Source organism: Phenylobacterium sp. (assembly GCF_036495085.1).
Taxonomy (GTDB): Bacteria; Pseudomonadota; Alphaproteobacteria; order Caulobacterales; family Caulobacteraceae; genus Phenylobacterium.
Genome location: NZ_DASXNL010000028.1, coordinates 1 through 56,128, shown reverse-complemented (window position 1 = coordinate 56,128; position 56,128 = coordinate 1). Strand labels below are relative to the sequence as shown.

Below are 56,128 nucleotides of genomic sequence, written 5' to 3'. Positions count from 1 at the left end.
GGCTCTCGCCCTCCGCCGAGGCCGTTCGTCCGGCTTTTGTGGGCAAGGTGATCGCCATCGCGAGCGGCAAGGGCGGGGTCGGCAAGTCGACGGTGGCCGTGAACCTCGCGGCCGCCTTCGCCCACCTGGGCCTGCGCGCCGGCCTGCTGGACGCCGACATCTATGGGCCCTCGGCTCCCCACATGATGGGCATCAAGGACGAGCCGGAATTCGACGCCGAGAAGCGGTTGATCCCTCTGAAGGCCTGGGGCGTGAAGGTGATGTCCATCGGCTTCATCGTCGAGGACGGCACAGCCAATATCTGGCGCGGCCCGATGGCGTCCTCGGCGTTGCGGACGCTGATGAACAGCGTCTGGGGGACTGCCGAGGACCCGCTCGACGTACTGATCGTGGACCTGCCGCCCGGCACCGGCGACATACAGCTGACGCTTGTCCAGCGCCTGCAGCTCGATGGCGTGGTGATCGTCTCGACGCCGCAGGAGATAGCCCTGATTGACGCCCGGCGCGCGGCCACCATGTTCCGCAAGACCGGCGCCTCGATCCTGGGGGTGGTGGAAAACATGGCCTGGTTCGCCGAACCGGCCACCGGCGCCCGCATCCCGATCTTTGGCGAGGGGGGCGCGGCCAGGGAGGCCCAGGCGCTCGGGGCGCCGCTGTTGGGTCAGGTGCCTATCGATGTCCCGCTGCGTCAGGGCGGCGATGACGGAAAACCCCTGGTCGCCACGGCGCCGGACAGCGCCGCGGCCCAGGTCTTCATCGAGATGGCGAAGAAGCTTCGCTGAGTTATTCCGCCGGGGCTACGGTCTCCCCGGGTCCCACCAGGCTTTCTTCGGCTGACGCCACATCGACCTTGGCCATCGCTTCGAGCTGGGCGCGGATTTCGCTCTGACGCTCGGCCGTTAGCGAGTAGCCGAAGAAGAAGCAGCCGCCGACCAGCACCAGGATGATGGGCGCGAAGAGGTAGCACATCTCCAGCCCCCAGATGGCGTGGGGCGTGTTCACCGCGCCGTCCTTGGCGTTGAACCCGACGTAGCCGAGGATTGGAAAGACGATCGAGATCGTGATCGAGGTGCCGAACTTCTGGGTCATGGTGACGAGGGCGAAGAGAACGCCCGAGCGTTCGCGGCCGGTTTCCAGCCGCAGCTGGTCGGCCACGTCGGCCACCATGGCGCGGACAAGAAGGATGAAGGCGCTGGCGCAGAAGCCCACTGACGCCATGGCGACGGCGGTGATCGCGAACTGCCCGGCCGGCAACGCCATCAGGATTGTCTGGGTGATGGCGTAGCAGATGCAGGCGATCTGTACGGTGCGGTGCTTGCCGAGCTTCTGCGCCACCCGGCCCCAGAACGGCGCGCCGATGACGCCCGCGGCCGTGTAGGGAATGAGCAGCAGCGGCACTTCGACCAGCGAGAACTTCTTCGCCTCGTGGAAGAAGAAAATGTAGATCGGCGCGGTCGTGCCCGGACCAAGCGTCAGGAACAGGTCAGCCAGCAGCAGGCGCAGCATCGACGGCGTCGTGACGACCGCCGCATAGTCCTTGAAGGTCGGCCGCTCCTTCCTGGCCAGCGGCGCCTCGCGCTCCGGGGTCAGCAACAGCGCCAACGGGACGGCGACGACCGCTGATGCGATGATGATCCAGCCGATGGTCGGGATGCTCGCCGACTTGGCCGGGTTGATCGCGCCGTGGGTCACGAGCGGCAGCAGGTTGATAGCGACGCTCCCGGCGAACCCCAGCCCCATCATCCAGCCGAAGATGCGTGAGCGCTCGTCGTAGTGGCCCGAGATCGTCCCGGCCCAGGCCGAATGCGACAGAACCAGGAGCGAGTAGGCGATGTAGAGCAGGGTGTACCAGAGGAGGAGATAGTTGATCCCCGCGCCTTCCGGCGGATTAAAGACCTTGAAGACCGCCAGCGCGAGCACGGGCAGGCCCAGGAGGTACCAGGGTCGATATCGACCGAACGCCGTCATGGTCTTGTCCATCGCCATGCCAAGAAACAGGTCGATGCCCAGGTCGGCCAACCGGATGACGGCGATTGCGGCCCCCAGCGTCAGGAGACTCATGCCCAGGTGACCCGCGTAGAACCGGGGCAGGTAGACACCCATGATCCCGAGCAGCAGATAGGCCGGGATGCTGCCGGCGGAAAACGCGAACAGGCGTGGAAATGACAACCGGCCCGCCGGGGCCTCGGTGGCTAGACTCACTGGACGTCTCCCAAAATAAATAGGTCGCCCTCTGATGGGGCGCTTATGTAGACAGGAGAGCTTGCAGATGGCGCGCGCGCAAGCGCTTTCCGTAGCGGCAGCCGATCACGAACGCGAGGCGGCCGCCCCGGCGGTCTCTCCGGTCAGCCCCTGCAGAACCGCAGCCTCGCCCTCGATGGCGGCGTCGCGCTCGTCCAGCTCACGGCGGATTTCGGCGTGCTTGTCGGCGGTGAGCGCGTAACCCAGGAAGCTGGCTCCGCCGAGCATCACGAAGGCGATCGGACCCAAGATGAAGATCAGGTCCAGGCCGTGGATCTGGTCGGGTCCGTTGAGGGCGCCGGGCCGGGCGTTGAAGCCGACTGAGTTCAGAAGCGCATAGCTGACGAATATGGCCAGCGCGCCGGCGGCCTTGGTCGTGGCGCTGGTCACCGCATAGAGCAGTCCAATCAGGTCGCGTCCGCCCTGCAACCTCAGTTCGTCGCCGACGTCGGCGGTGATAGCGCGCACCATCACCACGAAGCCGGTGGCGAGCGCGCCCAGGATAATCATGGGCGCGGCGTAGAGCTTGGCGTCTCCGCGCGGCATGAGCGGGATGATGATCAGCATCAGCGAATAGAGCGTCGTGGAGACAATCAGCGCCCGGTGCTTGCTGATCCTGTTCCCGAGCCAGGCCGTGGCCGGACCGCCGATCAGGCCTGCGAGTATGTAGAGGGTGAGCAGCAGGCTGGCGTCCGAGAGGCTGATCTGCCGCGACTGGCGGTAGTAGAAGAAGTAGAGCGCGGCCATCCAACCGGGCCCCATGGTCACGCAGAAGTCTGCCGCCAGAATCCGCAGTACGTTGCCGCGGGAGAGCAGACGGAAGTAGTCGCTGACGCGGAAGCGGTGACCGGGCGGCGACTTGACGAGCCGTTCCGGCGTGCTGACGAGCGCGATCAGGATGGCGATGGGGGACATTACGAACAGGAACCAGCCGACGGCGCGCATGCCGCTAAGCTCGGTGCGGCCGGTCTTCTCGAAGATCACCGGGATCAGCAATGCGGTGACTGTGCCGACGACGCCCAGCGCCAGCATCGCCCCGAAGATGCGCGATCGCGCCTTATAGCTGGTGGCCAGCGTAGAAGCCCACGAATTGCCGGCGACGAGGAGGATCGACATGCCGAGGTAGACGACCAGCAGCCAGACCACGAGGTAGCGCTCGGTGATGCCCGGCGGCGCCTGGTAGAGCATGTAGAGCGCCAGCATCAGGATCGGCGCGCCGGCGATCATCCACGGCCGGTAGCGCCCGATCGGCGTCTTGGTTTTGTCCATGAACAGGCCGAGCGCCGGGTCGACCGGGATGTCGATCAGCCGCACCACGCCGAAGGCGGCGCCCGCCGCCAGCCCGAGCCCGAGCTGGCTGGCGAAGAAGGGCGGAAGCTGCACCGCCACCGAAAGCTGCAGCGCCGCAAATGGCATGTAAGCGCAGGCGAAGGCGAGGACCGAAAGAAGCGACAGCTGCGCCGGCGCAGCCGCCCTCGTTTTGGCGTCGGACACGCGCAACCTCCAACTATCGCCGCGCCTCTGGCGGGCGCGATCAGGCCGGAAGGTTAGCAGCACTCAACTACAGGGGCGCAAGTATATTCGGCGTAATGCCGGTTGCCGATGACCGCTCAGCCACCCTGCATCTTGCGGAAGAATTTGGCCGATTGCTCGCCGCCCGCCTGGTAGGCCTGCTGCCCTGCCGGATCGATGATCTTGGCCCAGCTGTCGCGAACTTCCTCGACCGAGAGGCCGCCTTCTCCGAGGTAGACACCTTCGGTCTCAACGATGTGGGAGAGCGCGAACGCGCCGGCGCCGGCCGTCAGGATGCAGCCCGTGGGCGCATCTTCCGAGCAAAGGAAGACGACGCCCGGGGTCACGTACTCGGGCTTCAGCCGCTCAAGGATCGCCGGCGGCATCAGGTTCTCGGTCATCCGGGTCGCGGCCACCGGGGCGACGGCGTTGACATGGATATTGTTCTTCTGGCCCTCGAGCTTCAGCGTGTTCATCAGGCCGATGATGCCGAGTTTGGCCGCGCCGTAGTTCGACTGGCCGAAGTTGCCGTAAAGCCCGGACGAGGAGGTGGTGCAGACGATGCGGCCGTAGTTCTGCTCGCGCATGATCTCCCAGACGGCCTTGGCGGGCTTCACCGTTCCCATCAGGTGGACGTTCAGAACGAACTCGAAGTCGGCGATCTCCATCTTGGAGAAGGTCTTGTCGCGCAGCACGCCGGCGTTGGCGACCAGCACGTCGATGCGGCCCCAGGCGTCCATGGCATGCTTGACCATCAGGGTGACGCCCGCGTCGTCGGTCACCGAGGAGCCGTTGGCGATCGCCTCGCCGCCCAGCGCCTTGATTTCATCGACGACGGCGTTTGCGGCGTCGGAGCCGCCGCCGGAACCGTCGACCGAGCCGCCGAGGTCGTTGACGACCACCTTGGCGCCGCGGCGGGCGAGCTCAAGGGCGTGCTGACGCCCGAGGCCTCCGCCCGCGCCGGTGACGATGGCCACTTTGCCGTCGAAACGGATGTCCGACATGGGGAAGTCCTCTTGATCTGCTGCCGCGCGAAGTCGGCGGCCTTGTGCGGGGAGAGCGCAGGCGCGTCAAGAACCCCGCCATCTGCTTGTCCCGCCGATGGCCGGGATGGAGGATCCAGCGGGATCAGCCCACGGCAGGCGGGTTCACGCGCGCTTGCTCCTGGGTGCGCATGAACTTCACGAGCACCCGCTGGCCGATCAGGAAGGGGGCGCCGTCGGTCCCGACAACGACTTCGACGACGCGTTCGTCGGTCCGCTCGGTCGGGTCGTCGGACTGCAGCTTGCGCGCGCCGAAGACGGCCGCGCGGCGCAGCACCTTGCCGGCGATGACCTTCGCGGGATCGCTTTCGGGCGAGAGTTGCACCTTCTGGCCGATGACCACGAAGGGCAGCGCGCTCTCCGAGATCTCGGCGCGGACGATGCGGTTCGCCTTGGGTTCCAGGTCGAACATGTTGGAGACGTTCAGCGTCGAGGCGCCGGCGCCGGGGTTGGCGTAGCGGCGCACGATGCGGCCGTCGGCCGGCGCCCGGATGATCGTCAGTTCCTGGTTGTAGTGGGCCTGGTTGTACTTCGCCCGCGCCGCGCCGATAGCGGCCTGCTGAGCGGCGATGCCGGCCTCGGCCTGGCGCACGGCATCCTGCGCCTGGTCGACACGCTGGCCGGCGACGAAGTTGGTGGCGACCAGGCCCTGCAGCCGGGAGAGCTCGCGCTTGGCCGTCGTGAGCTGCACCTGCAACAGGGGGATCTGGGCTTCCGCCTGTCGCATATCGGCTGCGGCGCTTTCGGCCTGCAGCCGCGGTTCGTCGTCTTCCAGGCGGGCCAGAACCTGGCCCTTGGTCACGTCATCGCCCTCCTGCGCCAGGACTTCACGAACGACGCCGGAGGTGCGCGCGGCGACCTGGATCACGCCCCCCTCCACGTCGGCCTTGCCGTTGGCGATGGCCACGTACGGGCTGCTGGGCGCGGCGGCCGCTGCAGCCTTGGCTTCCTGCGCCTTCTTGGCCTTGGCCTGGCTGGACAGGAACACCCCGCCGCCGGCCAGCGCGATGACCAGGATGGCGACGATCCAGACGATACGGTTGCGGGCGAAGGCGAGCATGACTTTGGTCCTTAGGCCCGGATACGCTCGGAATGGGCGGAGGCGGGTTGGTTGTGGCTGTGATCGGCCGGCGCGGCGCCCGTCGAGACCCGGCGGTCGTCGAGGATGCGGCCGTCTTCGATATGGATGACGCGGTCGGCGTAGCTTTCCAGCCGCGGGTCGTGGGTCACGCAGATGACGGCGGCCCCGAAGGACTTGGCGGCCCGCTGCAGGAGCTTGATCACCACCTGGCCGTTCTCCCCGTCGAGCGCGCTGGTGGGCTCGTCGGCGAACAGGAGTTGTGGGTCCTTGGCGATGGCGCGGGCGATGGCGACCCGTTGTTTTTCACCTCCCGACATTTCCGCCGGCCGCGAATTCATGCGCATCTCGAGGCCCACTTCCGTCAGCGCCGTGGCGGCTTTTTCACGCGCATCCGAGCGAGAGAAACCCTTGTATTTCAGGATGATCTCGACTTGCTGCAGGGCTGTCAGGGCAGGGAACAGGTTGAAGCCCTGGAAGATGAACCCGCAGTGGTCGAGCCGGAACCGGTCGATCTTGCTCGGCCGGTAGCTCCACAGATCCTCGCCCATGGCGCTCACCTGCCCGCAGTCGGGCTTCAGGAGCCCGCTCAGCGCCGCGATCAGCGTCGACTTGCCGGAGCCGGAGGGGCCCATGACCATGGTCACCTCGCCGTGCAGGGCCTCGAAGTCGACGGATTTCAGGACCTCGATGTGGGTGCGCCCGGTCTTGAAGCGCTTGACTAAGCCCCTTGCGATCAGGGCAGGGGGCAAGCCACAGGGGGCGATCAGGCTGGTTTGTGAGTTCATCGCAGCAGGTCCGCGGGTTGGCTCTTCTTCAGGACGCCCAGCGAGAAGAGCCCCGAGAGGACGGAGATGATGCCGAGCAGGACGACGACGGTGATCACCCAGGGCAGGGGGAAACCCATCGGCATGTTGAACCGGCTGGCCAAGAGGTAGACCCCGAAGGTGAAGAGGGCCGTGGCGATCAGGCCCGCGATACCGACCCAGATCGACAGCTCCAGGACGATCAGGCTCAGCGAGCGCATGGAGACGCCCAATGCCCTCAGGCTGGCGAACTCCTTGATGCTGGCCAGTATTGCGCCGCGCAGGGTCTGGGAGGTGATGCCGACCCCGATCAGAAGGCCAAGGAACAGCGAGAAGCCCAGGAAGATGCCGATGATCTGCTCCCCCATCAGGGCCTTGCGATTGGCCGCGGCGAGGTCGGGTTTGCTCCAGGCCTTGTAGGCGCCTTTGGCGACGGCGTTCAGCTGGTCGCGCACGACGAGCGCCTGGGAGGGGTCACGCAGGCGCACCATCAGGGGACCGGTCTTGCCGTTCTTCGGTCCCATGCCCAGGAGCCGCATGGTGTCGCGCGACATGTAGACCACGGGCTGGTTCACATTCGGGTAGTTGTCCAGGAGCGCGCGAACATGGACGGTCTTGCCGCCCAGGGTGGCCGTCCCGCCAAGGTGGGTGCCAAGCGTCGCCTGGGCGGTCTTGTCGATCACGACGGCGTAGGGCTCCAGCAGGGCCAGCCGGACGGACTCCGGATAGTCAATCGGCAAGGTCACAGCGCCGGGCCTGGGATCGACGTCGAAGGTGTTGACGAAGCTCCTGACGGCCTTCTTGCCCGGGGCCGGCGTATTGACCCAGGGCGCGCCGTCGCCATCGAGGCTCTCGACCTCGACCACCTGGGGATTGAGGTAGATCAGCGGCTGGATGCGCTCCGGCAGGCCGTTGGGGCCGGAGTTGATCAGGCTGTCGTTCTTGGGGCCCAGGATCATCAGATCGGCGCGGGAGCGGTCGATCGAGGCGGTAATCGAGTTCACGATGCCGGTGAACATACCCACCTGCGCCAGGACCAGCAGGCCGGAGAAGGCGAGGGCCACCATGGCGGCGCTGTAGCGCTTCCATTCGTAGAGCAAGGTGGCCAAAGCCAACGACATCGCGGCATCCCTCTTCGTCGAGCGCGGAATGTCGCCGCCGGGCCGCGGGCGCCAGTTAAATCCCGGTAACAGGGAGGTGACAGGGGCGGCCACGGCGCCACGAAATGCGCTCAATCCTATGGAGGCCCGAAGGGAGGATCCCGGATGCGGGGGGCGGGATTAAACCTTCGTAATGCCCCTCGCGGGCGGCCTATTCGGCGGCTGCCCTCACCTCATACATTTTGCCTTCGGCGGGTGGTTGCTAATCTGCAGCCACCTCAGGTCCCGCCGGAGGCGGCCATGACTTCCTTCAGCCGTCCTATGATCAATCTCTACTCGCGCGACCTGCCGCAAGCCGTCGCCTTCTACGCGGACTTGGGCTTTGCCGAGACGTTTCGCACGCCTGCAAGCGGTGAGCCCTCGCACATCGAGCTGGCGCTCGACGGGTTCACGCTGGGCGTCGCAACGCTCGAGGCGGCCAGGGACCACCATGGCCTCGAACCGAAGGGCGAGGGCCGCTGGATCGAGATCGTCCTTTGGACCGACGACACCGACGCGGCGGTGCGCGCCCTCATGGAAAAGGGAGCCAGGCTTCTCTCTCCCGCGCACGATTTTCTTGATGGCGAGCTTCGATCGGCGTGGATCGCCGACCCAGACGGCAATCCCGTGCAGTTGGTCCAGAGGAATCACCAGGCGACGTCTGTTTAAGCCGGTGAGGCTGCTCGCCGCAGGCTGAAATCTTGCGCAGCCACTGCTTCTACCCCCCTATCGGCCAAGGGGGCCGCCCAGACTCGCGGCCGGTTGGGGTTGGCTTGGGAATGTTCGGTCTCGAGAATGCGCAAAGCCTCGTCGGCATAGCGCTGGCTATCGGCATCTGCTGGGTGTTGTCGGAGAACCGGGGGCGATTCCCCTGGAAGCTGGCCCTCGGCGCGGTGCTGGTGCAGGCAGCCTTGGTGCTGGCCTTGTTCGGACTGCCGGCGCTCAGAGCCGGTCTGCAGGGCGTGGGCCATGCCGTGGACGGCCTGTCGGCATCGACTCAGGCCGGCGTAACCTTCGTGTTCGGCTACCTGGCCGGCGGGGAGGCCCAGCCGTATCCGATGACCAATCCCGGCGCGATGTTCGTCTTCGCCTTCAGAGTGCTTCCGGTCATCCTGGTTGTCTGCGCGCTGGCTGCGTTGCTCTGGCACTGGCGGATCCTGAAGTGGATCACGCAAGGCTTCGGCCTGCTCTTCGAAAAGACCATGGGGCTGCGCGGGCCCCCGGCCCTGGCCACTGCGGCGACTGTCTTCATGGGCCAGGTCGAAGGCCCGATCTTCATTCGCAGCTACCTGCCGACGCTCTCGCGCTCGGAGCTCTTCATGCTGATCGCCGTCGGCATGAGCTGCGTCTCAGGCTCAACCATGGTGGCCTACGCCACGATCCTGAAGGACGTGCTGCCCAACGCCGCTGCGCACGTGCTGACCGCCTCGATCATCTCAGCGCCGGCGGGCGTCCTGCTGGCCCGCATCCTGGTGCCGCGGGACCCGGCCGCCGAGCAGGCCGAAGCCCTCGAGCCGGCAATGGACAAGGTCTACGAAAGCTCGGTCGACGCCCTGATCAAGGGCACGTCCGACGGCCTCGCCATTGTCCTCAATGTCGGCGCCACGCTGATCGTGTTCGTGGCCCTGGTGGCGATGGTCAACGGCGTTCTCGGGCTGCTGCCGCCGCTCGGCGGCGCGCCGCTTTCCGTCGAGCGCGGACTGGGCGTGATCTTCGCCCCGCTGGCCTGGTCGTTGGGAATCCGCTGGGCCGACGCCCCCACGGCGGGCTCGCTGCTGGGCGTCAAGCTGGTGCTGACCGAGTTCACGGCCTTCATCCGCATGGGCGCCATGCCGGCCGGCGCGATCGATGAGCGGACGCGGGTGATCATGACCTACGCGCTTTGCGGCTTCGCCAATATCGCCTCGGTGGGGATCAACGTCGCGGGATATTCCGTGCTTGTGCCGGAGCGTCGGCAGGAGATCATGGGCATGGTCTGGAAGGCGATGATGGCGGGCTTCCTGGCCACATGCCTGACCGCCTCCGTCGTCGGCGCCATGCCGAGCGCTCTGTTCGGTCACTAGGGAGGCCTCGATGAAGCTCTACGACACCCCGCTTGCCCCCAACCCGCGCCGCGTGCGCTGGCTGATGGCGGAAAAGGGCATCGAGGATATCGAGGTCGTCTCCCTCAACCTCATGGAGGGGCAGCACAAAACGCCGGACTACCTGCGCAAGGCGGGCCTCGCCAACGTGCCGATGCTGGAGCTGGACGACGGGACTTGCATCACCGAGTCCGTGGCCATCTGCCGCTACCTGGAAAGCCGCTATCCCGAACCCAACCTCTTCGGCCGCTCGCCCGAGGAGACCGCGGTGATCGAGATGTGGATGCGCCGGGGCGAGATGCTGGTCTCCCTGCCGTTCATGAACATGGTGCGGCACAGCCACCCGGCGATGGCGGCGCTGGAGTCTCAAAGCCCGGAGATGGCCGAGCGTAGCCTGAAGGGGGGCCTGGGCGGACTGAAGGTGCTCGACCGGCGGCTGGCGGATCACGAGTGGCTTGCCGCCGACCGGCTCACGATCGCCGACATCGTCACTTTCTCGGGCCTCGATTTCGGCCGCATGGTGAAGTTCAAGCCGCCGGAAGATCTGCCTAACGTGGTGCGGTGGGCGGACGCCATGCGCGAACGCCCGGCCGCGCAAGCCGGCATGCCGAAACGCGCAGCATGATCGCGCGCAGGCAGGGACTCGCGCACCACCATCTCACCCCCTGAGGCCGCCCGGACGGCGAATTTCAGACGGCGTTCCGATTGGCGTTCGCGATCAGCTCCAACGAGCCGATTCGGGCCCCGAGGGAGGGACCGGTCGCCATGACGAAAATCTCGTCGGCGTCAGCCTCGCGCGCCTTCTCCGCCAGCCGGCTGCGGACCGTGGCGGCGTCTTCGGCGATCGTGCGGGCTTCCACCAACTGCCGGACCGGCGTGCCGGCATACTCGTTCAGGAAGGTCTCGGCGCTGGCCGGATCGAGGAACCGGCGACGGCGGCCGGAGAGCATCGAGACGTTGGCCGCCCGCCGCATTGCGTCTTCCCGCCAGGCCTGTTCGGCGGTTTCCGCGGCATAGGCGATCAGAGCGACCCCCGTCCAAGGCTCGGTCCGAAACGATGAAGGCCGAAACGCCCGGCGATATGCCGCGATCGCCGGGCCTGCGTCTGTCCTGGCGATGAACTCGGCGAACACCATGCCAACGCCCGCCTGGCCGGCGAACATGGCGCTCTCTTCCGACGTGCAGAGCACGAAGACATCGGGGTGCGAGGGGCCCGCCGGACTGGCGTGGATGTCGTGGAGCGGGTGTTCGTCGCCGATCGGCGCCTTGCCCGAAGCGTCCAACAGCCAGCTCGTCAGCAAGTGAAAGTACTGCGGAAAGGCGTCCGACCCCACCGAGCGCAGGGCGCCCCCCGTCCGCGCGTCGGCCCCGAGCGCCCGGCCGAGGCCCAGATCGATCCGGCCCGGGGCAAGGGCCTCCAGCTCCATGAAGACCTCAGCCACTTTCAGCGGGGAGTAATTGACCAGCATCACGCCGCCGGAGCCCAGGCGGATGGTCGTCGTGGCCTGGGTCAGCGCAGCAATCAGGATCTCCGGCGCCGGCGAGCCCAGGCCCTGGATGTTGTGGTGTTCGGCCAACCACAGCCGGTGATAACCGAAACGCTCCGCGGCCCGGGCGATCTTAAGGGTCTCCCGAACGGCCTCGGCCTGCGTGGCGTCGCCGGTGACCGGAGAGAGATCAAGGACGGAAAGGATCATCTGGAAGGCGGTCTCGGATGCCGGGTCAGTCGTCCAGATAGGCCCAGGTGGCGGCTCCGTCGAACCGCCGGACCCTGATCGCGGTCCAGTCCAGGTCATCGACCAGCCGCGCGTTGATCGCCATCCGCTGCTGCGTCCCATCGAGACTCTGCCAATGGGTGGTGCATCCGCAGGTCTTGCAGCGGTGGAACGCCAGCATCCGGTCGCCCCAGACGTAGGGCTGTGTCGAGCCGGCCTGCGGCAACTCGACCTCGCTGGGCGAGTAGTAGGCCCAGCGTGCGGCCAGCTTGCGGCAGATGGAGCAGTTGCACTCCGTCACTGTCTCCGGCGCGCGCGGCGCCTTCAGGCGCACGCCTCCGCAGTGGCAGGTGACCTCGATCATCGCATCCTCCGTACCCTGGATATGGGGAACGAGGCGCGTGGCCCTGTCCAGCGCCGATATTTAGGAACGCGAGCCCATCTTCTTAAGCACCGAGGAGAAACTCATCATCGGTTCGCCGCCGGACGAGGCGTTGGAGATGACCCCGCGCACGAAGACCATGCTGCGGCCGGCCTTCACGACCTCGCCCGTGCATTCGACGATGTCGCCGACGCCGCAGGATCCCACGAACTCGCCGTTGAAGGTGGCCGTGACGCAACGGGTGTTTTGGATCGCCTCGCGCGCGATCACGAAGAGGCAGAAGTCCGCGAAGGTCATAACGCAGCCGCCGTGCATGAACATTCCGCCGTTCATGTGTTTGCGCTCCGCGCGAAAGGCGCAGATCGGGCGGCCATCATCGCCGGACTTGAAATAGAACGGTCCCGCCAGGTCCTCGAAGGGATCGCCGCCCGGGTAGCAGAACCAGCCGGCCCACTCCCCATCGGTGACCGCGGTCAGCTTGGATGTGTAGTCGCCCGTGGTCTCGCCACCGTCCATTGGTTCACGTTCCGTTCTAGATCTGTGAGGGGTGTGAACCTCAAAGCATGAGGGTGGCGCGGGGGAAAGAGCTCGTTGCTGAAGGCGTCATCACGTCACCCGCCCAGGTTGGGTGAGTGCGTCGCCGGTCAGGCTGTGCAAAAACCACTGATCAGGAGATGGCGGCGCCGATGGTCGCTGTCGTCGAGCCGATCTTCTGAGCCCCAAAACGAAAACTGACTCCCGCCGACGCCATGACTTTCGGGCGACCCGCCGGACTCCCTGGAAATGGCGGCCATTTCCTGAGACGCGTGGTGAAACATTCATTCAAGATGGACATGGATCAGTACGCGCGACCTCAACAGCTCGTCCCCGTCGGCCGTCATCGTCGCCTCAACCTGCTGGTGATGGGGCAGGCAATGCCCACAGTCGTGCTGGCCGCGGGGTATCTGGGTGGGACACTGGACTGGGGCCTCGTGCAGCCCTACGTGGCCCGCTCGGCGCAAGTGGTGTCGTTCGACACGCCCGGCCTCGGGTTCAGCGATCCGACGGCGGGCCGACGCACGTCCACCGCGATCGTGCGCGACCTGCGGATTGCCCTCGCCGCAGCAGACATTGCGCCGCCCTACGTGCTGGTCGGCCATTCCGCCGGCGGACTTCGGATGCACCTGTTCGCGGCGACCCACCCGGACGAGGTGGCGGGCCTAGTGATGGTCGATAGCGTCACCGCCGACTTCGACCGGCGGGCGCCGGGCACGTCACGGGCGATGGCCGGGGAGCGCGCCATCTTCCGCCGCATGCTGGGCAAGGCGCGAGCGGGAACGCTGACCCCCGAGGACCCAGACTACATCGCGCGCGTCGGTCTGCCGCGCGCGGGTCTCAGCCCCGCCGTGAACCAGGCGCTACACGAGATGTGGACCCGGCCCTCGTACCTCAGCACGGCGATCCGTGAGGGCCTCGGCCTCGCGTCGCCGGACGCCGGCGAAATTGAGGCGGACCGACGCCCGCTCGGCGACCTGCCGCTCGTGGTGCTGTCGGCGGCGCGAAGGGCCCACGATTCTTTCATCGACAGAGAGGCGGACACCCGCGCATGGCTGCAGATGCACGACGAGATCGCCGCACTGTCGTCGCGCGGCATTCGCCGGACGGTCGATTGCGGACATAACATCCCCGTCGAGCACCCCCGGGCGGTCGTGGAGGCCATAGAGCAAGTGCTGGCGGTGGTCCGCGAGACCTGAGGGGCGGTTTGACCCTCCGCCAACCTCAGGCTTGGCCATCGCGCGAGCAGCCAACGGACAAAGGGGATAGGCAGCGCTCGCGTGTGTATCTCAACCCGGGCTCTCACCGTGGCCGCCCCGATCAAGCGTGTCTGCTGCGAGCCGAGTTCTTGCACAGCCTGGGGTGGGAAGGCCGGGAATGATAGCGCAGTCGTCAGCGGGTCATTGTGGCGCGCCGTGGCCGGCGACGATTCCACCGGCCGTCCACCGATATGATCAAGCGCCCCAACATCTACTGGAAGACCTGAGCCGGGGCCCCGGAAGGGTTTGCCGGGCGCGGGTTCAAACACTAGTTTGGCGCCCGCCATCAGACAGCCGGGATTCAGAAAACCATGAAACGCGCCGCCATCGTCTCTCCCATCCGCACCGGTGTCGGCAAGTACATGGGTGCGCTGTCGGACATGACCGCCGGCGATCTGGGAGCGGTCGTGCTGAAGGCGCTGGTCGAGCGTACGAAGATCGACCCCGAGAAGATCGACGACGTGATCTTCGCGCAAGGGTACGCCTCCGGTGAGGCCCCCTGCATCGCCCGCTGGTCGGCGCTGGCCGCAGGCCTGCCGATCGAGATCCCGGGTTATCAGCTGGATCGTCGCTGCGGCTCGGGGCTGCAGGCGGTGATCGACGCGGCGATGATGGTGCAGACCGGCGTGGCCGACGTGGTGATCGCCGGCGGCGTCGAGAGCATGAGCAACGTCGAGTACTACACGACCGACATGCGCAAAGGCGCCCGCGCGGGCTCGGTGACATTGCATGACCGCCTGGCGCGAGGCCGGGTGATGAGCCAGCCGGTCGAACGGTTCGGGGTGATCTCCGGGATGATCGAGACCGCCGACAACCTGGCGCGCGACTACCAGATCAGCCGCGAGGCGTCGGACGAATACGCCGCCGAGAGCCACAAGCGCGCGGCGGCGGCCTGGGCGGCCGGCAAGTTCGACGACGAGGTCGTTCCGGTCTCGGTGAAGCAGAAGAAGGGCGACCCCATCGTTTTCGCGAGCGATGAAGGCGTGCGCGCCGACGCCACCGCCGAGAGCCTCGGCAAACTACGGCCGATCGAGAAGGACGGGGTCGTGACCGCCGGCAACGCCAGCCAGCAGAACGACGCGGCCGCGGCCTGCCTTGTGGTCTCCGAAGACAAGCTCGCCGAACTGGGCCTTGAGCCGATGGGCTGGTTCGTCAGTTGGGCCGCCGCGGGCTGCGATCCCTCACGCATGGGCATCGGCCCGGTGCCCGCGGTGAAGCGCCTCTTCGAGCGGACCGGCATGTCCTGGGATGACATCGACCTCGTTGAGCTGAACGAGGCCTTCGCCCCGCAGGTGCTGGCGGTTCTGAAGGGTTGGGGCTGGGACGAGCGCGACCGGCTGAATGTCAACGGCTCGGGGATCAGCCTGGGGCACCCGATCGGCGCCACCGGCGGACGCATCCTGGCCAACCTGTTGCGCGAGCTTAAGCGCCGCGACGCCAAGTACGGCCTGGAGACCATGTGCATCGGCGGCGGCCAGGGCATCGCCGCGATCTTCGAGCGGGCCTAGACCGCCTTGGCTCTGGATCTGGAAACCCGCGACCAGCTGGTCGACACGGTCCGCCGGTTCGTTTCCGAACGGCTGCGCCCGCTCGAGGCGAAGGTGGCTGAGGACGACGCCATGCCGCCCGAACTGGTGGAGGAGATGAAGGGGCTCGGGCTCTTCGGCCTCTCCATCCCCGAGGCGTACGGCGGTCTCGACCTTTCGATGGAAGACGAGTGCCTGGTCGCGATCGAGCTTGGCCGCACCAGTCCTGCGTTCCGCTCGACCTTCGGAACCAACGTCGGCATCGGCAGCCAGGGGCTGGTGATGTTCGGAACCGAGGCCCAGAAGCAGAAGTATCTGCCGGGCATCGCCTCAGGCGAAATCATCACCTCCTTTGCGCTCACCGAACCGGAGGCAGGTTCCGACAGCGCCAATGTGCAAACCCGGGCTGTTTTGGATGGCGATTGCTATGTCCTGAACGGCTCCAAGCGGTTCATCACCAACGCCAACAAGGCCGACCTCTTCACGGTCATGGCCCGGAGCGATCCGTCGAAGGCGGGCGCCGGCGGCGTCTCGGCCTTCCTCGTGGAGCGAACCCTGCCGGGACTGTCGGTCGGCAAGCCCGAGAAAAAGATGGGTCAGCAGGGCGCCCATATCTGCGACGTGGTCTTCGACAACGTCCGCGTGCCGGTCGAAAACCGCCTGGGCCGGGACGGTGAGGGGTTCAAGGTCGCCATGCAGGTGCTGGACCGCGGCCGCCTGCATATTTCGGCCGTATGCATCGGTGTCGCCGAGCGTCTGATCAAGGACTGCGTCGCCTATGCCGCCGAGCGTAAGCAGTTCGGCCAGCCGCTGAGCGGCTTCCAACTGATCCAGGGAATGATCGCCGACTCCAAGACCGAAAGCCTGGCCGCCAGGGCGCTGACGCTGGAGACCGCTCGCCAACGCGACGCCGGACAGAGCGTCACCATGGAGGCCGCGGCCGCCAAGTACTTCGCCTCCGAGATGGTTGGGCGGGTGGCTGACCGGGCGGTGCAGATCTTCGGCGGCGCGGGCTACGTCGCCGACCACGGCATCGAGCGGCTCTACCGCGACGTCCGGATCTTCCGTATCTACGAGGGCACCAGCCAGATTCAGCAGGTGGTCATCGCCCGCGAGACCCTGAAGCGGGGCGGCTGATGAGCGCCGAGATCGAGGCGACGATCTTCGATCTGCTGGGCAAGGTCGCGCCGGGCAAGTCGATCTCGCCGGAGGAGGTGGCCCGCGCCGCCGATCCCGAGGGCTGGCGCCGGCTGCTGGGGCATGTGCGGGCGGTGGCGCGGGGGCTTGCCCGGCAAGACCGCCTGGTGATCCTGCGACACAACAAGCCCGCCGATCCCGAGGACTTCAAGGGCGTCTATCGGCTTAGGCTGCCGGATGCCGGACCCCTGAAAGGAGACCAGCCATGATCATCTACGGTTCGTCGATGTCGCCGTTCGTGCGCAAGACCATCGTCTTCGCCACCGAGAAGGGCATGGACTTCGAAGTCCAGCCCACAGGCTCGGAGGAGTTCAAGAAGGCGAGCCCGTTCGGCAAGATGCCGGGCTTCAAGGACGGCGACTTCCTGATCTCCGACTCCACGGCGATCATCACCTACCTCGACACCATCAAGCCCGAGCCGAATCTGATCCCGACAGAAGCAAGGGCCCGGGCGCGCGCCATCTGGTACGAGGAGTTCGGAGACACCATCGTGGCGGCCTGTGGCGGCAAGATCTTCTTCAATCGGGTGGTCTCCCCGAAGTTCTTCGGCCGGCCGGGCGACCTGGCGGCCGCCGACGAGGCCCAGAAGACCGAATTCCCGCGGCTGATGGACTATCTGGAAAGCGTCGCCCCAGCGTCGGGTTTCCTCGTAGAGGATCGCTTCACCCTGGCCGACATCGCCGTGGCGAGCCCGCTTGCGACCCTGGCGCTCGGGGAATGCAATATCGATGCGAGCAGCCATCCGAAGGCCAAAGCCTATGTCTCGGGTATCTGGGAGCGCCCTGCTTTCGCCAAGCTGATCGCGCAGGAAAAAGCCCAATTGGCGGCGTGAGGCGTTCGAAACCGGTGAGAAGGGCGAGTAATAGTCCGACCGCATGACGCGCTTTCTCGCCGCCCTTCTCGCCGCTCTGATGCTGGCTGGCTGCACCCCGCTGATGGTGCAGCAGGTCGGTCAGCCGCCCCTGGGCTTCCAGGGCGCGCGCATCGAGCGCGACGCCGTCGTCAGCTTCGACGGCGCGCGCCTGGGCCTTACAAGATGGGATGCGGCAGGCGAGCCTTGGGCGGTGGTCATCGGCGTCCATGGCATGAACGACTACGCCAACGCCTTCCACATGGCCGCGCCCTGGTGGGCCAGCCAGGGCGTCACCACGATCGCCTACGACCAGCGCGGCTTCGGCCGCTCGCCCGGTCGCGGGGTCTGGGCCGGCGACGCCCTCATGGTGGAGGACCTGCGCACCGTCGCCGCCCTGGCGCGCCGGACTTACCCGAACGCCATCCTCGTCGTGGCCGGAGAAAGCCTGGGCGGCGCCGTGGCGGCGGAAGCTTTCGCATCCGACAGACCGCCGAGCGCCGATCGGCTGGTGTTGCTGTCGCCGGCGGTGTGGGGCTGGGCGACCCAGCCGCTGCCAAACAAGACACTGCTTTGGTTTGCGGCGAACTTCACCGGACCGAAGGTCTACACCCCGCCGAAGTGGCTCACCTCGAAGGTCAGCCCCACCGACAACCGCGAGGAGTTGATCGCCATGGGCCGCGACCCCTTGATGATCTGGGGGGCTCGGTCGGACACGCTCTACGGATTGGTCTCGACTATGGACAAGGCGGCCGACGCCATCGGCAAGGCGACGCTCCCGACGATCTACCTCTACGGCGCCCATGACGAGATCATTCCCAAGGCCGCCGCGTTCAAAGCCGCCTCGCAGCTCAAGCCTTCCGACCGCTCGGCCTACTACGCAAAAGGGTGGCACCTCTTGATGCGCGACAAGCAAGGCTCCGTCGTCTGGAGGGACATCCTGGCCTTCATCCGAGACCCGGCCGCTCCGTTGCCTTCCGGTGCGCCGAAGATCCCTAGCGCGCCGGCGCCGGCCAGCCAGTCCAGAGTGGCGGCGGGGTTGTGAGGAAAGTTCCGCAGGGGTAGAGGCAAAGCGCAATTCCTTCCCAAACATCAGCGATGTTCCAGGCATGACCTTGTTCGATTCTCCAGCGTTTGAGGGCCATGAAGGCGTTCACGCCTTCTTCGACGAAAAAAGCGGCCTCAAATGCATCATCGCCGTGCATTCCACGGCCCGGGGCCCCGCCGCCGGCGGTTGCCGCATGTGGCCTTTCTCGAGCGCAGAGGCGGCGCTCGAAGATGCGCTGCGGCTCTCGCGGGCGATGTCCTACAAGAACGCCATGGCCGACCTCGAGCTGGGTGGCGGCAAGGCCGTGATCATCGGCGACAGCCACACCCAGAAGACGCCGGCCCTCTTCGAAGCTTTCGGCCAGGCGGTCGAAGACGTCGGCGGCAAGTATTGGACGGCCGAAGACGTCGGCGTGTCACCCGGCGACCTGATGCACGCACGCAAACACACCCGCTACGTGGCCGGCCTGGAGGGTCACAGCGGCGCCTCGGGCGACCCGAGCCCGGTGACCGCCGAAGGCGTGTTCCGTGGCATTACGCTTGGGGTCCGACGCGCCCTCAATCGCGACCTCGACGGCGTCACCGTGGCGATCCAGGGCGTGGGCCACGTCGGCGCCTACCTGGCCGACAAACTGCATGCGGCCGGCGCAAAGCTGGTCATCGCCGACGTCAACGAGCACGCCTTGCGCGAAGTGGCCGAACGGACCGGCGCTCGTGTCGTGGCGCCCGGTGCGATCTTCGATGTGAACGCCGAGGTTTTCGCTCCCTGTGCGTTGGGCGGCGCCGTCAACGAGGACACCCTGCCAAGGCTGAGGGCCAAGGTGATCGCCGGCGGGGCCAACAACCAACTCGCCAGCCCTGAGATCGGCCGCGCCGTCTACGCGCACGGAATTCTCTATCTGCCGGACTACGTCATCAACGGGGGCGGCATCATCAACGTGGCCGGTGAGATCCGGGCGCTCGAGCGCAGCGAGGCGTTCGATCCGACGTGGGTGGAGTCCAAGCTCGCACGCCTGATGCAGACCCTCGATGAAGTGCTGGACCGCTCCAAGGCCGAGCACCGACCGAGCTCAGAAGTCGCCAACGAAATGGCCAAGGCGCGGATCGGCCGGGCGGCGGAGCAGAAGGCGGCGGCCTAGGCGCGGCTTGGCCGGTCGCGGTCCGGGCGATGGGTCCGCCAGGGCCTGCCGCAGGGTCCGCACCGCGAGGCGCGTGGAGGCGGGATCTAATGCAGATCAATTCAGCCGCACGGCGTAGGTGAAAAAGGGGGGGCCTCGGTGACGGCGGTCACACCGGTCGGGTCGAAAAGCGCCGAAAAGGCTGCTGCGCCGGCCATCGGCGTTTCTTACAAGGACCACCAAATGTCTCGAATAGGATCAACCATCGCGAGCCTGGCCTGCCTGGTGCTGGCCGCGATTCCCTTCACGGCGCTCGCCTTCGCCGCAGCGCCGGCCGGTTCGCCGGTCTAATGCCGTTCCTTCGGCCCCGTGCGGGTCTCGGTCGATGACCGATCAGCTCGCACGGGTGGCGGCGCCCGACTACATTGCCGCCAAACGAGCCGTGCGAGGCTCCTTCACGGCTGTCATCAGCAGAAGCAGGCCGGTGGCAAGCACGCCGATCGAAATCCCGAACACCACATTGTAGCCGAACAGGTCCGCAAGCTGCCCGCCAATCAATGGCGCGAGCGTTGCGGTAATGCTCTCCGCCGTGGCGGATACGGCGATCCGCATAGGCAGATCGTCCCGCGCTCCGAACTCCAGGATCATCGTCTGGGCGGCCATCATGTAGCCGGCCTGCCCCGAGCCCAGGCCGAAGAAGGCCAGGAAGATCGCCCAGGGTTCATGCACCTCGATCAAGAGGATCGTCGAAGCGGCCCACACCAGGATCGAAAACAACAGCACCAGCCTGAAGCCCGTCTTGTCCCCCAGATAGCCCCAGACGAGGTTGGAGACCGCGTCGGCGCCGATGAAGGCGAACGACAGCGCGCCCAAGAGCCTGCCGGTCATGTGGACCGAGGCCGAGACGTAGAGGATGTAGAACGGCGTCGCGATCCTCGCCGAACTCGCCAGCATCTGCACCACCAGAAACCAGGCATAGGCGCGGTCCTCGGTGATCAGGCGGGGGAACTCGCGAAGCCGGTCGCGGAACCGCGCTCGCGCACGGGTGGTGGGCGGCTCGGGCTCCTTCAGCAGGAACTGCAAAGCCCAAAGGCCCAGCGTGGTCAGGACAAAGGCGCAGATGAACGTCGTGCCATAGCCGTTGCCGAGTAGGTTCGGCCCAATGAAGAAGCGGCCGGCGAGGTAGGCCAGAGCCGCAGCGATCAGGCTCCCGGTGGCGTTGCGCCAGGCCTGCAAGCGCCCGCGCCGGCTGATCGGGATCACCTTGGCCATCAGAAGAGAGAACACCACCCGCTGGGCGCCCATGAAGATGCCGAACATCAGCATGAAGCCCAGGACCGCACCGATCAGGGCATTGCCCTTGAGCCACCAGCCGGAGAGCGCGATACCGAGCACGGCCGTGCGCGCCAGGCCGCCCATCCACATGGCCGCGGGCATGACCTTGGTGCGGTGCTCGATCTTGCTGGCCCCGAAGATCGGCGAGATCACCCCGCCGACTTGCTGCAACGCAAGGCCCAATCCGACGATGGCGTTGGAGCCGGAGATCATGTGCAGGTAGGCCGGTAGGAAGGTCGGCGTGTTGACCAACCGAAAGCCGGTCATCCCCAGCATGCCGTGCAGATAGTTGCCGAGGTAGTTCCGCTTCAGGTTGTCCCAGACAAACTTCTCGTACGCTGCTTCACGCACCGCGAGATCGGGTTCGCCTGCGACGTCGGCGGTAGGTTCAATCTTGGCGTCCAAAATGATCAACGCCGCTCAAGGCCGGGCAGATACCCGGCAGCGGCGCCCTTCAGCAAAGGCATGACTTCAATGAGGCTGGTCTAACAGAGTCCGGCGGCGTGGCCAAAGGCGCCGCGCCGGAATGGCTGGGGGAATGGACAGAACAAAAAGAGAACATTAAAATCCATGGGTGCCCACCATCCGAATTGCGTCCGAGACCGATTTCCAGGGTTGGCGACAGGCCGCTCGGGCGCTGCGCAAGCGCGGCGTCACGCCTGAGGAGACATTGTGGACGGTGGACGGATCGAGCGGGACGGTCGTCGAGACGCTTGCGACCTCGATCGAAGGCGCGCCGGCTTTCACCGTGCCGCGCGACTTCCTCGAGCTGGCCAACGCGGTGATCCTGCATCGGTCCGACGAGCGGTTCTCTCTGCTCTACCGATTACTCTGGCGGCTCGGGCTGGAGCCCGCCCTGTTGCGCTCGCCCGCCGATCAGGACGTCCGTAAGGCGCGTCATTTCGCTGAGGCCGTCGCCCTGGCGGTCCGGCAGATGACGAACTTCGCCCATTTCAGGCCGATGTCCGGCCCGCCGCGCCGGGCGCAACAGACCTACGTCGCATGGTTCGAGCCCGCCCATCGCGTGACCGAGGCCGTCGCCCCCTTCTACTCGCGCGGGTTTGCCGATGCGAATTTTGCGATCTTCACGCCGGATACTTGCGTGCACTGGGACATGAAGACTCTGGCTGCCTTGCCCGGTGTCGATCCAGCCGATGCGCCGAGAGCGGACGACCTTGAGGACTATTGGAGGGCGTATTGCGCCCAACACCTGGGGGCGCCGCCGAGCGAGGGATGCTGGCGGAACCTGCCGCAGGCCCGGCTCATTCCTCAGACCACCGCCTTTGGTGAGGAGCTGGCAAGCGCCATGGTCGGCCGGGGTTCGTCCATTCCCTCTGATCGCGCGGTTCGCGCTGCAAGGCGCGTGACCCGCGATGCTCCATATGACGGCCAAGCGCCAACCAGCCTGGAGCAAGTGGCTGTCGGAGTGCAGATGTGCCGCCGTTGCGACCTATTTCGTGACGCAACGCAAGGGGTGGCCGGCCTGGGACCGGCGCGAGCGAAGCTGATGCTGGTGGGCGAGCAGCCAGGTGACCAGGAGGACCTGGCGGGGCGCCCCTTCGTAGGCCCCGCCGGCCAGATGCTCGACAGGGCGCTGGCCGAGGCGGGCGTGACGCGTGACCTGGCGTTCGTCACCAACGCGGTGAAGCACTTCAAGCATGAGCTGCGTGGCAAGCGGCGAATCCACAAGACCCCGAGTGTGGGCGAGGTCACGGCCTGCCGCTGGTGGCTGGAGAGCGAGCGGCGGTTGGTCCGGCCGCGGGTGATCGTGGCGATGGGCGCGACGGCGGCCCTTTCAGTGTTCGGCAAGCCGCTTGCGATCGGCAAGCTGCGCCAGCAGGTCCTGCAGCTTTCCGACCAGTCGCAGGGCGTGGTCACCTATCATCCGTCCTATCTTCTGCGGCTGCCGGATGCGGACGAGAAGGCCAAGGTCTACGCGCATTTCGTCGAGGACCTGAAGTTCGCGTGGAGCCTGGCGGCCTGATCGCGTACGTTCGCCGTTCCGAGGACCCGAACGAACTAAGGGGCGCGAAACCCAGCCTCGGCGAAGTCCAGCATGCGGTTGAGCAAGCCCGCCACGTCGCCTTCGCGGGTCAGTCCGCCGGACAGGTGGTGCAGCCGATCGAATTCCACGAAGCGGTTGTTGTGGACCATGCCGAGGCAGAAATGCAGTCGCCAGTAGACCGTCTCCGGCGGCAGGGCAGGGCACGCCTGCTTCAAGGCTTCCGCAAAGCGCTCCAAGTGTGAGACGTCGTTCTGCAGCGACTCGCGCATCTCCGCCGTGCCCTCCGAACGGGCGCGGATGATGAACTGCACGCTGATCCGTCGGTCGTTGGCAGGGTCGGCCCAGCGCAACGGCGGCGCGAACAGGGCCTCCAGTATGTCGCGCACGGGAGGCTTGCCGGCATGACGGTCGCCGGCTTCGTGCAGCATGCGCACGCGTTCGCGGTTCAGCTCGCTCGTGCGGCGGCGGAAGATCTCGAACAGCAGGGCGTCCTTCGACCCGAAGTGGTAGTTCACGCTCGCAAGATTGACGCCCGCCTCGGCGGTGATGTCGCGCACCGATACGTTCTGGAAGCCGTGCAGGGCGAACAGGCGTTCCGCCGCAGCGAACACGGAAGCCTTGGTGACGGCGTGGGTCTCTTCGTTGTCGTGATCGAGGTTCTGAGACGCCTCGTTGGTCGTGTGGTCGGTCATGGGGGACCCGCCTAGCGGGCGAGCTCCTTCATGGCTTTCTCCAGCCCGGCGAGGGTCAGAGGGAACATGCGGTCGCCGACAAGCTGCTTGATGACGCCGACGGAGGGCGTGTAGTCCCAGTGACGCTCGGCGGTCGGATTGAGCCAGATGATGTGGTCATAGATGTTGGCCACGCGGTCCATCCAGACAGCGCCCGCTTCTTCGTTCCAATGCTCCACCGAGCCGCCCGGATAGGTGATCTCGTAAGGGCTCATGGTCGCGTCGCCGACGAAGATGACCTTGTAGTCGTGCGGGAATTTGTGGAGCACGTCCCAGGTGTTGATCTTCTCCGCATGGCGGCGGCGATTGTCCTTCCACACGCTCTCGTAGAGGCAGTTGTGGAAGTAGTAGAACTCCATGTTCTTGAACTCGGAGCGAGCAGCTGAAAACAGCTCCTCACAGACCTTGATGTGGCTGTCCATCGAGCCGCCGATGTCGAAGAAGATCAGTACGCTGATCTTGTTGCGGCGTTCGGGACGCATCTGGATGTCGAGGTAGCCCTTCTCGGCTGTGCCCTTGATTGTGCCGTTCATGTCGAGCTCGTCGGGCGAGCCGTCGCGGACCCATTTGCGCAGGCGGCGCAGCGCCACCTTGATGTTGCGGGTGCCGAGCTCGACCTGGTCGTCCAGGTTCTTGTACTCGCGCTTGTCCCAGACCTTGATCGCCTTGCCGTGGCGGCCCTTATCCTGACCGATGCGGATGCCCTCGGGGTGATAGCCGTCGGCCCCAAAGGGCGACGTGCCGCCGGTGCCGATCGCCTTGTCGCCCTTCTCGTGGCGCTCCTTCTGCTCCTTGATGCGTTCGGCCAGCATTTCCATGAGCTTGTCGAAACCGCCCATGGCCTCGATCTGCGCCTTTTCCTCATCAGTGAGGAACTGGTCGGAGAGTTTCTTCAGCCACTCAGCCGGGATGTCGGCGGTGACGTCCTCGCCCATCCGTTCCAGGCCCTTGAACACGTGGGCGAAGACCTGGTCGAATTTGTCGATGTTCTTCTCGTCTTTTACGAGGGCCGCACGCGACAGGTAGTAGAAGTCGTCGACCGAGCGATCGATGACCTGCTTGTCGAGGCCCTCCATGAGCATGAGGTATTCCTTCAGCGTCACCGGGACCTTGGCCTGGCGAAGCTCGGTGAAGAAACGCATGAACATGGGCTGGCGCCCCTCGTGGCGAACGTTCGTTTGAACGCCGAGGATGCGGCGTCAGGTCCGCGATGTCCAGAGCAGCGCCCTGCGGCCAGGCGCGCATTTGCGGGCCCCGCCCGCCGTTCCCTGGGCCCGACCACTCCTCCTGCGGCGCCTTTCGCACGGGCAAGCCGATATCAACTAGCCGTCGCGGGGCCCTTTCGGGCCGGGGGGCCTCTTGTCAGGATCCTGGCGTAAGCGCCAGAGTGCCCCACGAGTGGGGGGATTTCGATGCGAAGGTCGGTCGGACGCCGAGCGTTTCTTATGTCGGCCGGCGCGATCGCAGGCGCTGCGGCCGCTCCCACGGCGCAGGCCCAGCCATCCGCAGGACCGGCGCCTGGCGTAGCACCCGCGGCGGCGGCGCCCGCGCCCGCCGGCTATGAGTTCCTGAAGCCCGCGGAGGCCGCATTCGTCGAGGCGGTCGCCAACCACATGATTCCGGCCGACGAGCTCACGCCGGGCGGCGTCGACCTCGGCGTCGCCCTCTACGTGGACCGCGCCCTGGCCGGCGGCTGGGGAAAGGGCGAGCGGCTCTACGTGCAGGGTCCGTGGGCGCAAGGGACTGCGAACCAGGGCTACCAGCTGGCGTTGACACCGGCCGAGCTCTACCGGGCAGGCGTAGCGCAGTCGAACGCCTATTGTCGCAAGACCTGGGGCAGGAGCTTCGATCGGTTGTCCGACAACCAGAAAGAGGACTTCCTGCAGGGGTTGAGCCGCGGCCAGGTCGCGCTGCCGGGCGGCCTGCCGGCAGCGGCGTTCTTCGATATCGTCTACCAGACGGTGATGGAGGGGATGTTCGCCGACCCGATCTACGGCGGCAACCGCGGCAAGGCCGCCTGGAAGATGATCGGCTTCCCTGGCGTGATGGCTAACAACGCCGCCAATGCGCGGGCCTACCGCGACGGGCGGCGGCTGCAGGCCAAGCCGCTCAGCATCGCAGACATGTCCTAGGAGGCGGACGCGTGGCCAGGCGACTCCCTGCGGTCGACATCGTAATCGTGGGTATGGGTTGGACCGGCGGCATCGCCGCGCGCGAGCTCGGTCCGACGGGGCTGAAGATCTGCGTGCTCGAGCGCGGCGGCCCTAGGTCGACCGAGGAGGATTTCTCGATCCCGACGATCCGCGACGAGCTGCGTTTCGCCCAGCGCCATGACCTTATGGCTGATACGGCCAAGGACACGGTAACGGTCCGCAACACCCTGGCCGAAACGGCGCTACCGATGCGGCGGCTGGGCTCGTTCCTGCCTGGCGAGGGCGTCGGCGGGGCGGGGGTGCACTGGAACGGGACGACCTGGCGCTGGGGCGACAACGACTTGAAGGTCCGCTCCCGGACCGAGGCGGCGCATGGCCGCGGCTTCATCCCAAAGGACATGCCCCTTCGCGATTGGGGCGTGAGCTACGCCGAGCTGGAACCCTACTACGATCGCTTCGAATACGTTGCCGGCGTCTCTGGCAAGGCCGGGAACCTGCAGGGCAAGATCCAGCCGGACGGCAATCCGTTCGAGGCGCCGCGGGCGCGCGACTATCCGCTGCCGCCGCTGGTCGAGAGCTACGGCGCGGCGAAGTTCGCTAAGGTGGCGAGCGAGATGGGCTATCACCCGTTCTTGCGGCCGGCGGCCAATGCCTCGAAGCCCTATGTGAATCCCGACGGCGCGCGACTGGGCCAGTGTCAGTACTGCGGCTTCTGCGAGCGGTTCGGCTGCGAGTCCAACGCCAAGGGCAGCCCGCACATCACGGTCATCCCAACGGCGCTCAAGAACCCAAACGTGGAGCTGCGCACCTGGAGCTGGGTGCAGAAGGTGATGCTGGACAAGGCCGGCAAAAAAGCCACCGGCGTCGCCTACGTGAACGTGCTGACCGGGGAGGAACTGGAGCAGCCGGCCGATCTTGTCCTGCTCTGCGCCTACGGGCTTTCCAATGTCCACCTGATGCTTTTGTCGGGGATCGGCCGCCCGTACGACCCACTGACCGGGCGCGGCGTGGTTGGTAGCCACTATGCCTACCAGGGCGGCGCCGGCATGCAGTTGTTCTTCGAGGGCGAGAGCTTCAACCCCTTCATCGCCACGGGCGGTGGGGGCACGTTGATCGACGACTTCCATCTGGACCCGCATTTCGACCGGGGTCCGCTCGGATACATCGGCGGCTATACGGTGGCCGTCGGGTCGCCGAGCGGCCGGCCTATCTCCTACCGCCCAACCCCACCGGGCACGCCGCGCTGGGGCTCGGAATGGAAGCGTTCGACGGCCAAGTGGTACCAGTCGACGTTGTCGATCGGCGCCAGCGGCGCGGTTATGCCGAACCGGGGCAACTACCTCGACCTGGACCCGACCTACCGCAACCGCTTCGGCCAGCCGCTGATGAGGATGACCTTCGACTTCAAGGATAATGATGTGCGCCTGGGCCGCCATGCGGCCGAGGTCTGCGGCGCGATCGGCAAGGCGATGAAACCGTCAATCCTTGGTCAGCCCGCCTTCCGGACGAACTGGTCGGTCGTGCCCTATCAGTCGACGCACAACACCGGTGGCGCGATCATGGGGGCCGAGCCTGGAACCAGTGCGGTCAACACCTGGCTGCAGAGCTGGGACGTAACCAACGTCTTCGTGCTCGGCGCCTCGGCGTTTCCGCACAACTCGGCCTACAATCCCACCGGACCGGTGGCGGCGCTGGCCTTTCGTACGGCGGGCGCGATCCGCGACCGCTACCTCAAGCGTCCGGGGATGCTGACATGAAGCCGATATTGATCGCGCTGGCCCTGGCGGGCGTGGTGTCCCAAGCCGTGGCCCAACCGGTCCCACCCGCCGCGGCTACGCCGACCGGCGATCCTGCGAAGGGACAGATGCTCTACGCCCAGTGCGCGGCGTGTCATGAGATCGACTCCGACGCCAACACGTTGGGACCGTCGCTGAAGGGGGTGGTCGGCCGCAAGGCGGGCGCCGTTGAAGGCTACAACTATTCGCCGCCCATGCGCCGCGCCGAGCTCACCTGGACGCGCGAGACCCTCGACGCCTTCTTGACTGACCCGCAGGCTGTCGTGGCGGGTACGAAGATGCCGTTCGCGGGAATGGCCAGCCCCGCAGACCGCGCCGACCTCGTCGCCTACCTGGAGGCCCATGGCGCCACGCCGCCGCCCGCGGACGCCAAACCCGGTCCCTAAGACCTGGTCAGGCGTCGCGCCGTTCGCTATCCAGCATCGCCATCTGCGCTTCCGGATAGCGAGCGCCCGCTGCGGCGTCCCTCGGCGCCGCAGCCTCCAGGGCGATCACCTCGTCGGGCTTCAGCCGGGCCTTCAACGCGCCCAGGGCTTCGGCCAGGCGGTCGCGTCGGCGTGCCCCGATAAGGGGGACGATGTCGTCACCCTTGGCCAGGACCCAGGCGATCGCGGCCTGAGCCGGCGTCAGGTTAAGCTTGCCGGCTTGGGCGCGTAGCACCTCCGTCAAGGCAAGGTTCTTTTGCAGGTTCGCACCCTGGAAGCGCGGGGAGTGCCCGCGGAAATCTCCGGCCGCGCCGATGTCGACGGCGTGGCCGCTGATCAGGCCGCGGGCCAGGACGCCGTAGGCCGTGACGCCGATCTCAAGGGCTCGCGTCACCTCCAGGATCTCGTCTTCGATGCCGCGCGAGATCAACGAATATTCGATCTGCAGGTCGACGATCGGATGAACCGCGGCGGCCTTGCGGATGGTTGCGGCTCCCACCTCGGAAAGGCCGATGTGGCGGACATAACCGGCCTTTATCAGTTCAGCGATAGCGCCGACGGTATCCTCGATCGGAACGTTCGGGTCGAGCCGGGCGGGTCGGTAGATGTCGATGTACTCCACGCCGAGCCGTTGGAGGCTATAGGCGCAGGCGGTCTTCACGGCCGCGGGCCGGGCGTCGAAGCCCAGCCAGCCGGCCCCCGGGTCGCGTTGGGCGCCGAACTTGACGCTGAGCACCACCTCGTCGCGGCGGCGAGTCTTCAGCGCCTCGCCGATAAGCATCTCGTTGTGGCCCATCCCGTAGAAGTCGCCGGTGTCGATCAGGTTGATCCCGGCCTCGAGGGCGGCCTGGATCGTGGCCAGGCTCTCCGCCCGGTCCGAGGGGCCGTACATGCCCGACATGCCCATGGCGCCCAGGCCGATGGCGGAGACCTCAGGACCGGTCTTTCCAAGCTTACGCATCTTCATCGTGGTCTCTCCTCGGCTGGACCGCCGTCGTGAGGTGAAACTAGGCGTGCCAGTCTGACGCGATAAGCCACGTAGTGCCTATGGACTGTACGGTTGATTGACCAATGGATCGGATCGATCTCGGCGCGCTGGACAGCTTCGTGGCGATCGCGCGGCACGGCAAGGCGGAGGAAACAGCGACCAGCGGATTTGCAGAGGTTCCGGGGAGCGGCCTTCATCGACTTCGTTCAGGAAAGGCGCCGAGCCGAGGGCGGGTGAGGCTCAGCGACGGGTCCCGAAAGCGCGCAGGAAGGTGCGGGTGGCGAGGGCGGCCTCGTCTTCGACCTGCTTCTGGGTCAGCTCGGGAATGGCGTTGCAGAGCCTGGCTCTGAAGTAGCGGTTCTGCACCAGGCCCAGGAACTGGTAGGCGGCGTCGAGCGGGTCATCCAGGTCGAGATGACCCGCCTTGACCATGCCGCTCAGCAATTCCGCCACCCGTTCGGCGCCCTTGCGGGGGCCGGCGTTGTAGAAGGTCTGGCCGATCTCCGGTGCGCGTTCCGCTTCCGAGGCGATCAGGCGGAAATTGCGCAGGTTGAACTCGGTCAGGACGCGGGTGAGGTAGGCGCGGCCGATCCGGCTTAAGGTCTCGTCCGTCGTCTCGTCGTCGAGCGGGCCGGCGAAGATTTCGTCCTGCCACAGGCAGCGTCGCTCGACATAGGCGTTGAACAGCTCGTCCTTGCTCTTGAAGTAGTTATAGAGCGTGCCCTTCGAACCACCGAGGCGCGCGGCGATGGTGGACATGGAAGCGTTGGCGAAGCCTTCCTCAAGGAACACTTCCTGGGCGACATCCAGGATGAGTTCCCGGCGTGCGTCGCGATCCAACCGGGCCTTGGTCAACTGCATCTTTTTTCCAACCGTACGGTATGGTCACCTTGACGCCCCACGGCGCCGCTCGCTATATCGGCGGGCATAATATGACCGTACCGTACGGTATGACAAGAGTGCGACCATGAGCGCTTCTCCCCCGCCGTTAGAGCCAAGGTCCCGCCGGGGTTTCGGCGTCGCCGGCCTTCTGGCCGCCACCGCGTTGAGCGCCTGCGCAAGCCTGCCGGCGCAGACCCCGGCTCGCGTGGCCAAGGCGACGCAAACCTACGCGGTGGCCCAATCCGTCGCCGGCGCCTCACGCGACTGGCCGGCCGAGGCGTGGTGGACGGCCTATGGCGACGCCCAGCTCAACGGCCTGATGCAGGAAGCCCTGGCCGGTTCGCCGACGCTGGCGGCGGCCCAGGCCCGTGTCCGCAAGGCTGAATCCGTGGCGGCGATCGCCCGCTCGCACCAACTGCCCACAATCTCGGCCAACGGCAGCGTCGAGGAGATGAAGCAGAGCTACAACCTGGGCATCCCACCCGAATTCGTGCCGCACGGCTACAACGACTACGGCCGTGCAACGCTGGATTTCAGCTGGGAGCTCGACTTCTGGGGCAAGAACCGCGCAGCGGTGGCCGCCGCCGTCTCCGACGCCCGCGCCTCCGAGGCCGACGCCGCCGAGGCCAGGCTGATGCTGTCGACCAATATCGCGGCGGAATATGCCGACCTGGCGCGGCTCTATGCCGAGCGTGACGTGGCCGACCGCGCGATCGGCGTGCAGAGCGAAACCGCCAAACTCGTCCAAAGCCGCGTGGCCAACGGCCTCGACACCCTGGCCGAGCAGCGCCAGGCGGAAGCCGAGCCCTTGCAGGCGCAGGCCGATGTGGCGGAACTGGACGAGCGGATCGCGCTCAGCCGCAACAGGCTCGCCGCGCTGGCCGGCGCAGGACCGGATCGGGGCCTGGCGCTTGCGCGTCCGAATGCAGCCGCTTTGAAGCCGCTAGGCGTGCCCGCAGAACTTGCCGCCAACCTCGTGGGCCGAAGGCCGGACGTGACCGCCGCGCGTTGGCGCGCAGAGGCTGCGGCGGAGCGCATTCATGAAGCCCGCGCCGCTTTCTATCCGGACGTCAACCTCGTGGCCTTCATCGGCGTGCAGTCGCTGTTCCTGAGCAAGCTCGCCAGTTCAGGATCCGATATCGGCTCGGTGGGCCCGGCCGTCAGCTTGCCGATCTTCAACGGTGGTCGGCTCCGGGCGGGCTACCGTGGGGCGGAAGCCGATCGCGACGCCGCCGTAGCCAGCTACGACGCCACAGTTGCGGAAGCCTTCCACCAGGTGGCCGACGTCCTGGCGTCCAGCCGGGCGCTCTCCAAGGAGCTTGCCGCATCGCAGGCCGCGCTCGCGGCCAGTGAAGACGCCTATCGGATCGCCAGGCTCCGCTACGAGGGCGGTCTCGCCATCTATCCCAGCGTGCTCCTGGTCGAGCAGGACGTCCTGCGTCGCCGACGCGTCGTCACCGACCTGCAAGCCCGAGCGCTCGCCCTGGACGTCGCGCTCGTCCGCGCTCTGGGCGGCGGCTACCGCGCTCCAGCATAGTCCTGCGAACCCGACCCCGAACGAAGTATCTCCCAAGGACCACCCCCGATGTCCGATACCGCTTTCACCGCCAAGATCGCCGCCACCGCGCGCGCGCGCCGAGGGCGCCTGATCACTTGGCTGGCCATCGCCGTGTTTGCCGGCGCAGCGGCGTACGGCGTATGGTGGCTGCTCACCTCTGGCAAGACCGTGAAGACCGACAATGCCTATGTCGGGGCCGACGTGGCGCAGGTGACGCCGCTGGTCGCAGGACCGGTCGCCGAGGTGCTGGTCAAGGAAACGCAGTCCGTCAAGGCCGGGACCCCGCTCGTGGTGCTCGACAATGCCGACACAAGGATCTTGGTCGAACAAGCGCGAGCTGCCTTGGGCCAGGCTGAACGCAGGGTGCGCGGCTATGCAGCCAACGACACCGCCTTCGCAGGCCAGCTGCGCGCGCGCGACGCTGACATCGCGCGCGCACGTTCCGATCTCGACCGCGCCAAGACCGACCTGACGCGGCGCGAGGCGCTCTCGAGTTCCGGCGCCGTCTCCGGCGATGAATTGACCAACGCCAAGAACCGCTTCGCCGAGGCACAGGCCGCGCTCGCCCAAGCCCAAGCCAGCCGCGAAGCTGCGGCAGGCAGCCGCGAGGCCAACCGCGTATTGATCTCCGGCGTCAGCATCGAACAGAACCCAGAGGTGGCCGCGGCCAAGGCGCGACTCGACGCGGCCCAACTCGCTTTGGACCGCACAGTGATCAAGGCGCCCATCGACGGCATCGTCTCCAAGAGGCAGGTGGAGGTCGGACAGCAGGCCGCGGTGGGTGTGCCGCTGATGGCCATCGTCCCGGAAGGCGAGGCCTACGTCGACGCCAACTTCAAGGAAGTGCAGCTCAAGAAGGTGCGTCCCGGCCAGCCGGTGACTTTGACCTCAGATCTCTACGGATCTGGGGTGAGGTTCCACGGTCGGGTGCGTGGCCTGTCCGGGGGCACAGGCGCGGCCTTCTCCCTGATCCCGGCGCAGAACGCCTCGGGTAACTGGATCAAGGTGACCCAGCGTTTGCCGGTGCGTATCGACCTCGACCCGAAGGAACTGAGGGACCACCCCTTGCGCGTGGGCCTCTCGATGAAGGCCGCCGTCGACGTGTCGGACACGCACTGAGGCCATCAGAGAAGACGGAAGCCGGCCATGTCCGACAGCGCCTCTTCGCCCGCCACGCCGACCCCGATGACGGGGTCGCTGCTGGCGATCACCTCGATCGCGCTGGCGCTCGGCACCTTCATGCAGGTGCTGGATTCCACAATCGCCAACGTGTCGATCCCGACCATCGCCGGCAACCTGGGCGTCAGCCCGAGCCAGGGGACCTGGGTCATCACCTCCTTCGCCGTGGCCAACGGCGTATCCGTGCCGCTCACCGGCTGGCTGATGATGCGCTACGGAGTGGTGAGGACCTTTGTGGGCTCGGTCGCGATGTTCACCATCGCTTCGTTCCTCTGCGGGGTTTCCTGGAACCTGCCGTCCCTGATCGTTTTCCGCATCCTGCAGGGCGCGGTCTCGGGCCCGATGATCCCTGGCTCGCAGGCCCTGCTGATCATGATCTTCCCGCCGGCCCGGCGCGGAACGGCGCTGGCGATCTGGTCGATGACCACGCTCGTGGCGCCGATTTGCGGGCCGATCCTCGGGGGCTACATTTCCGACAACTTCTCCTGGCCGTGGATATTCCTGATCAACCTGCCGGTGGGGCTGATCTGCACGGTCATCTGCTGGCGCAACATGCGCACACGCGAGACCCCGACGCTCAAGGTCCCGATCGACCGGACCGGGTTCGTGCTGCTGCTCGTCTGGGTGGGCTCGCTGCAAGTGATGCTGGATACCGGCAAGGACGCCGACTGGTTCAATTCGCCGGCGATCGTCGTCCAGCTGATCATCGCCATTGTCGGATTTGTCGCCTGGTTGATCTGGGAATTGAACGAAGAGCACCCGATCGTCGATCTGTCCCTCTTCCGGTCGCGGAACTTCGTGCTGGCGACGGTGGTCTCCTGCCTGGGTTACGCGGTGTTCTTCGGAGCCAACCTGCTGCAACCGCTGTGGCTCCAGACCCACATGGGCTTCATCGCCACCTGGGCCGGGTTGGTCGCCGCGCCGTCCGGTGTGGTGGCGGTGTTCCTGACGCCGTTCGCCGCGCGGATCATGAACAGGGTCGACGCTCGTTGGCCTGCCAGCTTGTCCCTGCTCGCCTTCGGCGCGTCATTCTTCCTGCGCTCGCTATTCACCAGTGACGTGGACTTCTATGCCCTGGTCATCCCCATGCTGGTACAGGGGATCGCGATGAGCACCTTCTTCGTCTCCCTGCTGACCCTGGCGTTGAACGGGGTTCCGGGACAGCAGGTCCCGCAGGCCTCGGGGCTCTATAGCTTCATGCGCATCACCGCGAGCAGCTTCGCCGCCTCGGTGGTCACCACCGCGTGGGATCGCTCAGCGGCGCTGCATCAGAGCCGCCTGTCGGAGACAATGGGCGCTCAGGATCCGACATTCACGACCGGCTTGCAGAAACTGGAAGGCGCCGGCCTCAGCGCACAGCAAGCGCTTGGCGCAGTGACGAACCAGGTCGTCAACCAGGCTTACCTTCTGGCCACCGTTGACCTCTTCCGTGTCTTTGCCTGGCTCATGGTGATCCTGGTGCCGCTCGTCTGGTTTACCAGCAAGGCGATGGGGGCGGGCGCTAGCCAGCACGCCGCCGACTAGGATCAGCAGGCCTGCATGGCCTTCAGCTTGCGCCACACCGTCATGCGCGAAACGCCGAGCCGGCGGGCGATCTCAACGGGGCCGACGCCGGCGCTCCGCAGGGCCCCGATCTCCTGGTTCGGCGCCGGGCGGCGTTGGCGCAACGACGGCGGTTCCACGGTGGCCATGGCCTCGAGAACGGCGTGCAGCGCCTTTCCGCCAAGCCCTGTGCTGCAGAGTTCCGGCTCGACGATCTGCAGACTCGCGCCGCGCGCCTCCAGTCGCTCCAGCACCTGCAGGATGCCGCGGCTGCTGGGGCCCAGTTGTTCAAGTCTGCCGACCACCAACTGGTCGCCCTTGGCGAGGAAATCCAGGATCGAGTTCAGGACCTTAAAGTCTTCGCCGTCTTCGGCGCGCACGACATGGCAACTCAACGCCTCCAGCGCCGCGGCCTGGCCGGCCGCGTCGGCCCCCAAGCCGCGGTCCTCAACTCTGACGTAGCCGATCCTCAGCATGCGTCCGGCGCTCCACGTCCGGTAGAGAGATTGTGGCGCAGGGTCCCAAAAGCTGCGCGTCGCGCCAAGCCGCTTAAAGGTTAAATCGAAGCAATTCTTCCTTCTGTTCCGCGCCGCGCCGGTAGATGAATTCGCGATCAACCGTGTCGCCGACCTGGAAACCATATTCCCCGGCCTTCTCGAACCCGTGGCGGGCGTAGAAGCGTTGAGCACCGTAATTCTCTGACCAGACACCGATCCAGATGTTTCGCGGGCCCTCACCCAGCAACCAGGCGATGGTCTGGGCGAACAGGCGTGCGCCGAGACCTCCGTTCTGCCACGGCTTCAGGAGGTAGAGGCGCTTGAGTTCGCCGCAATCGGCGGTGACGTCGGGGTGCGGCAGGGCGCAGGGACCGGCAAGCGCGAAACCCACTGCCTCGCCGTCCGCCTCCACCAGCCAGGACGCCTTGGCAGGGTCGGCAAGGTCGGCGCGTGCGCGCTCAGGATTGTAGGCTTCCGCCAGGAAACGCGCGAGGTCGGCCGGCGGATAGAGGTGGCCGAAGGTTTGACTAAAGGTCTGAGCGCCGATGGTGGCAAGCGCGTCGGCGTCGGCGGAGCCCGCGCGTCGGATCAGGGGTTGAAGCATCGGGCGGGCGCAGAATCTTTGATAGGATGGGCCATGACTGTCGCGCTCTACACCCATGTCGATATGTTCGACCACCGCCCAGGCGAGACCCATCCGGAGCGTCCCGAACGGTTGCGCGCCGTGACCGATGCGCTCAGCGACGCCAGTGACGTGAAGTATGTCGTGCGCGACGCCCCACTCGCCGAAGAAGCCGACCTCGTCCGGGTGCACGGCAAGTCCTACCTCGATGCGATCTTCGCGGCGCGGCCGGGGCCCGGCAGGCTGAAGCTCGACGGGGACACCTTCATGTCGGCCGGCAGCCTCAACGCAGCGCGCCGGGCGGCGGGCGCTGTCGTGGCGGCGGTGCGTGACGTGGCCGCAGGTGAGTCGGACCGCGCCTTCTGCGCCGTGCGCCCACCGGGACACCACGCCGAGCCCGGCCTGCCGATGGGCTTCTGCATCTTCTCGAACGTCGCTGTCGCCGCGCGGGCGGCCCAGGCGGCCGGCTTTGCGAGGGTGGCTGTCGTCGATTTCGACATCCACCATGGCAACGGCACACAGGCGGCCTTTGACGGCGAGAAAGGCCTGTTCCTGGCATCGATCCAGCAGTGGCCCATGTGGCCGGGCACCGGCCATCCCTCCGAGCAGACCTCAGACAACATCGCCAACGCCGTCTCGCCCGAGGGCGCCTCGCGGGATGTGTGGCGCAAGGCCTTCGAAAGCCTCATGCCCAGGGTCGACGCCTTCGCGCCGGACCTGATTCTGGTCTCGGCCGGCTTCGACGCCCATGTCCGGGACCCCTTGGGCGCCGGCGGACAGTCTCTCGAAGCTGAAGATTTCGCCTGGGCCACGCGGGCCATCGTCTCGGTAGCCAACCGCCACGCTAAGGGCCGGGTTGTGTCCTCGCTCGAGGGCGGTTACGACCTTGAGGCTCTGGGCTCCTCTGCGCTGGCGCATGTGCGGGCCCTCTCCGAGGGGTAAGGACAAAACGGGTGAGGGGTTGCAAGCCAGCCGTGCGGATGGACTGGCCAGCGCTTTGAACGCGGAGGGACCCACGTCCGCGGCGCGCCGCGCTGGCGTACAGCGACCAGGTGCGATCACGCTGGCCCGCCATGGCGAGCCTGCGCTCTCGCGCAAGGTACGGCTGACGTCGCAGGAATATCGCGATTTCTGGGCGCGCTACGAGACGATGGGACTGCTGCCCGGGCAGGTGCCGCCTGCCGCGCTGCGCGGCTTTGTCGACACATGCGACGTGCTGGTGGCCTCAACTCGCCTGCGCGCGATCGAAAGCGCCCAGACCGTCGGCCACGGCCGCGCGTTCACCCAGGAAGCCCTGCTGGTCGAAGCCCCGCTGCCGCCGCCGAACTGGCCCGCATGGATCAAGCTGTCCCCGCGGCTCTGGGGATTTTTCGCCAGGTTCTGGTGGTGGTACTTCAATCACCATCAGGGCGAGGAGAGCCGCAAACAGGCCGAGCTCCGGGCCGACGAGGCCGCCGCCAAGCTCGACGCCATGGCGGCCTCCGGCCAGAACGTCGTCGTTCTCGCCCACGGCTTCTTCAATATCCTGGTGGGGCGCGCGCTGCGCCGCCGCGGCTGGCGCATGACGGTCCGCGAGGGCTACAAGTACTGGTCTACGCGACGCTTCGAGCGGGGCTAGGAAGAGCACTAAGGAGCAGCATGTCCGAACCGGCCGAGATCGCGCCCCTCACCTTCGAACAGGCGCTCGCCGAGTTGGAGCAGATCGTCGCACGCTTGGAGTCCGGGCAGGCGCCGCTGGAGGATTCCATCCGCATGTATGAGCGCGGCGCAGCCCTGAAGGCGCATTGCGAAACCCGCCTGGAGGCCGCGCGACTGCGTGTCGAGAAGATTGTCGTGGGCGCGGCTGGCGCCCAAGGTGTCGAGACGGCCGAGTTCAAATGACGAGCGTGCTTACAGCGGCGCCCCTCGCCCAGCGCGTTGCGGCGGCGGCCGACCTGGTCACAGTGGCGCTCGACGAGTTGCTTCCCCGCGCCGACGGCCCGGAAGGGCGCCTGACCGAGGCGATGCGCTATGCCGCGCTCGGGCCCGGCAAACGGTTGCGCACCTTCTTTGCGCTCGAGGCGGGGAAGATGTTCGACGTGCCTGAGCGCTCGGTGCTGCGAACTGCCTGCGCGCTCGAGTGCATCCAGGCCTACAGCCTGATCCATGACGACCTGCCGTGCATGGACGACGACGACATGCGCCGCGGCCGGCTGACCGTGCACAAGGCGTACGACGAGGCGACCGCGGTGTTGGCCGGCGACGCCCTGCAGACCGCGGCCTTCGAGATCCTCGCCCATCCCGACACCTGTTCCGACGGCGCGCTCAGGGCGGAGCTCGTCATGAAGCTTGCCCAGGCAACGGGCGCCAAAGGCATGGCAGGTGGCCAGATGATCGATATCCTGGGCGTGCGCGACGACCTCGGGGGTGTGGCGCGGATGCAACGGCTGAAGACGGGCGCATTGATCGCCTGCGCCTTCGAACTGCCCCTGGTGCTGGCCAGGGCCAAGGATTCAGAGCGCCACGCCATGCTGGCCTTCGCCCATGACCTGGGCCTCGCCTATCAGATCGTCGACGACCTGCTGGACGCCGAGGGCGACGCCGACAGTCTCGGCAAAGCGGTCGGCAAGGACGCCATTAAGGGGAAGGCGAACTTCGTCACTCTGCTCGGCGTGGAGGCTGCACGTGAGCGGCTGAGCGTCCTTGCGGTCCAGACCAAGACCCATCTGGACCCCTTCGGCGGGGCGGCCGAATTCCTGCGGGCGAGCGTGGATTTCGTGCTAGAGCGCCGTAACTAATTTGGTCCGGTCCGGTTCGTTTAGCCCCATGCCCGCAACCCCCTTGCTCGACACGATCACCTCGCCGGCTGACACGCGGGCGCTCTCAATCGCACAGCTCAAGACGCTGGCGGACGAGGTTCGCGCCGAGACCATCGAGGCGGTTTCCCAGACTGGCGGCCACCTGGGCGCCGGCCTCGGCGTGGTCGAACTGACGGTCGCCCTGCATCATGTCTACGAAACACCGAAGGATATCCTGATCTGGGACGTCGGCCACCAGGCCTACCCGCACAAGATCCTTACCGGCCGACGTGAACGTATCCGCACCTTGCGCCAGGCGGGCGGTCTTTCGGGCTTCACCAAGCGAGCGGAGAGCCCATACGACCCGTTCGGCGCGGCGCACGCCGCCACCTCGATTTCCGCCGCCCTGGGCTTCGCCGCCGCCCGTGACCAAAAGGGCGAGGACAACCGGGTCGTGGCGGTGATCGGCGACGGATCGATGAGCGCCGGGATGGCCTACGAGGCGATGAACAACGCCGCGGAGACCACCAAACAGCTTACGGTCATCCTCAACGACAACGACATGTCGATCGCCCCGCCTGTGGGCGGGATGAGCGCCTACATGGCTCGGCTGGTTTCAGGCGGTGGTTACCGCTCGATCCGCCGCGTCGGCAAGTCGATGGCCAAGGCGTTCCCCAAACCGCTGCAGGAAGCGGCCCGAAAGGCTGAGGAATACGCCCGCGGCATGGTCACCGGGGGGACCTTTTTCGAGGAGCTTGGCTTCTACTATGTCGGCCCGATCGACGGTCACGACATGGACGCCCTGGTCCACGTCCTGCACAACGCCCGCGCCATCGTCGACAAGCCCGTGCTGGTTCATGTCGTGACCCAGAAGGGCAAGGGCTACGGCCCGGCCGAGAACGCCGCCGACAAACACCACGCGGTGGTGAAGTTCGACGTGGTCACCGGGCAACAGGCCAAGGGACAGGCCGCGGCCCCAAGCTACACCAAGGTCTTCGCGCAGGAGCTGATCAAGCGCGCCGAGATCGATCCTACGATCGTCGCCATCACCGCGGCCATGCCGTCGGGCACGGGACTGGACCTCTTCGAGGAACGTTTTCCTGACCGCACCTTCGATGTGGGCATCGCCGAGCAGCACGCGGTGACCTTCGCTGCGGGGCTGGCCGCGGACGGGATGAAGCCGTTTGCGGCTATCTATTCGACCTTCCTGCAGCGCGGCTACGATCAGGTGGTCCACGACGTGGCGATCCAGCGCCTGCCGGTGCGCTTCGCCATGGACCGCGCAGGGCTCGTGGGCGCCGATGGCCCGACCCACGCAGGCTCGTTTGACATTGGCTTCATGGGGGCGTTGCCCGGCGTGGTGCTGATGGCCCCCGCCGACGAGGCGGAGCTCGCCCGCGCCATCGCCACCGCGGTCGAGATCGACGACCGGCCGAGCGCCTTCCGTTATCCGCGCGGCGAGGGGACCGGGGTCGAGATTCCGGCGCTGGCGCTGCCCTACGAGATCGGCAAGGGCCGCGTCCTGCGCGAGGGGACGGCGGTTGCTATCCTGTCCTTCGGCACGCGCCTGGGCGAGGCTCTGAAGGCTGCCGACATGCTGGCCGCTCGGGGCCTCTCGGCCACGGTCGCCGACGCCAGGTTCGCCAAGCCCCTGGACGTTGACCTGGTCCTCAGGCTGGCGCGCGAGCACGAGGCCCTCATCACTGTCGAGGAAGGCGCCGTCGGCGGCTTCGGCTCGTTCGTCCTGCAGGCTCTCGCAGACCATGGCGCACTGGACCGCGGCCTGAAAGTCCGCAGCCTCGTCCTCCCCGACGTGTTCCAGGACCAGGACAAGCCCGAAGCGATGTACGCCCAGGCCGGGCTCGACGCCGAAGGCATCGTCCGCGGGGCGCTGGCCGCCCTGGGCGCCGACAATATCGCGGCGAAAGGCTGGCGAGCCTAGTTCGGGACGTCGCGCGGGCTCAAGATGAGGGTGTCTTGTCTCTCTCAGCCCGCAGGGTTCCGCCATCGGCCCCGGTGAGCGTCAAGCCTGCGCTGTCGAAGGTGACGTTGAGGTCCGAGGCCGCGACATAGAACCGGTCCGGTCCATTTTGCTGCAGGGAAACCTGAGGCACGCCGGTCACCTGACCAAGCAGCCCACCCATGGGATCAGTCGTCACGGTGATCTTGCGGCCGTCCGGCATGCGGTAGACACCGAGGTAGCGCGCCATCGTCGTCGGGGGCAGCTTGGCCTGCTTTGCGCCCAACGGCATCGCCGGCGGCAGCACCCATGGAAAGCCGTCCGTGATGAGCCGCGGATAGTAGGAGAGGTGGGTTTCCCCGGCGTAGAGCTGGGTCTTCAGGGCGATCCCCGGCTGGCCCTTCAGTCCCTTGGTCAGGGCCTTGAAGCCGTCGGTCATCTGGCTGCTGCCGCCCGGCACGCCCGAGCCTTCCTTCTCGCCGACGCTGAGGAAAACCCGTTGGCCATGAGCTTTCGGCGCGGCCTCGGCCACCTTGCGGATCAGGTGCGGATCGGCCCACGCCGAAACGCTACCGATCACGTAGCCGTAAAAGGCGTCCGGCTTGTCGGCGAAGACATTCGCGGCGAAGAGGCCGCCGAACGAATGGCCGAAAAGCACCGCCCGGGCCGGATCGGCCGGAAACCTGGCCTCGATGAATGGCCTTAAGTCCTCCAGCAGGAAAGCCTCAAACGCCGCGCCGCCGCCGCCGTAGGTCGCCTTGTCCTGGGTGGTTTTGTTGTGCAGCAGGTCGGTGTTTCGGAAGAGGGCCTGCCCTGGCAGGTAGCCGACGCTTACGATGATCGCCGGCTCCATGGCCCCGGTGTTGGAGAGCAGGGAGCCTTGAGCCCCGGCCAGGCCATAGCCGCTGTCCAGCGCATAGACGGCCGGCAGCTTTTGGCCAGGCAGGAAGACGGTGGCGGAGGGTGTGTTCACGGTTACGGCGAAGTCGCGGCCGAGCCGGTCGGAATGGAGCACGAGCCGGGTGTAGCTCGGCGGCAAGGCCGGGTTCTCCGAGACGACCTTCAGGGGTTCGGCCAGCACCGGCGTCGATAACGCCAGCGCGGCCAAGACCTCAACGATGATCCGACGCATGACTTCCCCCCGGCCCGCCATAGGGCGGAGCGGCCAAGCTACGCCCGTAGTCCAGGCAGTCAAACGGCTGCGGGCCCTGGGCGTCGACCCTTAGAACGGCGAGAACTTCTCGATCAGCGATTGCCCCGCCGGGGTCTTCTGGACGCGGCTGATGTCGCCGCGGCCGCCGTAGTTGATGCGGGCCTCGGCGATCTGGGTGTGCTTGATGGTGTTGGAGGAGGAGATGTCCTCCGGGCGCACGATGCCGGCGACGGTAAGCTGGCGTACTTCGGTGTTGGTGCGGACTTCCTGGGTGCCCTGGATCACCAAGTTGCCGTTGGCAAGCACCCCAGAGACCACCGCAGCGATGGTCAGGCTGATCTTCTCCGCTCGGTTGACCGCCCCCGCGCCGTCATTGGAGGTCTTGGAGTTGGTCGAGAGCGCATTGGCTGGATCGTAGCCGCCCGGCAATAGTTTCCCCAGGCTCGACTCGAGGCCGAGCAGGTGCGGGATACCGGCGGTCACGCCGGATGTCCGCGAGGTCGATGTCGAGTTGGTGGTCTTGGCGCTGTCGTCGATGTCGATCTGCACCGTGAGGATGTCGCCGACCTTGGACGCGCGCTGGTCATTGAAGAAGGTCCGCGCCCCGACCCGCCAGAGCGAGTTGGCGCTGGCCGGCTGCGGTACGTCGCGAGCCACGATCCTCTGTTCCATCGGTGCGAGCGCGGCTGGATATCCGACCGCGGCAAGTTCGGGACCGTGGACGGCTTCAGCGACCGTGGTGCAGGCGCCGAGAGGGGCGATGAGCAGGATGGCGGCGGTGAGGCGGGAACGCATCGGCACTTCCTTCAGCGGACAGCGTAACGGAGGGATCGGGCGGTCTTCAGCTCTTCGGCCTGCGGTCCTACGACGGCCTGGCCCGGTCCGGTGACGAGGGTCTGAACAACCTTCTTGGAGACTGTGTTCTGGACGGACAGCGTCTCGCCGACGCCGGCTGAGCCCATGGCCTTGCCTTCCAGCGCGAGCGATACGCCATCGGCGGCGTAGGACACGATCACCACGTCGCCAGCTTTGATCACCTGGGCTGCCCCGAGGTCGTGCGCCTGGACGACCGCGCCTTGCCGAAGCGGACGCTTGGCGACCTGACCGATCACCGCCTCGGCGTCGGATGGGGCGTCGATCGTGGCCGCGGCGGCCTTGGCCCAGACCACGTCCGAGGGCTGGACGATCTCGCCGGCCGACAGGCTGCGTGTGTAGGTAAGCACCTCGACGTTGCCGCGGGGTGCGGCGACGGCGGCGGTCGCAGAGGCGGCGTGGACGACGCCAGCATGGACGACGATAGTGCGCAGGCCCTCTGCATTGGCCCAGTCGAGGCCGGCGCGATGGGCGATGCGCTGCACCGCCGCGGCGTCGAGCGCGACGGTCGCGCCTTCGCGCGCCGCCACGCGAACGCCGGCGGCCGCGCCGGCGCCGTCGAAGAGATCACCCAGGGTGACGACGCCGTCGGCATTGGCTGTGTCGGCTTTGAGCGTGACGGCCTGGCCGGCGATCGCCGGGCCGGCGACCAGCAGCGCCGCGGCGAGGATGGCGAGCGCGCGCATGGCCTTAAGACTTCACCTGGTTGGCGACGCCCAGCATGTTGTCGGCCGTGGAGATCACCTTGGAGTTCATCTCGTAGGCCCGTTGGGCGACGATCAGGGCGGTGATCTCGGTGACCGGATCGACGTTGGAGGCCTCGGTGTAGCCCTGCATCAGTTGACCGTACCCGGCGGCGCCGGGGGTCCCTGTGATGGGCGCGCCGGAGGCGGCGGTCTCTTTGAAGAGGTTCGCGCCCTGCGCGGAGAGGCCGCCTTCATTCATGAAGCTGGCGAGCTCGAGCGTGCCCACGACGTTGGGCGTCGGCGAACCCGGTTGGGTGACCTGCACCTGACCGGAGGCGGAGATGCTGATGTCGGAGGCGTCCTGCGGGATCGAGATCGCCGGCTGAACCAGGTAGCCGTCCTGGGTGACCAACTGGCCCTGGTCGTTGACCGCGAAGTTGCCGGCGCGCGTGTAGGCGAGGTCGCCGGTCGGCGTCATCACCTGGAAGAAGCCGCGACCGTTGATAGCCAGGTCAAGCTTGTTGCCGGTGGCGGTCGTCGTGCCCTGGGTGTTGATCCTGTAGACCGAGCCCGCCTTGACGCCGGCCCCCACCTGAACGCCGGTGGGCACGATCGTGCCCTGGTCTGAGGACTGGGCGCCGGCCTGCTCGAGCGTCTGATAGAGCAGGTCCTGGAATTCGGCCCGCTGCTTCTTGAAGCCAACCGTATTCATGTTGGCGATGTTGTTGGAGATCACCTCGACATTGAGCTGCTGGGCGGCCATGCCCGAGGCGGCGGTACGAAGGGCTTGCATCGCTCAGTTCCTCACTATTGGACGCGGCCGAGGCGCGCGATCGAGTTGCGCGTCAGATCGGATTGGGATGACATCATCTGGGTGACTTGTTCGTAGGCCCGGCTGACCTCGATCATCCGGGTGATCTGCAGGATCGGGTTCACGTTGGAGCCCTCGAGCATGCCCTGGCGCACTTTCGGGTCGGTGACCGCCGTAGCCTGCTGGTTGGAAGGGTTCTGGTAGAGATTGCCGCCGGTCTTTTCGAGCGCCGACAGGCTCTCGAACTTGAAGACGCCGATCTTTCCGATGCGCTCGGTCCCCTGACTCACCGTGCCGTCCGGGGCGATGCTGACTTGACCGGGTTTGGCCGGATCAACGGTGATCTCGCCGCCCCCGTCGTCGGAGACGGTGTCGCCGGCCTGTGTGGTCAGCCGCCCGGTGTCGTCGGTGCGGAAGTGCCCGTCGCGGGTGTAGCGCTCACCAGCCGAGGTAGTGACCTTGAAGAACCCCGGGCCGTCGACAGCCAGGTCGAGCGGCGCGTCGGTGCGGCGCAGGCCGCCCTGACCGAAGTCGCGCGCTACGCCGTCGTCGCCCACGAACTTGACCGGTCGGGGCCCCTCGGCGGTGAACGCCGGCGGACCCGGCACCTCCTTGGTCATCAAGGATTCGACCTTGAAGCCGTTGGTGTCGGCATTGGCGATGTTGTTGGCGACGATGTCCATTTCGCGCCGCAACACCATCTGGCGCGACAGTCCGACATAGATAGCGTTGTCCATTAATTTGTAGCCCTAGAGACGCGACACCTTCGCTGTCTCGAGCTGCAAGCTTCGGGCCAACTGAAAACGCTTGATAATACAACGACCAAGAAAGTTAACGCGGGGCCGTCGGCGGAAAATGCCGGGCAGGGTTGGCCCTCGTTAATCTCCGTTAAAAACCGCTTCTTAACCAAACCTGGGCCATTGCGTCGGGATCAGGTTTCTAAGGAACGCGCGCGTGGCCGAGGAGAAGGCCCAGGGGGGCCCCGAAGGGGACGCTGGGCAGGGCGAAGAGGGCGGGGGCGCCAAATCGGCGAAGAAGCTCTCCATGAAGATGATGCTGATGGCCGGCGCCGGCGCCCTGGTGGTGCTGGGCGGCGGCGGCGGCGCGGCTTTCATGTTCCTCAAGCCGAAGCCTGATGCGGTCCACGGCGCCGCTGCAAAGAAGCCTGCCAAGAAGGGCAAGGACGACAAGGGGAAGGATGAGAAGGGCGCGGGACAGGTCACCGACGGCCCCGATGGCGTCCTCTTCTACACGATGCCCGACGTGGTGGTGAACATGCAGACGGCCGACGGCCGGCCGACCTTCCTGAAGCTGAAGCTGACGCTGGAACTGCCCGACCAGGCGACGGTCGAGACCTTGGAGCCGAACATGCCGAGGCTGCAGGACATGTTCCAGACCTTCCTTCGCGAACTGCGGCCGGAAGACCTCTCTGGCAGTCAGGGTTCCTACCAGCTGCGCATGGAAATCCTGCGCCGGGTCAACCTGGTGATCGCCCCTTCGAAGGCCAACGCCGTGCTCATCGAGGAGATGCTGATCAACTAGCGCGCCGCCTCCGAGCGGCGCCAGCGATCGCTTTCACGCATGGCCGACGAACCCAAAGATCTTGCCCAAGACCTCCAGGCCGCCGCTGGCGCGCCGAATGCGTGGCCGGGGGCAGAGAGCGAGCCGCTGGCCGAGCGAATCCTCAATCAGGACGAAATCGACAGTCTGCTGGGCTTCGATCTCTCCGACGAGGAAGGCGGCGAGCGCACCGGCATCCGGGCGATCATCAACTCGGCGCTGGTTTCCTATGAGCGCCTGCCGATGTTGGAGATCGTCTTCGACCGGCTGGTCCGGTTGATGACCACCAGCCTGCGGAATTTCACCTCCGACAACGTCGAGGTGAGCCTCGACAACATCTCCTCCATCCGCTTCGGCGATTACCTCAACTCGATCCCGTTGCCGGCGATCCTGTCGGTGTTCCGCGCCGAGGAACTGAACAACTACGGCCTGCTGACGGTCGATTCGAACCTGATCTATTCGATTGTCGATGTCCTGCTGGGCGGGCGTCGTGGCACGGCGGCCATGCGGATCGAGGGGCGCCCCTACACCACCATCGAGCGCGTCCTGGTGCAGCGAATGGTCGAGGTGGTGCTGAGCGACGCACGCGAGGCGTTCGAGCCCCTGACCCCGGTCACCTTCACGCTCGATCGCCTGGAGACCAACCCGAGGTTCGCCGCCATCGCCCGGCCGGCCAACGCCGCCATCCTCGTGAAGCTGCGCATCGACATGGAAGACCGCGGCGGGCGCATCGAACTCCTGCTGCCCTACGCCACCCTCGAGCCCATCAGGAAGATGCTGCTGCAGCAGTTCATGGGTGAGAAGTTCGGCCGCGACAACATCTGGGAAGGCCACCTCGCCACCGAGCTCTGGACGACCAACATGGAGGTCCGCGCCGTGCTCGACGAGCAACAGCTGGGCCTGAAGCAGGTGCTCGACCTGAAGGTCGGCGACACCCTGATGCTGAACGCGACACCCGACAGCCTGATCGAGCTGCGCGCAGGCGCCATTCCGCTCACCCGCGGCCGAATGGGCCGTCGCAACTCCCACATCGCCGTCCGCGTCGAAGCGCCATTGACGCCCAGCGCACGGAAAGCCGTGCAGAGGAATTCATGAGCATTGTCGGTGTTGCCCTCAATCTGCTTCTCGCAGGTCTTCTGGTCGCCGCGCTCGCGATGGGCTGGCGGCTGAACCGCCGGCTGAAGGCGCTTCGCGACAGCCATGACGGTTTCTCCATCGCCGTTCAGGAACTCAACAGGGCCGCCGCGCGCGCCGAACAGGGACTGGCCGACCTTCGCGCCGCAACTGACGAAGCCGTCGACCTGCTGGCAGATCGCATCGACAAGGGCCGGACGCTGGCCGCAAAGTTGGAGCGGCTGATCGACCACGCGCCCGCGACGCCGCGCCAGCAGTCGCCAACGCCTACGGCCGATCCGGTGGCCGAGCGTCGCCTGGGCGCATTGCTCGCCGCGGCGCGGGAATCGCGGCCGGAGCGCGGCCTGGCGGCCGAGCGCGGCGCCCAGGCCGAACGGCTGACCTCACTGCAGCGGCCGGCCCCGCTTCGCCGCAACGTTGAGGATGACCTGTTCGACGACGAGCCCCTCACGCTCGGCTTGACCCGCGGAGCGGCCAGGTGAAGTCGATGCCTCGCCTCCTGCCACTGGTCGGCATAGCGGTAGGCGGCGTTCTGGCGATCAATGCCCTGGCCGGCGCTCGCGACCTGCCTGGCCTCATCTCAGGCGACAAGGCCTTCGCCGAAGAAGCGGCCGTCAAGACGAAGCCGGTCAAAGGCGGCGCCAAGGCCAAACCGGACGACAAGTCCAATTCCGCGGACAAGTCGGCGAAGGCCGAGGTGGGCGAGTCCAAGGACGCCGCCGGTGTCGCGCTTCCTCCGCCGACCCTCCAGCCCCGTGCCGCCTGCGCGCCAACCGCGGCCGAACTTGCCAAGGAGGCCGGCCTGTCGCCGGCGGAACTGCAGCAACTTCAGAACCTCGGCGCGCGCCGAACCCAGCTCGACCAGCGCGAGGCCGATCTTTCGACTCAGCTCGCCCTGCTGGCGACCGCGGAGGCCAAAGTCGACGCGAAGCTCAAGGCCCTGACGGGCCTCAAGGCCGACGTGCAGGGCCTGCTGACTCAGGCCGACGGCCGGGAAGACGCCGAGGTGGACCGCCTGGTCAAGGTCTTCGAGGGCATGAAGACCAAGGACGCCGCCGCGAGGATGGCGATCCTCGAGGACAGCGTGCGCCTGCCGATCGCGGCCAGGATGAAGGAGCGTTCGCTCTCGGCGATCGTCGGTCAGATGCCGCCTCAGGAGGCCAAAAAACTGACCGAATCGCTCGCTCACCGCTTCGTCGCCGCCCAGACGCTGGCTCAGAACGCCGCCAGGGCTGATGCGGTGGCGCCCACGCCAGCCGCTGACGCTGCGGCGAAGGCTCCAACCAAGGCCAAGCCTGCGCGCCAGTCCAGGAAGGCTGCAGCCCGCAAGGCTGCTCCCGCCAGCGAGGAGGCGAGCGCGACGCCTCCGGCTGTCGCCGCCCCGGCGCGTGCGGCCACCCCGCCGCCGCCGCCCAAGGCGGGATAGCCGATGGACCTGCGCCAAGCCCTGCGCGCAGGCGTTGCGACGCTCGCCGTCGCTGCGGCCATCGTCGTCCCCGCCGGAGCGGCCCCCCGGGCGGGCATCGAGCTGCGGATCGCCCAGGCCAACGGGTTCTCGCGTCTGGAGTTTCCCGGGGCCGCCAGTGCGCAGGTCAAGCGCAAGGGACAGACCCTGACCCTGACCTTTCCACGCGATGCCGACCCCGACATCTCTCGCCTGCGCACCTCTCCGCCGAAGTGGATCAAGACCGCCGAAAAGCGGCACGTGGCAGGTCGTCTTGAACTCGTCCTGACACTCACCGATGACGCTGATTTTAAGGCCGATTCCGCCGACGGCGCCGCGTTCGTGAATGTGTTCCAGAAGGCGGCGCCCAGCGCAGCCGAACTGGCTGCGGCCGGGGGCGCCGCCGAGCCGCAACGCCCCAATCCGGTCCCGGCCGGCGGCGTGGTCCACATGGAATCCAAGGTGGTCAACGCCCAGGTGCAGTTGAGCTTCACCTGGGCCAACCCGGCCGGGGCGGCTGTGTTCCGGCGGGGCGATGCGGTGTGGGTGGTCTTTGATGCTCCAGCCACCATCGACCTCGGCCACGCCCCGCGCGGCCTCGTTCAGTTCTCGAGCGTCCGGGCGACGCGCGGCGCCGACTACTCGGCGGTCCGCATAGAGGCGGCGCACGGCGTCCCGGTGTTCGCCACCGCCGTTGGCCCGACCTGGACAATTGCGCTCGGCCCGGGTGACCAGGGCGATCCCAGCGTGATCCGGTTGACGCGCGACGAGGCCGATGGGCCGGCGACACTCAAAGCGGCGGTGGCGGGCGCGACCCGGGTCGTGCAGATGACGGACCCCCAGGCCGGCGACACCTTGAGCGTGGTCACCGCGCTCGGGCCGGCCAAGGGGCTGGCCACCCGGCGTGACTACGTGCAATTGGCCGTGCTGCCGTCCGTGCAGGGGCTGGCGGTCGAATCCTTTATCCCCAACCTCGCCGTCGTCCGTGACGGCGACATCGTGCGCATGAGCCGCCCGCTGGGCCTGGCGCTCTCCCCCAGTCGCTCGACCCTGGAGGCTGAGCAACTGGGCCTCGACACGCCCAGGCCGGCGCTGATGCCGGGGCTGATCGACTACGAGAACTGGCCCAGGACCGGCGCAAAAGGCTTCCTGGCCCGATACAACGGCCTTTTGAGCGCGGCCTCCATTGAGGGCGCCGGCAAGGACAAGAACGCTCCGACGGCCGCGCGCATGGCGCTTGCTCGCTTTCTGGTGGGTTCGGAGCTGTCGTTCGAGGCGATCGGGGTGCTCAACGACGCGGCGCGCGCCAGCCCGCGCCTGATGGACACGCCGGAGTTCCGCGGGCTGCGCGGCATCGCACGCGTCATGGCGCGCCGCTACAAGGAGGCCGAGGCGGATTTCTCGGCGCCGGCGCTGTCCGAGGATCGCTCGAGTGCGCTTTGGCGGGCCTACGTCGCCGCCCAGCTTGGGCAATTGCCGGAGGCGCGCAGTCAGTTCGCCCGGGGCGTGGAAACCTATTCATTGTTCTCGCCGACCTGGCGCGCGCGTTTCGCCCGCGCTGACGCCCAGGCGGCGCTTGCCCAGGGCGATCTTGCGACCGCCGATGAGCGCATCCGCCTCGCGCTCGCCAACGAAACCGACGTCACCGAACAACTTGCGACGCGGCTCGCGCAGGCCCGGATCATCGAGCAGCAGGGCCACAAGGACCGGGCGCTGAGGATGTACACGGCCATCGCCACGGTCCCGATGCAGTCGCTGGCCTCGCCGGCCCTGCTCCGGGCCACGCAGATCAAACTGGAGATAGGCAAGCTCACACCCTTGCAGGCCGCCGCAGTGTTCGACGGGCTGCGCTACCGCTGGCGCGGTGACGCGACCGAACTGGAGACCATCCGGGCGCTCGGCCAACTCTACCTGGGCCAGGGGCGCTATCGTGAGGCGTTGGAAGCGTTTCGCTCCGCCGGGTCTCGGCTGCCGGACCTGCCCGCGGCCCTGCAGCTGCAGTCCGACCTGGCGGCGGCGTTCCGGGCTCTGTTCCTGAACGGCAACGCCGATGGGCTGGAGCCGATCCAGGCCTTGGCGCTGTTCTACGACTTCAAGGAGCTGACGCCGCTGGGCGCCGACGGGGACCTGATGGTGCGCAAGCTGGTGCGCCGGCTGGTGGACGTGGATCTCCTGGATCAGGCCGCCGAACTCCTGAAATATCAGGCTGAGAACCGCCTCGACGGCGTGCCTCGCGCGCAAGTCGCCACGGACCTGGCGGTGATCTACCTGATGGACAAGAAGCCCGAGCAGGCCATTCAGGCGATCAACTCATCGCGCACCACCGTCCTGCCCGCCGCACTCAACGCCGAGCGGCGCTTGATCGAGGCCCGCGCGTGGGCAGGGGTCGGCCGCTATGACGCCGCCTTGGAGATCATCGAGAAGGACACCTCGAAAGAGGGCCAGGACCTGCGCGGCGAGATCAACTGGAAGCAGAAGGACTGGGCCAAGGCCGGCCCGCAATTCGAAAAGGCGCTGGGGACCCGCTGGAAGGATGCAACTCCGCTCTCCGCCGAAGAAGAGGGCAAGCTGCTGCGCGCCGGCGTCGCCTATAGCCTGGCGGGCGACCAGGCGGCGCTGAGCCGCCTTAGCGGTCAGTATGGCCGCTTCTTTGAGGGCGCGCACAATCCCGAGGCGCTGCGAATCGCGCTCACCGGCGTTTCGGCCGATCGCCTGAGCGTCGCCGATTTCAGTCGTGTCAGCGCCGACAACGAGGCTTTCACGGGCTGGGTGGACAAGATGAAGGAGCGCTTCAAGAGCCGCCCTGCGCCGACGGGGACCGGCAAGCCCGCCTCCTCGGCGCCGACGCCGGGGAAACAGGCGCAGGCCGCAGCGCCCGGCGGCGCAAACGGTTAAGTGGCGAACTTAAGGCGGTTGCAACATCCCGGCAGGAAACCGATGCTACTAGGGACGGAAAAGCTGGGAGTTTGTCTGTGAAACGAGCCCTGTTAGCTGCAAGCGCTGTCATCGCCGGCGTCGGTCTTGTCGGCTTGGCCGCGCCTGTCGGAATCGCCGCCGACACGCCCACTGCGACGCCGCAGCGGGTCGACGACTTCCAGCTTACAGACCACACGCGGCTGGCGCAGCACCTCTACTATTTCGGCTACGCGCCCGCGATCGTCATGATGACGCGGTCCAACGGCGCGGCTTCCTCGCGGGCCGGTGACGCTGCGTTGCAGAAGCTCTCCGACGCCTACAAGAAACAGGGCGTCGTCGTCTGGGCGTTGGACTCCAATCTCGCCGACAGCCGAGACGCCGTCGCCGCCGAGGCCGTCAAGGAGGGGCTGAGCGTCCCGGTGCTGATGGACGAGCAGCAACTGGTGGGCGAGTCGCTGGGCGTGCAACGCGACGGCGAGGTCTTCGTGATCGACCCGAAGACCTGGCGCGTCGCTTACCGCGGCCCTCTGGACGCGCATGCCGGACAGGCGGTGGATGCGCTCCTGGCCGGACAGAAACCTGCGGTGACACGCATCGCCTATACCGCCGGCAAGCCCGTCGCCTTCCCTGAGCGCGCCCGCGCGGCCGAGTTCGGAAATATCTCCTATTCCAAGGAGATAGCCCCGATCCTGCAGGAGAAATGCGTCACTTGCCACGTGAATGGCGGCATCGGCCCCTTTGCGATGAACAGCTACGAGGTGATCAAGGGCTTCGCCCCGATGATCCGCGAGACTGTGCGCACCCATCGCATGCCGCCCTACTTCGCTGACCCGCACATTGGCGTCTTCAAGAACGACCAGGGCCTCACGCCCGACCAGACCAAGCTGCTGGTGCACTGGATCGAGGCGGGCGCGCCGCGCGGCGCCGGGGCCGACCCGCTGCTCGCCAATGCCTCGAAGGTTGCGCCGGACTGGCCGGAAGACCTCGGAAAGCCCGACGTGATTGTCGACCTGCCGGCCTTCAAAGTGCCGGCCACGGGGTTGGTCGAGTATCAGAACCAGGTGGTTCCCAATCCCTTCACCCAGGACACCTGGCTGAAGGCGATCGCCATGAAGCCGGGCGACCGGCGCGTGCTGCACCATGTGGTCTCCAACCACATCCCCGACCCCAACCAGCCGGCGGCGGCCATTCCGGGCGGCTCGGTGGGCTCCTACACGCCCGGCGCGCAGCCGCAGGTCATGGCCGACAACTCAGGCGCCCCGGTGCCGGCTGGAGGCAAGCTGCACTTCCAGATGCACTACACGACCATGGGCAAGGAGACGGTCGATAAGAGCGAGGTCGGCTTCTACACGCTGAAGACTCCGCCCCAGTACATCAAGCGCTCGGCCGTTATCTCGACGTTCGCCCTGATGATCCCGGCCGGCGAAGCGCGCCACCAGGAGGTCGCCTACCTGACCTTCCCGGCCGACGCCTACCTCTACACGCTGTACCCGCACGCTCATTACCGCGGCTACCACGTGGAACTGAAAGAGGTGACGCCGGACGGCAAGCAGACGATGCTGCTTTCGCTGCCCAAGTACGACTTCAATTGGCAGCGCGACTACGATCCGGTGAAGCCGATCCTGGTGAAGGCCGGAACCAAGCTGGTCGCGACCTGGGTCTACGACAACTCCGAACACAATCCGGCCAATCCGGACCCCAAGCGCAACGTCACCTGGGGCGAGCAGACCCCCGATGAGATGATGTATTTCCGGGTCAATTACCGGTGGGCCGACGAGACGACGACCCACGTCCGCAACGACCTTCAAGGGAAGCTGTTCGCCTCGCAGATGATGGGCTCGCTCGACTCCAACCTCGACGGGTTCATAGAGCCGAATGAGCTCAAGGGTCCCCTGGCGGGCCTTAGGGCAAAGTTCGCCGAACTCGACCTTAACCACGATGGGAAGCTCGATCAGGCGGAACTGGCGAAGGCCATGCCAAGCCGCCGGATGGCTCGCGCCAAGGGTGAGACGCCCGACCTCTAGTCGGGCGCCTTGTAGCTAAGCTGGAATCAACTCGCGGAGCTCAGCCTAAGTTCAGGTTCGGAGTGCGTGGGATCGGACGTTACCGCCCAGCCGACTAAGTAGTGCAATGGTTGCGCTATCGAAATGCAAAGGGCCGGGTGGCCTGAGAAGCGCGATCCGCGCACTCGCCCGATCACCGATCGGCGCAGAGCGGTCCAACCGCGGCCGCCGATCCAGGGCGGGAAAGCGGACGTGCCAAAGAACCTTGCAGGGCGGAAACGCGACCTCGGAGGCGAACACCCTCGCCCCTCGGGGTTCGCCCTGATGGCTGCACCCCAATGTCCGCCTGAACAATGTGGCCTTGCACACTTCACGCGTTGCCGGACCACGGAGGTCGCATGCCCAAGGGAAAGCCCAATATCCTCTTCGTCATGAGCGACGACATCGGCTGGTTTAATATCAGCTGCAACAACAATGGGATCATGGGGTACCGCACCCCCAACATCGATCGGATCGCGAAAGAGGGGGCCAATTTCACCGATTTCTACGGCCAGCAGAGCTGTACTGCAGGCCGGGCCGCTTTCATCACGGGGCAATCACCGATCCGCACAGGCCTCACCAAGGTTGGCCTGCCCGGAGCGAAGCTAGGCCTCACCGCAGAGGACCCGAGTGTCGGCCAGTTCATGAAGAACCTGGGTTACGCCACCGGCCAGTTCGGCAAGAACCACCTGGGTGACCGCAACGAACACCTGCCCACCGTCCACGGCTTCGACGAGTTCTTTGGCAACCTCTACCATCTTAACGCCGAGGAGGAGCCGGAGAACCCCGACTATCCGAAGGACCCGAAATTCCGGAAGCAGTTCGGGCCGCGTGGCGTGCTGAAGTGCAAGGCCAGCGAAAAGGATGATCCGACAGAAGACGAAGCCTTTGGCCCGGTCGGCAAACAGGTGATCGAAAACACCGGCCCGATGGATCGCAAACGGATGGAGACGATCGACGAGGAATTTCTCGCCTCTGCGTTGGATTTCATGGATCGCAAGACCAAGGAAGGCGGTCCCTGGTTCTGTTACTTCAACACCACTCGCATGCACATCTGGACTCACCTGAAGCCGTCGTCCGATGGCAAGACAGGTCTCGGCCTCTATCCCGACGGTATGGTCGAACTCGACGGATACGTCGGCCAACTCTTGAAGAAGCTGGACGATCTGGGAGTGGCCGACGACACGATCGTGGTCTTCACCACGGACAACGGCGCAGAGGTGATGTCATGGCCGGACGGCGGTTCGACGCCGTTCCGCGGCGAAAAGGACACCAACTGGGAAGGCGGCTGGCGAGTGCCTTGCGTTATGCGCTGGCCGGGCGTGATCGAGCCTGGACGGGTGATCAACGACATCTGCTCGCTTCAGGACTTCATCCCGACCTTCGCCGCAGCGGCAGGCGAGCCCGATCTCATCGCCAAGGTGAAGAAGGGCTACGAAATCGGCGGCAAGACCTTCAAAGTTCACCTGGATGGCGAGAATTTGCTGCCCTTCCTGAAGGGCGACGTCGATGAGTCGCCGCGTGAAGGCTTCCTCTATTGGAGCGATGACGGCGACGTGCTGGCCTTGCGCGTCGGGAATTGGAAGACAGTTTTCGCGGAGCAGCGCCATCATGGGCTTGATGTCTGGCGCGAGTCCTTCGACGTGCTGCGGGCCCCAAAGATCTTCAATCTGCGCGCAGACCCGTTCGAACGCGGCGACGAGAGCTTGTTCTACGACAAGTGGATGGGCGACCGCGCGTTCCTGCTCGTGCCGGCGCAAGCGATCATCGGCAAGTGGCTGGAAAGCTTCAAGGAGTTCCCGCCACGCGCCAAGTCGGCGAGCTTCAGCATCGACCAAGTGGTCGAATCCCTGATGCCCAAGTCTTAAGAGCAGCTAGCTCGCTGGCTTACCGATGGGATGGTCCCGCTAAGGGCCGAAAGCTCGCCTTGGTGTCGATTCGCCAGAGGACTCTGCGAATGACGGCGCAGGGTGGATTGTGTTGAAAAACCCCATTTTCCTTCCGCCCCCTCGAATTTCAGGGTCATGGACGGGCTGATTGAAAAAGGCCGCGGGGACCTCACGCGATCAAGGTGATGGCCGAGCCGTCCCGCCCAGTGGCCCCCGCCGCAATGTCCGGGAAAGACCGGAGGGACGCGGGCTCCGGGTGGCAAGAAACTCCGGACTTCCTATCCAGGAGGACGCCACCGACGTCGACCCCGGCCAGATTGCCCCCGATCCGCGCAGCTTCCGCCCCAAGGGCGCCGAGACCGAGACGCGGATTGGGCCGCTCGTCTTGAACGACCAGGGCCTGCCCGACCAGGCATCCATCGACCGCCTATACGCCGAGCGGGACTTTCAGCGAGCCTGCCAGGCCCATCTGTGGGGCCTGCCGCTCGTCGCTTACGGCCAATGGCAGAACCAGCACGAGACGGTGTTCGGGGCCAAGGACGGCGACATCGTCAAGTATGTGTCGGTGCGCGACAAGCTGGGCCTGATCACCGCCAATGCGACGACGCCCTATGTGATGGGGTTCGTGAACACCGCTCGCACGGGTCCGCTGGTCGTCGAGATCCCGTCTGGAGAGATCGCCGGCGGCTTCAGCAGCTTCTGGGAGCGCGGCATCTCCGACTGCGGCCTGACCGGGCCGGACAAGGGCAAGGGCGGACGTTTCTTGGTTCTGGGGCCCGGGCAGGAGACCCCAGCCGGTGTCAAGTTCGACTACGAGGTGCGCTCGCCCACCTTCAACGTCTTCCACGCCTTCCGTGTGCTGACAACCGACGCGGTGGACGGCGAGCGGATCCTCAATGGCTACCAGGTCTATCCGGCCAAGGACGCGGCCAACCCGCGCAAGACGCGGGTCGTAACCCCCGACGGCAGGGCGTGGAGTGGCACCCAGCCCCGCGGCATGGCCTATTGGGAGCGGCTCAACGAGTACCTTCAGATTGAGCCCGTGAGAGAGGAGGATCGCCTCTTCATGGCTATGCTGAAGCCGCTGGGCATCGAGAAGGGCAAGCCCTTCAAGCCGAACGCCGCCCAGACCACGGCGCTGACCGATGGCGCGGAAATCGGCCAGCTGATGGCGATCGCCAACTCCTTCGACAAGCGCTTCGACAGGGCGCGTTACGGCGGCCACTGGGACCGGACCGTCAACGTGTCCGCAAGCCAAGAGGCGGAGTTCTACTCGCAGCTCGATGAGCGCTCCTCATGGTTCTACGAGGCGGTCGGCCTGTCGGCCGGCATGACTACGAAGACGCCTGGCCAGGGGCAGGCCTATCTCTCGGCGTACCGCGACGCCAAAGGGCGGTGGTTCGACGGCGGCAAAACCTATCGCCTGCACGTGTCGCCGAACGTGCCGGCCAAGCAGTGGTGGTCGGTGGCGCTCTACGACCTCGAGACCCGTTGCTTCATTGAGTCCCTCGCGAGAAACCCCGTCCTTCCGGGCGGGGAGGTAAGCGATTGCGGCCGGCGGCCGCTTCTCCGGGGTTGAACAGCACGGTGACGCCTGTAGATTCGAGGCGATGATCCATCGCGGCTTCCGCTACAAATTGGC

At 66.6% G+C, this 56,128-nt stretch carries 53 protein-coding genes (1 of these 53 cut by a window edge); 32 read left to right on the top strand and 21 right to left on the bottom strand.

The genetic code is table 11. The features are described 5' to 3' along the window. Positions 1-782: the 3' portion of an Mrp/NBP35 family ATP-binding protein gene (locus VGI62_RS04740; RefSeq protein ID WP_331503243.1), read on the top strand. 325 nt of this gene lie to the left of the window's left edge; the window shows 782 of its 1,107 coding nt (coding positions 326-1,107); its start codon lies off the left edge, out of view; it ends in the stop codon at positions 780-782. A 1-nt stretch (position 783) separates the two neighbouring features. Here the strand turns inward: VGI62_RS04740 and VGI62_RS04735 are convergent, their stop codons facing one another. The 6 genes from VGI62_RS04735 to VGI62_RS04710 all read right to left on the bottom strand — a co-directional run bounded on the left by VGI62_RS04735 (position 784) and on the right by VGI62_RS04710 (position 7,801). Next, positions 784-2,202 carry an MFS transporter gene (locus VGI62_RS04735; RefSeq protein WP_331503242.1) on the bottom strand — a complete coding sequence of 473 codons (1,419 nt, stop codon included), beginning with the start codon at positions 2,200-2,202 and terminating at the stop codon, positions 784-786. 105 nt (positions 2,203-2,307) lie between these two features. Further along, the gene (locus VGI62_RS04730) at positions 2,308-3,735 is read right to left on the bottom strand and encodes an MFS transporter (RefSeq protein WP_331503241.1); all 1,428 of its coding nucleotides are present in this window, start codon (positions 3,733-3,735) and stop codon (positions 2,308-2,310) included. A 116-nt stretch (positions 3,736-3,851) separates the two neighbouring features. Next, positions 3,852-4,757 carry an SDR family NAD(P)-dependent oxidoreductase gene (locus tag VGI62_RS04725; protein WP_331503240.1) on the bottom strand — a complete coding sequence of 302 codons (906 nt, stop codon included), beginning with the start codon at positions 4,755-4,757 and terminating at the stop codon, positions 3,852-3,854. 124 nt (positions 4,758-4,881) lie between these two features. After that, entirely contained in the window at positions 4,882-5,856 is a 975-nt protein-coding gene (locus VGI62_RS04720) for an HlyD family secretion protein (RefSeq protein ID WP_331503239.1), read from the bottom strand. Positions 5,857-5,867: 11 nt separating this feature from the next. Then, positions 5,868-6,662: an ABC transporter ATP-binding protein gene (locus tag VGI62_RS04715; RefSeq protein ID WP_331503238.1), complete on the bottom strand. Its 795-nt coding sequence runs from the start codon at positions 6,660-6,662 to the stop codon at positions 5,868-5,870. Beyond that, positions 6,659-7,801 (bottom strand): ABC transporter permease, encoded by a 1,143-nt coding sequence (locus VGI62_RS04710; RefSeq protein WP_331503237.1) that lies wholly within the window; start codon positions 7,799-7,801, stop codon positions 6,659-6,661. The genes VGI62_RS04715 and VGI62_RS04710 overlap by 4 nt, the downstream gene beginning before the upstream one ends. Before the next feature lie 279 nt (positions 7,802-8,080). Here VGI62_RS04710 and VGI62_RS04705 point away from each other — a divergent pair, with 279 nt between their 5' ends. From VGI62_RS04705 to VGI62_RS04695, 3 genes are all read left to right on the top strand, one after another. Next, positions 8,081-8,488: a VOC family protein gene (locus tag VGI62_RS04705; RefSeq protein ID WP_331503236.1), complete on the top strand. Its 408-nt coding sequence runs from the start codon at positions 8,081-8,083 to the stop codon at positions 8,486-8,488. Between the two features lie 110 nt (positions 8,489-8,598). Beyond that, positions 8,599-9,882 carry a NupC/NupG family nucleoside CNT transporter gene (locus tag VGI62_RS04700; protein WP_331503235.1) on the top strand — a complete coding sequence of 428 codons (1,284 nt, stop codon included), beginning with the start codon at positions 8,599-8,601 and terminating at the stop codon, positions 9,880-9,882. Positions 9,883-9,892: 10 nt separating this feature from the next. Then, entirely contained in the window at positions 9,893-10,525 is a 633-nt protein-coding gene (locus VGI62_RS04695; protein WP_331503234.1) for a glutathione S-transferase family protein, read from the top strand. Positions 10,526-10,589: 64 nt separating this feature from the next. Here VGI62_RS04695 and VGI62_RS04690 read toward each other — a convergent pair whose 3' ends face one another. Genes VGI62_RS04690 through VGI62_RS04680 form a run of 3 tightly spaced genes read right to left on the bottom strand, consistent with a single transcriptional unit; the run spans position 10,590 to position 12,513 of the window. Continuing rightward, positions 10,590-11,597: an MsnO8 family LLM class oxidoreductase gene (locus VGI62_RS04690; RefSeq protein WP_331503233.1), complete on the bottom strand. Its 1,008-nt coding sequence runs from the start codon at positions 11,595-11,597 to the stop codon at positions 10,590-10,592. A gap of 25 nt (positions 11,598-11,622) precedes the next feature. Next, on the bottom strand, positions 11,623-11,979 hold the full coding sequence (locus tag VGI62_RS04685) for a hypothetical protein (RefSeq protein ID WP_331503232.1): 357 nt from the start codon (positions 11,977-11,979) through the stop codon (positions 11,623-11,625). A gap of 60 nt (positions 11,980-12,039) precedes the next feature. After that, positions 12,040-12,513: a PaaI family thioesterase gene (locus tag VGI62_RS04680; RefSeq protein WP_331503231.1), complete on the bottom strand. Its 474-nt coding sequence runs from the start codon at positions 12,511-12,513 to the stop codon at positions 12,040-12,042. 293 nt (positions 12,514-12,806) lie between these two features. Here VGI62_RS04680 and VGI62_RS04675 point away from each other — a divergent pair, with 293 nt between their 5' ends. The 8 genes from VGI62_RS04675 (at position 12,807) to VGI62_RS04640 (ending at position 19,879) form a co-directional block, all read left to right on the top strand. Continuing rightward, entirely contained in the window at positions 12,807-13,730 is a 924-nt protein-coding gene (locus VGI62_RS04675) for an alpha/beta hydrolase (RefSeq protein WP_331503230.1), read from the top strand. A 371-nt stretch (positions 13,731-14,101) separates the two neighbouring features. Further along, complete coding sequence (locus VGI62_RS04670; protein WP_331503229.1) at positions 14,102-15,298, top strand: acetyl-CoA C-acetyltransferase; 1,197 nt, start codon at positions 14,102-14,104, stop codon at positions 15,296-15,298. Positions 15,299-15,304: 6 nt separating this feature from the next. After that, a complete protein-coding gene (locus tag VGI62_RS04665; RefSeq protein ID WP_331503228.1) occupies positions 15,305-16,453 on the top strand; it encodes an acyl-CoA dehydrogenase family protein in 1,149 nt (382 codons plus the stop codon). Next, positions 16,453-16,722, top strand: a complete 270-nt coding sequence (locus tag VGI62_RS04660) for a DUF3253 domain-containing protein (RefSeq protein ID WP_331503227.1) — start codon at positions 16,453-16,455, stop codon at positions 16,720-16,722. The genes VGI62_RS04665 and VGI62_RS04660 overlap by 1 nt, the downstream gene beginning before the upstream one ends. Then, the gene (locus VGI62_RS04655) at positions 16,719-17,345 is read left to right on the top strand and encodes a glutathione S-transferase family protein (RefSeq protein WP_331503226.1); all 627 of its coding nucleotides are present in this window, start codon (positions 16,719-16,721) and stop codon (positions 17,343-17,345) included. Before VGI62_RS04660 ends, VGI62_RS04655 begins: the two co-directional genes overlap by 4 nt. A gap of 43 nt (positions 17,346-17,388) precedes the next feature. Then, positions 17,389-18,408, top strand: coding sequence for an alpha/beta fold hydrolase (locus tag VGI62_RS04650; protein ID WP_331503225.1), 1,020 nt, complete (start codon positions 17,389-17,391; stop codon positions 18,406-18,408). A gap of 64 nt (positions 18,409-18,472) precedes the next feature. Then, complete coding sequence (locus VGI62_RS04645; RefSeq protein ID WP_331503224.1) at positions 18,473-19,549, top strand: Glu/Leu/Phe/Val dehydrogenase; 1,077 nt, start codon at positions 18,473-18,475, stop codon at positions 19,547-19,549. 138 nt (positions 19,550-19,687) lie between these two features. Then, positions 19,688-19,879: a hypothetical protein gene (locus VGI62_RS04640; protein ID WP_331503223.1), complete on the top strand. Its 192-nt coding sequence runs from the start codon at positions 19,688-19,690 to the stop codon at positions 19,877-19,879. A gap of 69 nt (positions 19,880-19,948) precedes the next feature. Here the strand turns inward: VGI62_RS04640 and VGI62_RS04635 are convergent, their stop codons facing one another. Next, a complete protein-coding gene (locus tag VGI62_RS04635) occupies positions 19,949-21,277 on the bottom strand; it encodes an MFS transporter (protein ID WP_331503222.1) in 1,329 nt (442 codons plus the stop codon). 160 nt (positions 21,278-21,437) lie between these two features. On the opposite strand from VGI62_RS04635, the gene VGI62_RS04630 reads away from it, so the two are divergent. Continuing rightward, the gene (locus VGI62_RS04630) at positions 21,438-22,847 is read left to right on the top strand and encodes a UdgX family uracil-DNA binding protein (RefSeq protein ID WP_331503221.1); all 1,410 of its coding nucleotides are present in this window, start codon (positions 21,438-21,440) and stop codon (positions 22,845-22,847) included. 35 nt (positions 22,848-22,882) lie between these two features. Here VGI62_RS04630 and VGI62_RS04625 read toward each other — a convergent pair whose 3' ends face one another. Together VGI62_RS04625 and VGI62_RS04620 are read right to left on the bottom strand one after the other, a co-directional pair. Then, the gene (locus tag VGI62_RS04625; RefSeq protein WP_331503220.1) at positions 22,883-23,560 is read right to left on the bottom strand and encodes a TetR/AcrR family transcriptional regulator; all 678 of its coding nucleotides are present in this window, start codon (positions 23,558-23,560) and stop codon (positions 22,883-22,885) included. A gap of 11 nt (positions 23,561-23,571) precedes the next feature. Further along, positions 23,572-24,747, bottom strand: coding sequence for a VWA domain-containing protein (locus tag VGI62_RS04620; protein ID WP_331503219.1), 1,176 nt, complete (start codon positions 24,745-24,747; stop codon positions 23,572-23,574). 297 nt (positions 24,748-25,044) lie between these two features. Between VGI62_RS04620 and VGI62_RS04615 the strand changes: the two genes are divergently transcribed. Genes VGI62_RS04615 through VGI62_RS04605 form a run of 3 tightly spaced genes read left to right on the top strand, consistent with a single transcriptional unit; the run spans position 25,045 to position 27,934 of the window. Then, the gene (locus VGI62_RS04615) at positions 25,045-25,731 is read left to right on the top strand and encodes a gluconate 2-dehydrogenase subunit 3 family protein (protein ID WP_331503218.1); all 687 of its coding nucleotides are present in this window, start codon (positions 25,045-25,047) and stop codon (positions 25,729-25,731) included. Between the two features lie 11 nt (positions 25,732-25,742). After that, entirely contained in the window at positions 25,743-27,509 is a 1,767-nt protein-coding gene (locus VGI62_RS04610) for a GMC family oxidoreductase (protein ID WP_331503217.1), read from the top strand. Further along, on the top strand, positions 27,506-27,934 hold the full coding sequence (locus tag VGI62_RS04605; protein ID WP_331503216.1) for a cytochrome c family protein: 429 nt from the start codon (positions 27,506-27,508) through the stop codon (positions 27,932-27,934). Before VGI62_RS04610 ends, VGI62_RS04605 begins: the two co-directional genes overlap by 4 nt. Positions 27,935-27,941: 7 nt before the next feature. On the opposite strand, the gene VGI62_RS04600 is transcribed toward VGI62_RS04605, so the two are convergent. Both VGI62_RS04600 and VGI62_RS04595 read right to left on the bottom strand, forming a co-directional pair. Then, a complete protein-coding gene (locus tag VGI62_RS04600) occupies positions 27,942-28,940 on the bottom strand; it encodes an aldo/keto reductase (protein ID WP_331503215.1) in 999 nt (332 codons plus the stop codon). Between the two features lie 261 nt (positions 28,941-29,201). Next, complete coding sequence (locus VGI62_RS04595; protein ID WP_331503214.1) at positions 29,202-29,822, bottom strand: TetR/AcrR family transcriptional regulator; 621 nt, start codon at positions 29,820-29,822, stop codon at positions 29,202-29,204. A 106-nt stretch (positions 29,823-29,928) separates the two neighbouring features. Here VGI62_RS04595 and VGI62_RS04590 point away from each other — a divergent pair, with 106 nt between their 5' ends. The 3 genes from VGI62_RS04590 to VGI62_RS04580 are packed head-to-tail and all read left to right on the top strand — an operon-like array spanning position 29,929 to position 34,104. Further along, positions 29,929-31,380: an efflux transporter outer membrane subunit gene (locus tag VGI62_RS04590; protein ID WP_331503213.1), complete on the top strand. Its 1,452-nt coding sequence runs from the start codon at positions 29,929-29,931 to the stop codon at positions 31,378-31,380. 48 nt (positions 31,381-31,428) lie between these two features. Further along, complete coding sequence (locus VGI62_RS04585) at positions 31,429-32,520, top strand: HlyD family secretion protein (RefSeq protein WP_331503212.1); 1,092 nt, start codon at positions 31,429-31,431, stop codon at positions 32,518-32,520. A gap of 27 nt (positions 32,521-32,547) precedes the next feature. Continuing rightward, positions 32,548-34,104, top strand: coding sequence for a DHA2 family efflux MFS transporter permease subunit (locus VGI62_RS04580; RefSeq protein WP_331503211.1), 1,557 nt, complete (start codon positions 32,548-32,550; stop codon positions 34,102-34,104). Positions 34,105-34,106: 2 nt separating this feature from the next. On the opposite strand, the gene VGI62_RS04575 is transcribed toward VGI62_RS04580, so the two are convergent. Together VGI62_RS04575 and VGI62_RS04570 are read right to left on the bottom strand one after the other, a co-directional pair. Then, positions 34,107-34,598, bottom strand: a complete 492-nt coding sequence (locus VGI62_RS04575) for a recombinase family protein (RefSeq protein ID WP_331503210.1) — start codon at positions 34,596-34,598, stop codon at positions 34,107-34,109. Positions 34,599-34,671: 73 nt separating this feature from the next. After that, entirely contained in the window at positions 34,672-35,223 is a 552-nt protein-coding gene (locus VGI62_RS04570) for a GNAT family N-acetyltransferase (protein ID WP_331503209.1), read from the bottom strand. Between the two features lie 33 nt (positions 35,224-35,256). On the opposite strand from VGI62_RS04570, the gene VGI62_RS04565 reads away from it, so the two are divergent. From VGI62_RS04565 to dxs, 5 genes are read left to right on the top strand one after another with little or no spacing between them, the layout of a single operon-like run. Further along, a complete protein-coding gene (locus tag VGI62_RS04565; RefSeq protein WP_331503208.1) occupies positions 35,257-36,183 on the top strand; it encodes a histone deacetylase family protein in 927 nt (308 codons plus the stop codon). Positions 36,184-36,202: 19 nt separating this feature from the next. Beyond that, entirely contained in the window at positions 36,203-36,859 is a 657-nt protein-coding gene (locus VGI62_RS04560; RefSeq protein ID WP_331503207.1) for a histidine phosphatase family protein, read from the top strand. A gap of 20 nt (positions 36,860-36,879) precedes the next feature. Continuing rightward, complete coding sequence (locus tag VGI62_RS04555; protein ID WP_331503206.1) at positions 36,880-37,122, top strand: exodeoxyribonuclease VII small subunit; 243 nt, start codon at positions 36,880-36,882, stop codon at positions 37,120-37,122. Continuing rightward, positions 37,119-38,018, top strand: a complete 900-nt coding sequence (locus VGI62_RS04550) for a farnesyl diphosphate synthase (RefSeq protein WP_331503205.1) — start codon at positions 37,119-37,121, stop codon at positions 38,016-38,018. Before VGI62_RS04555 ends, VGI62_RS04550 begins: the two co-directional genes overlap by 4 nt. A 28-nt stretch (positions 38,019-38,046) precedes the next feature. Next, a complete protein-coding gene (gene dxs, locus VGI62_RS04545; RefSeq protein ID WP_331503204.1) occupies positions 38,047-39,960 on the top strand; it encodes a 1-deoxy-D-xylulose-5-phosphate synthase in 1,914 nt (637 codons plus the stop codon). A 19-nt stretch (positions 39,961-39,979) separates the two neighbouring features. Here dxs and VGI62_RS04540 read toward each other — a convergent pair whose 3' ends face one another. From VGI62_RS04540 to flgF, 5 genes are all read right to left on the bottom strand, one after another. Continuing rightward, a complete protein-coding gene (locus tag VGI62_RS04540; RefSeq protein WP_331503203.1) occupies positions 39,980-41,110 on the bottom strand; it encodes an alpha/beta hydrolase in 1,131 nt (376 codons plus the stop codon). 90 nt (positions 41,111-41,200) lie between these two features. Beyond that, the gene (gene flgH, locus VGI62_RS04535) at positions 41,201-41,926 is read right to left on the bottom strand and encodes a flagellar basal body L-ring protein FlgH (RefSeq protein WP_331503202.1); all 726 of its coding nucleotides are present in this window, start codon (positions 41,924-41,926) and stop codon (positions 41,201-41,203) included. An 11-nt stretch (positions 41,927-41,937) separates the two neighbouring features. Then, positions 41,938-42,690 (bottom strand): flagellar basal body P-ring formation chaperone FlgA, encoded by a 753-nt coding sequence (flgA, locus tag VGI62_RS04530; protein ID WP_331503201.1) that lies wholly within the window; start codon positions 42,688-42,690, stop codon positions 41,938-41,940. Positions 42,691-42,694: 4 nt separating this feature from the next. Beyond that, positions 42,695-43,483: a flagellar basal-body rod protein FlgG gene (flgG, locus tag VGI62_RS04525; protein ID WP_331503200.1), complete on the bottom strand. Its 789-nt coding sequence runs from the start codon at positions 43,481-43,483 to the stop codon at positions 42,695-42,697. Positions 43,484-43,497: 14 nt separating this feature from the next. Beyond that, positions 43,498-44,238, bottom strand: coding sequence for a flagellar basal-body rod protein FlgF (gene flgF, locus VGI62_RS04520; RefSeq protein WP_331503199.1), 741 nt, complete (start codon positions 44,236-44,238; stop codon positions 43,498-43,500). 217 nt (positions 44,239-44,455) lie between these two features. On the opposite strand from flgF, the gene VGI62_RS04515 reads away from it, so the two are divergent. The 8 genes from VGI62_RS04515 to VGI62_RS04480 all read left to right on the top strand — a co-directional run bounded on the left by VGI62_RS04515 (position 44,456) and on the right by VGI62_RS04480 (position 56,065). Continuing rightward, the gene (locus VGI62_RS04515) at positions 44,456-45,043 is read left to right on the top strand and encodes a flagellar basal body-associated FliL family protein (protein WP_331503198.1); all 588 of its coding nucleotides are present in this window, start codon (positions 44,456-44,458) and stop codon (positions 45,041-45,043) included. Positions 45,044-45,082: 39 nt separating this feature from the next. Continuing rightward, positions 45,083-46,156: a flagellar motor switch protein FliM gene (gene fliM, locus VGI62_RS04510; protein WP_331503197.1), complete on the top strand. Its 1,074-nt coding sequence runs from the start codon at positions 45,083-45,085 to the stop codon at positions 46,154-46,156. Beyond that, positions 46,153-46,677: a DUF6468 domain-containing protein gene (locus VGI62_RS04505; protein WP_331503196.1), complete on the top strand. Its 525-nt coding sequence runs from the start codon at positions 46,153-46,155 to the stop codon at positions 46,675-46,677. The genes fliM and VGI62_RS04505 overlap by 4 nt, the downstream gene beginning before the upstream one ends. Positions 46,678-46,682: 5 nt before the next feature. Beyond that, on the top strand, positions 46,683-47,621 hold the full coding sequence (locus tag VGI62_RS04500) for a MotE family protein (RefSeq protein ID WP_331503286.1): 939 nt from the start codon (positions 46,683-46,685) through the stop codon (positions 47,619-47,621). A gap of 3 nt (positions 47,622-47,624) precedes the next feature. Further along, on the top strand, positions 47,625-50,534 hold the full coding sequence (locus VGI62_RS04495) for an endoglucanase (RefSeq protein WP_331503195.1): 2,910 nt from the start codon (positions 47,625-47,627) through the stop codon (positions 50,532-50,534). Between the two features lie 77 nt (positions 50,535-50,611). Continuing rightward, the gene (locus VGI62_RS04490; RefSeq protein ID WP_331503194.1) at positions 50,612-52,579 is read left to right on the top strand and encodes a hypothetical protein; all 1,968 of its coding nucleotides are present in this window, start codon (positions 50,612-50,614) and stop codon (positions 52,577-52,579) included. A gap of 377 nt (positions 52,580-52,956) precedes the next feature. Then, the gene (locus tag VGI62_RS04485) at positions 52,957-54,465 is read left to right on the top strand and encodes an arylsulfatase (protein ID WP_331503193.1); all 1,509 of its coding nucleotides are present in this window, start codon (positions 52,957-52,959) and stop codon (positions 54,463-54,465) included. A 277-nt stretch (positions 54,466-54,742) separates the two neighbouring features. After that, entirely contained in the window at positions 54,743-56,065 is a 1,323-nt protein-coding gene (locus VGI62_RS04480; protein WP_331503192.1) for a DUF1254 domain-containing protein, read from the top strand. The last annotated feature ends 63 nt before the right edge of the window (positions 56,066-56,128 follow it).

Excerpts from the sequence above, each read along its gene's own strand:
- VGI62_RS04725 (WP_331503240.1), bottom strand. The coding sequence starts at position 4,757 with ATGTCGGACATCCGTTTCGACGGCAAAGTGGCCATCGTCACCGGCGCG.
- VGI62_RS04720 (WP_331503239.1), bottom strand. The coding sequence starts at position 5,856 with ATGCTCGCCTTCGCCCGCAACCGTATCGTCTGGATCGTCGCCATCCTG.
- VGI62_RS04715 (WP_331503238.1), bottom strand. The coding sequence starts at position 6,662 with ATGAACTCACAAACCAGCCTGATCGCCCCCTGTGGCTTGCCCCCTGCC.
- VGI62_RS04710 (WP_331503237.1), bottom strand. The coding sequence starts at position 7,801 with ATGTCGTTGGCTTTGGCCACCTTGCTCTACGAATGGAAGCGCTACAGC.
- VGI62_RS04705 (WP_331503236.1), top strand. The coding sequence starts at position 8,081 with ATGACTTCCTTCAGCCGTCCTATGATCAATCTCTACTCGCGCGACCTG.
- VGI62_RS04700 (WP_331503235.1), top strand. The coding sequence starts at position 8,599 with ATGTTCGGTCTCGAGAATGCGCAAAGCCTCGTCGGCATAGCGCTGGCT.
- VGI62_RS04695 (WP_331503234.1), top strand. The coding sequence starts at position 9,893 with ATGAAGCTCTACGACACCCCGCTTGCCCCCAACCCGCGCCGCGTGCGC.
- VGI62_RS04690 (WP_331503233.1), bottom strand. The coding sequence starts at position 11,597 with ATGATCCTTTCCGTCCTTGATCTCTCTCCGGTCACCGGCGACGCCACG.
- VGI62_RS04685 (WP_331503232.1), bottom strand. The coding sequence starts at position 11,979 with ATGATCGAGGTCACCTGCCACTGCGGAGGCGTGCGCCTGAAGGCGCCG.
- VGI62_RS04680 (WP_331503231.1), bottom strand. The coding sequence starts at position 12,513 with ATGGACGGTGGCGAGACCACGGGCGACTACACATCCAAGCTGACCGCG.
- VGI62_RS04670 (WP_331503229.1), top strand. The coding sequence starts at position 14,102 with ATGAAACGCGCCGCCATCGTCTCTCCCATCCGCACCGGTGTCGGCAAG.
- VGI62_RS04660 (WP_331503227.1), top strand. The coding sequence starts at position 16,453 with ATGAGCGCCGAGATCGAGGCGACGATCTTCGATCTGCTGGGCAAGGTC.
- VGI62_RS04655 (WP_331503226.1), top strand. The coding sequence starts at position 16,719 with ATGATCATCTACGGTTCGTCGATGTCGCCGTTCGTGCGCAAGACCATC.
- VGI62_RS04650 (WP_331503225.1), top strand. The coding sequence starts at position 17,389 with ATGACGCGCTTTCTCGCCGCCCTTCTCGCCGCTCTGATGCTGGCTGGC.
- VGI62_RS04645 (WP_331503224.1), top strand. The coding sequence starts at position 18,473 with ATGACCTTGTTCGATTCTCCAGCGTTTGAGGGCCATGAAGGCGTTCAC.
- VGI62_RS04625 (WP_331503220.1), bottom strand. The coding sequence starts at position 23,560 with ATGACCGACCACACGACCAACGAGGCGTCTCAGAACCTCGATCACGAC.
- VGI62_RS04620 (WP_331503219.1), bottom strand. The coding sequence starts at position 24,747 with ATGTTCATGCGTTTCTTCACCGAGCTTCGCCAGGCCAAGGTCCCGGTG.
- VGI62_RS04615 (WP_331503218.1), top strand. The coding sequence starts at position 25,045 with ATGTCGGCCGGCGCGATCGCAGGCGCTGCGGCCGCTCCCACGGCGCAG.
- VGI62_RS04605 (WP_331503216.1), top strand. The coding sequence starts at position 27,506 with ATGAAGCCGATATTGATCGCGCTGGCCCTGGCGGGCGTGGTGTCCCAA.
- VGI62_RS04600 (WP_331503215.1), bottom strand. The coding sequence starts at position 28,940 with ATGAAGATGCGTAAGCTTGGAAAGACCGGTCCTGAGGTCTCCGCCATC.
- VGI62_RS04595 (WP_331503214.1), bottom strand. The coding sequence starts at position 29,822 with ATGCAGTTGACCAAGGCCCGGTTGGATCGCGACGCACGCCGGGAACTC.
- VGI62_RS04590 (WP_331503213.1), top strand. The coding sequence starts at position 29,929 with ATGAGCGCTTCTCCCCCGCCGTTAGAGCCAAGGTCCCGCCGGGGTTTC.
- VGI62_RS04585 (WP_331503212.1), top strand. The coding sequence starts at position 31,429 with ATGTCCGATACCGCTTTCACCGCCAAGATCGCCGCCACCGCGCGCGCG.
- VGI62_RS04580 (WP_331503211.1), top strand. The coding sequence starts at position 32,548 with ATGTCCGACAGCGCCTCTTCGCCCGCCACGCCGACCCCGATGACGGGG.
- VGI62_RS04575 (WP_331503210.1), bottom strand. The coding sequence starts at position 34,598 with ATGCTGAGGATCGGCTACGTCAGAGTTGAGGACCGCGGCTTGGGGGCC.
- VGI62_RS04570 (WP_331503209.1), bottom strand. The coding sequence starts at position 35,223 with ATGCTTCAACCCCTGATCCGACGCGCGGGCTCCGCCGACGCCGACGCG.
- VGI62_RS04565 (WP_331503208.1), top strand. The coding sequence starts at position 35,257 with ATGACTGTCGCGCTCTACACCCATGTCGATATGTTCGACCACCGCCCA.
- VGI62_RS04555 (WP_331503206.1), top strand. The coding sequence starts at position 36,880 with ATGTCCGAACCGGCCGAGATCGCGCCCCTCACCTTCGAACAGGCGCTC.
- VGI62_RS04550 (WP_331503205.1), top strand. The coding sequence starts at position 37,119 with ATGACGAGCGTGCTTACAGCGGCGCCCCTCGCCCAGCGCGTTGCGGCG.
- dxs (WP_331503204.1), top strand. The coding sequence starts at position 38,047 with ATGCCCGCAACCCCCTTGCTCGACACGATCACCTCGCCGGCTGACACG.
- VGI62_RS04540 (WP_331503203.1), bottom strand. The coding sequence starts at position 41,110 with ATGCGTCGGATCATCGTTGAGGTCTTGGCCGCGCTGGCGTTATCGACG.
- flgH (WP_331503202.1), bottom strand. The coding sequence starts at position 41,926 with ATGCGTTCCCGCCTCACCGCCGCCATCCTGCTCATCGCCCCTCTCGGC.
- flgA (WP_331503201.1), bottom strand. The coding sequence starts at position 42,690 with ATGCGCGCGCTCGCCATCCTCGCCGCGGCGCTGCTGGTCGCCGGCCCG.
- flgG (WP_331503200.1), bottom strand. The coding sequence starts at position 43,483 with ATGCAAGCCCTTCGTACCGCCGCCTCGGGCATGGCCGCCCAGCAGCTC.
- flgF (WP_331503199.1), bottom strand. The coding sequence starts at position 44,238 with ATGGACAACGCTATCTATGTCGGACTGTCGCGCCAGATGGTGTTGCGG.
- fliM (WP_331503197.1), top strand. The coding sequence starts at position 45,083 with ATGGCCGACGAACCCAAAGATCTTGCCCAAGACCTCCAGGCCGCCGCT.
- VGI62_RS04505 (WP_331503196.1), top strand. The coding sequence starts at position 46,153 with ATGAGCATTGTCGGTGTTGCCCTCAATCTGCTTCTCGCAGGTCTTCTG.
- VGI62_RS04500 (WP_331503286.1), top strand. The coding sequence starts at position 46,683 with ATGCCTCGCCTCCTGCCACTGGTCGGCATAGCGGTAGGCGGCGTTCTG.
- VGI62_RS04495 (WP_331503195.1), top strand. The coding sequence starts at position 47,625 with ATGGACCTGCGCCAAGCCCTGCGCGCAGGCGTTGCGACGCTCGCCGTC.
- VGI62_RS04485 (WP_331503193.1), top strand. The coding sequence starts at position 52,957 with ATGCCCAAGGGAAAGCCCAATATCCTCTTCGTCATGAGCGACGACATC.